At 40.0% G+C, this 57,671-nt stretch carries 38 protein-coding genes (2 of these 38 cut by a window edge); 7 read left to right on the forward strand and 31 right to left on the reverse strand.

Going from position 1 to position 57,671, the window contains the following annotated elements:
- Window positions 1–855, forward strand: partial view of an alpha/beta hydrolase gene (locus tag MR054_RS03930; protein WP_242156256.1) — the 3' portion only. It extends 300 nt beyond the left edge of the window; the window shows 855 of its 1,155 coding nt (coding positions 301–1,155); its start codon lies beyond the left edge, outside the window; it ends in the stop codon at window positions 853–855.
- Between the two features lie 206 nt (window positions 856–1,061).
- Here MR054_RS03930 and MR054_RS03935 read toward each other — a convergent pair whose 3' ends face one another.
- Window positions 1,062–1,619 carry a hypothetical protein gene (locus MR054_RS03935; RefSeq protein ID WP_242156257.1) on the reverse strand — a complete coding sequence of 186 codons (558 nt, stop codon included), beginning with the start codon at window positions 1,617–1,619 and terminating at the stop codon, window positions 1,062–1,064.
- 430 nt (window positions 1,620–2,049) lie between these two features.
- Here MR054_RS03935 and MR054_RS03940 point away from each other — a divergent pair, with 430 nt between their 5' ends.
- Window positions 2,050–3,222: an acetyltransferase domain-containing protein gene (locus tag MR054_RS03940; protein WP_242156258.1), complete on the forward strand. Its 1,173-nt coding sequence runs from the start codon at window positions 2,050–2,052 to the stop codon at window positions 3,220–3,222.
- Between the two features lie 258 nt (window positions 3,223–3,480).
- Complete coding sequence (locus MR054_RS03945) at window positions 3,481–6,225, forward strand: family 78 glycoside hydrolase catalytic domain (protein WP_242156259.1); 2,745 nt, start codon at window positions 3,481–3,483, stop codon at window positions 6,223–6,225.
- A gap of 464 nt (window positions 6,226–6,689) precedes the next feature.
- Here MR054_RS03945 and MR054_RS03950 read toward each other — a convergent pair whose 3' ends face one another.
- The 9 genes from MR054_RS03950 to MR054_RS03990 all read right to left on the reverse strand — a co-directional run bounded on the left by MR054_RS03950 (window position 6,690) and on the right by MR054_RS03990 (window position 20,217).
- The gene (locus tag MR054_RS03950) at window positions 6,690–7,487 is read right to left on the reverse strand and encodes an SDR family oxidoreductase (RefSeq protein WP_242156260.1); all 798 of its coding nucleotides are present in this window, start codon (window positions 7,485–7,487) and stop codon (window positions 6,690–6,692) included.
- Window positions 7,427–8,731, reverse strand: coding sequence for an MFS transporter (locus MR054_RS03955; protein WP_242156261.1), 1,305 nt, complete (start codon window positions 8,729–8,731; stop codon window positions 7,427–7,429). The genes MR054_RS03950 and MR054_RS03955 overlap by 61 nt, the downstream gene beginning before the upstream one ends.
- Before the next feature lie 100 nt (window positions 8,732–8,831).
- Window positions 8,832–9,785 carry a glycerophosphodiester phosphodiesterase family protein gene (locus MR054_RS03960; RefSeq protein ID WP_242156262.1) on the reverse strand — a complete coding sequence of 318 codons (954 nt, stop codon included), beginning with the start codon at window positions 9,783–9,785 and terminating at the stop codon, window positions 8,832–8,834.
- 5 nt (window positions 9,786–9,790) lie between these two features.
- Window positions 9,791–10,702, reverse strand: coding sequence for a DUF6528 family protein (locus tag MR054_RS03965; RefSeq protein WP_242156263.1), 912 nt, complete (start codon window positions 10,700–10,702; stop codon window positions 9,791–9,793).
- A gap of 72 nt (window positions 10,703–10,774) precedes the next feature.
- Window positions 10,775–12,694, reverse strand: coding sequence for an outer membrane protein assembly factor BamB family protein (locus MR054_RS03970; RefSeq protein WP_242156264.1), 1,920 nt, complete (start codon window positions 12,692–12,694; stop codon window positions 10,775–10,777).
- A 12-nt stretch (window positions 12,695–12,706) separates the two neighbouring features.
- The gene (locus MR054_RS03975; RefSeq protein ID WP_242156265.1) at window positions 12,707–14,044 is read right to left on the reverse strand and encodes a YdcF family protein; all 1,338 of its coding nucleotides are present in this window, start codon (window positions 14,042–14,044) and stop codon (window positions 12,707–12,709) included.
- A complete protein-coding gene (locus MR054_RS03980) occupies window positions 14,034–15,401 on the reverse strand; it encodes a RagB/SusD family nutrient uptake outer membrane protein (RefSeq protein ID WP_242156266.1) in 1,368 nt (455 codons plus the stop codon). The genes MR054_RS03975 and MR054_RS03980 overlap by 11 nt, the downstream gene beginning before the upstream one ends.
- 12 nt (window positions 15,402–15,413) lie before the next feature.
- Window positions 15,414–18,839: a SusC/RagA family TonB-linked outer membrane protein gene (locus tag MR054_RS03985; RefSeq protein ID WP_242156267.1), complete on the reverse strand. Its 3,426-nt coding sequence runs from the start codon at window positions 18,837–18,839 to the stop codon at window positions 15,414–15,416.
- Between the two features lie 220 nt (window positions 18,840–19,059).
- Complete coding sequence (locus tag MR054_RS03990) at window positions 19,060–20,217, reverse strand: FecR family protein (protein WP_242156268.1); 1,158 nt, start codon at window positions 20,215–20,217, stop codon at window positions 19,060–19,062.
- Window positions 20,218–20,320: 103 nt separating this feature from the next.
- Between MR054_RS03990 and MR054_RS03995 the strand changes: the two genes are divergently transcribed.
- Window positions 20,321–20,911: an RNA polymerase sigma factor gene (locus MR054_RS03995; RefSeq protein ID WP_242156269.1), complete on the forward strand. Its 591-nt coding sequence runs from the start codon at window positions 20,321–20,323 to the stop codon at window positions 20,909–20,911.
- Between the two features lie 431 nt (window positions 20,912–21,342).
- Here MR054_RS03995 and MR054_RS04000 read toward each other — a convergent pair whose 3' ends face one another.
- From MR054_RS04000 to MR054_RS04035, 8 genes are all read right to left on the reverse strand, one after another.
- A complete protein-coding gene (locus MR054_RS04000; RefSeq protein ID WP_242156270.1) occupies window positions 21,343–22,125 on the reverse strand; it encodes a polysaccharide deacetylase family protein in 783 nt (260 codons plus the stop codon).
- A 122-nt stretch (window positions 22,126–22,247) separates the two neighbouring features.
- Window positions 22,248–24,590, reverse strand: coding sequence for a glycoside hydrolase family 2 TIM barrel-domain containing protein (locus tag MR054_RS04005; protein ID WP_242156271.1), 2,343 nt, complete (start codon window positions 24,588–24,590; stop codon window positions 22,248–22,250).
- A 9-nt stretch (window positions 24,591–24,599) separates the two neighbouring features.
- On the reverse strand, window positions 24,600–27,170 hold the full coding sequence (locus tag MR054_RS04010; protein WP_242156272.1) for a glycoside hydrolase family 5 protein: 2,571 nt from the start codon (window positions 27,168–27,170) through the stop codon (window positions 24,600–24,602).
- The gene (locus tag MR054_RS04015; RefSeq protein ID WP_242156273.1) at window positions 27,167–27,892 is read right to left on the reverse strand and encodes a GDSL-type esterase/lipase family protein; all 726 of its coding nucleotides are present in this window, start codon (window positions 27,890–27,892) and stop codon (window positions 27,167–27,169) included. Before MR054_RS04015 ends, MR054_RS04010 begins: the two co-directional genes overlap by 4 nt.
- A 156-nt stretch (window positions 27,893–28,048) precedes the next feature.
- The gene (locus MR054_RS04020; protein ID WP_242156274.1) at window positions 28,049–29,224 is read right to left on the reverse strand and encodes a SusE domain-containing protein; all 1,176 of its coding nucleotides are present in this window, start codon (window positions 29,222–29,224) and stop codon (window positions 28,049–28,051) included.
- A 24-nt stretch (window positions 29,225–29,248) separates the two neighbouring features.
- A complete protein-coding gene (locus tag MR054_RS04025) occupies window positions 29,249–30,805 on the reverse strand; it encodes a RagB/SusD family nutrient uptake outer membrane protein (RefSeq protein ID WP_242156275.1) in 1,557 nt (518 codons plus the stop codon).
- 12 nt (window positions 30,806–30,817) lie between these two features.
- Window positions 30,818–34,060: a SusC/RagA family TonB-linked outer membrane protein gene (locus MR054_RS04030; protein ID WP_242156276.1), complete on the reverse strand. Its 3,243-nt coding sequence runs from the start codon at window positions 34,058–34,060 to the stop codon at window positions 30,818–30,820.
- Window positions 34,061–34,156: 96 nt separating this feature from the next.
- Window positions 34,157–35,305, reverse strand: coding sequence for a FecR family protein (locus MR054_RS04035; RefSeq protein WP_242156277.1), 1,149 nt, complete (start codon window positions 35,303–35,305; stop codon window positions 34,157–34,159).
- 157 nt (window positions 35,306–35,462) lie between these two features.
- On the opposite strand from MR054_RS04035, the gene MR054_RS04040 reads away from it, so the two are divergent.
- A complete protein-coding gene (locus tag MR054_RS04040; protein ID WP_242156278.1) occupies window positions 35,463–36,056 on the forward strand; it encodes an RNA polymerase sigma factor in 594 nt (197 codons plus the stop codon).
- Between the two features lie 232 nt (window positions 36,057–36,288).
- Here MR054_RS04040 and MR054_RS04045 read toward each other — a convergent pair whose 3' ends face one another.
- The 9 genes from MR054_RS04045 to MR054_RS04085 all read right to left on the reverse strand — a co-directional run bounded on the left by MR054_RS04045 (window position 36,289) and on the right by MR054_RS04085 (window position 50,603).
- The gene (locus MR054_RS04045; RefSeq protein ID WP_242156279.1) at window positions 36,289–37,656 is read right to left on the reverse strand and encodes an MFS transporter; all 1,368 of its coding nucleotides are present in this window, start codon (window positions 37,654–37,656) and stop codon (window positions 36,289–36,291) included.
- Window positions 37,657–37,785: 129 nt separating this feature from the next.
- Window positions 37,786–38,730, reverse strand: a complete 945-nt coding sequence (locus tag MR054_RS04050) for a glycerophosphodiester phosphodiesterase family protein (protein ID WP_242156280.1) — start codon at window positions 38,728–38,730, stop codon at window positions 37,786–37,788.
- Window positions 38,731–38,748: 18 nt separating this feature from the next.
- Complete coding sequence (locus MR054_RS04055; RefSeq protein WP_242156281.1) at window positions 38,749–39,765, reverse strand: alkaline phosphatase D family protein; 1,017 nt, start codon at window positions 39,763–39,765, stop codon at window positions 38,749–38,751.
- A gap of 61 nt (window positions 39,766–39,826) precedes the next feature.
- Window positions 39,827–41,305: an outer membrane protein assembly factor BamB family protein gene (locus MR054_RS04060; protein WP_242156282.1), complete on the reverse strand. Its 1,479-nt coding sequence runs from the start codon at window positions 41,303–41,305 to the stop codon at window positions 39,827–39,829.
- An 87-nt stretch (window positions 41,306–41,392) separates the two neighbouring features.
- On the reverse strand, window positions 41,393–42,853 hold the full coding sequence (locus MR054_RS04065; RefSeq protein WP_242156283.1) for an outer membrane protein assembly factor BamB family protein: 1,461 nt from the start codon (window positions 42,851–42,853) through the stop codon (window positions 41,393–41,395).
- 11 nt (window positions 42,854–42,864) lie between these two features.
- Window positions 42,865–44,007, reverse strand: a complete 1,143-nt coding sequence (locus tag MR054_RS04070; protein WP_242156284.1) for a glycerophosphodiester phosphodiesterase family protein — start codon at window positions 44,005–44,007, stop codon at window positions 42,865–42,867.
- A 5-nt stretch (window positions 44,008–44,012) separates the two neighbouring features.
- A complete protein-coding gene (locus MR054_RS04075; RefSeq protein ID WP_242156285.1) occupies window positions 44,013–45,749 on the reverse strand; it encodes a RagB/SusD family nutrient uptake outer membrane protein in 1,737 nt (578 codons plus the stop codon).
- A gap of 10 nt (window positions 45,750–45,759) precedes the next feature.
- Complete coding sequence (locus MR054_RS04080; RefSeq protein ID WP_242156286.1) at window positions 45,760–49,269, reverse strand: SusC/RagA family TonB-linked outer membrane protein; 3,510 nt, start codon at window positions 49,267–49,269, stop codon at window positions 45,760–45,762.
- Window positions 49,270–49,427: 158 nt separating this feature from the next.
- Entirely contained in the window at window positions 49,428–50,603 is a 1,176-nt protein-coding gene (locus MR054_RS04085; RefSeq protein WP_242156287.1) for a FecR family protein, read from the reverse strand.
- 125 nt (window positions 50,604–50,728) lie between these two features.
- Between MR054_RS04085 and MR054_RS04090 the strand changes: the two genes are divergently transcribed.
- Together MR054_RS04090 and MR054_RS04095 are read left to right on the forward strand one after the other, a co-directional pair.
- Window positions 50,729–51,319 (forward strand): RNA polymerase sigma factor, encoded by a 591-nt coding sequence (locus MR054_RS04090; RefSeq protein WP_242156288.1) that lies wholly within the window; start codon window positions 50,729–50,731, stop codon window positions 51,317–51,319.
- A 626-nt stretch (window positions 51,320–51,945) separates the two neighbouring features.
- Window positions 51,946–52,989: a cupin-like domain-containing protein gene (locus MR054_RS04095; RefSeq protein WP_242156289.1), complete on the forward strand. Its 1,044-nt coding sequence runs from the start codon at window positions 51,946–51,948 to the stop codon at window positions 52,987–52,989.
- Window positions 52,990–53,000: 11 nt separating this feature from the next.
- Here MR054_RS04095 and MR054_RS04100 read toward each other — a convergent pair whose 3' ends face one another.
- From MR054_RS04100 to MR054_RS04115, 4 genes are all read right to left on the reverse strand, one after another.
- The gene (locus MR054_RS04100; RefSeq protein ID WP_242156290.1) at window positions 53,001–55,217 is read right to left on the reverse strand and encodes an efflux RND transporter permease subunit; all 2,217 of its coding nucleotides are present in this window, start codon (window positions 55,215–55,217) and stop codon (window positions 53,001–53,003) included.
- A 63-nt stretch (window positions 55,218–55,280) separates the two neighbouring features.
- The gene (locus MR054_RS04105; protein WP_242156291.1) at window positions 55,281–56,024 is read right to left on the reverse strand and encodes a methyltransferase domain-containing protein; all 744 of its coding nucleotides are present in this window, start codon (window positions 56,022–56,024) and stop codon (window positions 55,281–55,283) included.
- Window positions 56,025–56,036: 12 nt separating this feature from the next.
- Window positions 56,037–56,648, reverse strand: a complete 612-nt coding sequence (locus MR054_RS04110; protein WP_242156292.1) for a methyltransferase family protein — start codon at window positions 56,646–56,648, stop codon at window positions 56,037–56,039.
- A 42-nt stretch (window positions 56,649–56,690) separates the two neighbouring features.
- A protein-coding gene (locus tag MR054_RS04115) for a cytochrome P450 (protein WP_242156293.1) crosses the window boundary here: on the reverse strand, window positions 56,691–57,671 show its 3' portion. The gene runs 360 nt beyond the window's last position; 981 of the gene's 1,341 nt are visible here — the last part of the coding sequence; its start codon lies beyond the right edge, outside the window — the gene reads right to left on this strand; its stop codon occupies window positions 56,691–56,693.

The raw sequence follows: 57,671 nt of genomic DNA on the forward strand, positions 1-57,671 counted from the left end.
TCCGAAAAAACCTTTATCGATATTAAAGCGTGGGATGAAACCATAAATCCAAACGGTTATTTTAAGGAGTACCCGGATTTCCCTACCGAGGGCTTTAGAGTATGGGTGGATCATCTCATGGCATCAGGGGCTATTGAACCCATGATTATTGTCATGCCAAATTCCGACAGTGATGCCGGTTACCGGTTTAGTTTTTATTCCAATTCCATCCTGAACGGTAATTTTGAGGATTACATTGTGCAGGACGTCGTCCAATATATGGATGCCCATTACAGGACCATAACCCATGCCTCCGGACGTGCCGTAATTGGGTATTCCCAGGGAGGCTATGCGGCATTTAAATTTGGTCTCAAATACCCTGATATATTTGGTACCGTAGCCAGTCATAGTGGCTTACTACTGGTTGATGCCGTCCTTTCAATGGGACCGGTGGTCATAGCCGAAAACCCCGATGGATTTACAGGTCCTGATCCCACTAAATTCTTAACCTCTGCCGGATATGCCATGAGTGCCGCCTGGTCACCCAATCTTAATAATCCGCCTTTCTATGTCGACCTACCCTTTGCGTGGCCCTCACCTGAGGTTCTTCCCGAAGTGGCTAACAGATGGTATCAACATGATGTGTTTTCATTATTGGATACCCATGTCAACGCATTCCAATCGCTAAATGGTATTTATTTCGACGTTGGACTCTATGATGAACTGGGTACAGGATTGACTTATCCATACCTCATTAATAAACTGGATTATTACGGTATTGATTATACGTTTAAAACCTTTGAAGGTGGGCATTTTAATAAAACCTTCGAAAGGTTAGCAGAATCCCTTGCCTTTTGTTCCAATACCATGCATTAGCATTGGCCCTTTGCATAGAAAACCGTCAACGATTGACGGTTTTTTTTTATTTAGCTTCTTACTGTGTTTTGATTTTATGGAGGGCACCCCTTTTAGAAGAAAATAGTGGGTTCCAAAGGATCACCAGAAATAATGCTTTAGCTTAAATGGCATGCCATAAAAAACTCCCAAACTAATGGGAGTCTTTATGATTTTTTAATTGGGGATTAATACGCGTTTTGAATACTGGATTTTAGATTTTTAAACCTATGGAGCCACTCCGTAAACCATTTAAAATGCCTCTTAAATTCATAAGGAACCATATCGAACCAGATTTTTGCTTCCGAAGGGTTTCCGCCATTGAGCGTGACCTTGTTCTCGATTTCAAAATCTAAATAATTACAGGCGTTCTTGTTCTCTACAGCCCCATCCTTAAAATGTAAGGTATTGCCCGTACTCCCCAAATAAAAACGAAAATGGGTGTAGGTATTGGACGGTAAGCTTGAAATCTTTTTTAACTTATAAAAATGCCCATAACCTATGCCCTTTATATTCAGTGTCATTTGATTTGGAAAATCTAAAATGAAGTGCTCGATTCCTGAACTGTCTATAGCGGTTAATTTAGTAACATTTAAATGCATTTCAGAAACCCCAAGGTTATAATGTCTGGTGTTTTTTAATATCAATTCTTTGATTTCTCGTTCATCTTCTTCGAGATTGGCCAACACATACGATGTAATTGGTGAGAATGCCCAAATGTATGGATGAAAATTTGCTCGTTTCATAACTTAGTGTATTAAAATTATACTGTGCAAAGATGCAACATGAATTGCAGGAAGAAATCCATGCAATTTGCTAATATATATGCTTAATTAACCCAAATATGAAATGCGTTCATTTAAAGGTTAATACAGCATATTTTTATATGAAAACGCTATGTATTGCATTTGAAATTGACCCCCTAATGAGATTCAAGACCGTTTAAGTTTATACCTCGGTGCAGCCCTTAAAACTCCTGTTCGTAAGACGGGCCTAACGAGGACTAACCCGGGTTAACAGTCGCCGTTAAGAACTAACACAAGGCCCAAGACTAGTATAAGTTTTAAAAACCCTAGTACCTAGTAAGTATTTTAGTTACATTTAGGCAAATCATAGCGCATAGGGAATGAACGTCGTTGGGTTTACCTTGTAGCCAGCCATAATCACAAATACCATATGAATCGACCAAAAACTAAAAGAATTGAATCCCTGGATGTCCTTAAAGGACTGGTTATCCTGTTTATGGCATTGGATCATACCCGTGATTACTTCCATACAGACTCCTTTCTATTTGATCCTGCCGATCCTGAAAAAAGTAATCTCATCCTGTTCTTTACCCGATGGATCACGCACTTCTGTGCCCCGGCATTTAGTTTTTTGGCAGGAGTCTCTGCTTTTTTAGTGGGGAGAAGAAAAACGAAATCCCAACTTTCTGCATTTTTATTAAAAAGGGGGATCTGGCTAATAGGTATTGAGTTAACCATTGTGTATTTTGGATGGAGTTTTAATGTTTCCTTTAGCTCCCTTGGCCTTTTGGTTATCTGGTCGTTAGGGATTAGTATGATTTTTCTGGCGGCTATGGTTCACCTGTCCATGAAACATATTCTCATTTTGAGTTTGGCCATTATTTTTGGACATCATTTGCTGGATGGCGTCCATTTTAATCAGAACCTATTTTGGTCCATCCTGCATGAACGCGGGTATTTCACCGTATTTGACAGTATTAAATTACGTGTGGTTTACCCCATTATCCCATGGATAGGGGTCATGTCCCTGGGTTACTATTTTGGAAAATTCTATGATGGAACAGTCACCCCTGAATACCGACAAAAGCGCTTTACCCAAATTGGCCTGGCCTGTATTGGCGGGTTTTTTATCATGAGAGCCATTAACCTTTATGGAAATTCGGACCCGTGGATTTCTTTTGATAACGGCGTTCAGACGCTCATCTCATTTATGGATCCTTCAAAATATCCGCCATCAGTGACTTATTTGCTGATGACCCTGGGGCCTTCCATTCTATTTTTGGGCATTTCAGAACATCTAAAAGGCCGTTTCGTAAACTTCTGCACGACTTTTGGAAAAGTTCCCTTCTTCTTTTACATTATTCATATCTATGCCATTCACCTGTTGGCGACTATTTTAGCTGAATACTCAGGCTATGGCTATGAATCCATGATATTGGATGGGTTTGTATCGACCAATACGCAATTGATAGGTTATGGGGTAAACCTGGGATGGGTGTATGTGGTATGGTTGTTTATTGTGTTTATGTTATTCCCCCTTTGCCGTAAGTTCGGTGATTATAAAATGAGCCACAAACACTATTGGTGGTTGCATTATTTTTAATAAAATCTATGGCCCATAAGGAGCCTCCGCCACAATACGGTTCATGGTCCTTTTAGCCATGAAGGGCCTAAACGGGTCCCTAATAATGCGATGACAGGCATAGTAAAAAAAGGCAGCATCCTGATGCATAGTTAACGATTACCAAGAGTTAAAAAAGCGTAGAAATATTTAATTATCTTTATGGGATGGCCCATTATGGATAAAACCCATGGTGTTCATTACCATTATTTACCCTGTTGAAAATTAAATCCCGTATTCATGACAAAGGTTATTTACATCCTTATAGCCCTCCAACTATTGGCATCATGCACCGCAACCCTTAATGAGGCCCCGAACCAATTAACGGTCTCAGAGGGATTTAAAAACCCGATTGGATTTCATGATCAAACCCCTACATTTTCATGGAAGCTTCCTGTCTTAAAGCAGGTGAAGTCGCAATCCGGTTATCAAATTGTGGTTGCCAGTGATCCGGAACTTCTGCCTCACCATGCCGATTTATGGGACAGCAAAACCGTTCCATCCGATCAATCTGTTCAGGTAACATACCAGGGGAAACCCTTACAGTCCAAACAAAAGGTATACTGGCAAGTCAGGTTCACGGATCAGGAAGGCAATGCATCTGCCTGGAGCGAAGTGGCCAATTTTGAATTAGGGCTCTTGAGTAACGCCGATTGGACCGCCAAGTGGATCTCCTTAGAACCGGAAGTGATTCATGATACGCTGCATGCCAGTACATTATTGTACACCCCCCAATACTTAAGAAAGTCCTTTCTCGTAGACCATGAGATCGCACAGGCCAGGTTATTTATAACGGCTAAAGGCCTGTTTGAAGCACAGATAAATGGAAAAAAAGTGGGTGAAGATGTGATGGTACCCGGCTGGACACCCTACACCAAACGCATTGAGACCCTCAGCTATGATGTGACCGATCTCCTTAATGAGGACCAGAACACCATCGGCATAATTTTAGGATCCGGTTGGCATAGCGGTCGCTTGGGTTGGTCCAAATTTCTATGGTTCGAAAAGCCCTTACCTCGTGCACTTTGTCAATTGGAAATAACCTATAAGAATGGCGATAAAGCCATCATCCCAACAAATTCCGAATGGAAAGGAACCAGAAATGGACCTATCCGTTCTTCCAGCATTTATGATGGTGAGGTTTATGATGCCCGTCTGGAATTTCCCCATTGGAGTACCTTCGATTTTGATGATAGCCAATGGGAAAACGTAATCGCCGAAGCATTAGATCCTAATGTAGATTTAGTCCCGAAAAGTCATTTGGCAGTGACACCTAAAAGCGTGCTGAAACCCATAGCCATTACGCATCCTGATTCAGGACGTTATGTTTTTGATCTCGGTCAGAACATGGTGGGTGTGATGGATTTAAAAATACCGGTAAAAAAAGACCAAACGGTTATGGTTCGATTTGCGGAAATGTTAAATCCGGATGGGACCCTGTACACGGAAAATTATCGCAATGCCAAGTCCACCGATTACTATATCCCCAAAGAAGACGGGACCATTAGCTATCGTCCCACGTTTACGTTTCACGGGTTCAGGTATGTGGAATTAAGTGGATTTGATGAAGACCAACACCCTGAAAAAGATTGGGTAACGGGAATCGTTCAATATTCCAACTTCGATAAGACGGGGCACTTTAATGCATCCCACGACAAATTAAATCAACTACAGCAAAACATAACATGGGGTTTAAGAGGTAATTTATTTGACATCCCGACGGATTGTCCGCAACGCGATGAACGTTTGGGATGGACCGGCGATGCCCAGGTTATTTTACCGACTTCCATGTTCAACTACGGTGTCCATGCCTTTTGGTCAAGCTGGTTAAAAAGTGCTCGTGAGGAACAGGGCGATGACGGAAGTATTCCTTTTGTCATTCCCAATTGCTTAGGTCCCGAATCCAGTTCCGGTTGGGCAGATGCCGTTACCGTAATTCCCTGGGAACTCTATTTTAGAACAGGTGATACGCGTATACTGGAAGACAATTACGAGATGATGAAAGGCTTAGTGGCGTATTATAAGGCCCATGCCGAAAACCATATTGCAGACGTCAATACCTTTGGGGATTGGCTTCAACCGTATCCTTTAGGCGAGGGGAACCGCGGCGATACGCCTCAGGACCTTATTGGAACGGCATACTTTGCACGTTCCACCGACTTAACATTGAGAGCGGCACAAGTCCTGGGGAAACTGGAAGACGTTCGTGAGTTAAGGACTTTACGAGATACGGTCAGAGCAGCATTTGAAGACCAGTTCATCGACAGTGAAGGAAAGCTCACAACCGAATTTGAAACACAAACGGGGTATCTCATGGCGCTCGGGTTTGAACTGGTAACAGAAGAAACAGCCCAAAAGATACTCCCCCATTTAATCCGGAAAATAGAGGACGCGGACCATCACCTGCGAACCGGTTTTTTGGGGACTCCACTTCTTCCTACCGTACTGGATAAATACGGTCTTACAGATATCATGTACACCATCCTCTTTAAGGAGACCTACCCCTCGTGGTTCTACTGCATCAATCAGGGGGCTACTACCATGTGGGAAAGATGGAACAGTTACAGCCATGAAGATGGTTTTGGAGATGCCGGTATGAATTCATTCAACCATTACGCCTATGGCGCCATTGGTCAATGGCTTTACGAACGCATTGCAGGACTGGCGCCCTTAGCCCCCGGATATAAAAAGGTGCGAATAGCTCCTATCCCCGGTGGACCGCTAAGCTTTGCAGAAGCATCCTATGAATCCATTTATGGTAAGGTGTCGTCGGCCTGGAGGAAAGTGGACTCGGGACTAGAATTACATGTAACTATTGCACCCAACACCGCTGCACAAATTAGGATCCCCTTCAAGGACGGCATGGCTATACGTGTTGATGGGGAAGAACTTAGTGAACGCTCCGACATAACCTTTGTTAAACGCACTGAAACGGCCATAGAATTGGAAGCTATGCCCGGCACCTATGTGTTCAAAACCCTTTAAAATCAGTTCCATGTTGATTAAGGTTGAGCTTCAGGTATTCCTCCGGAATATCTAATCTTTTTTTTCAGGGCCCTGATCTCCCTGTCGGCCATGGCCGGGTTTTGCCATAAAAAACGATATCCGCATCCGTTGTGCATTTTGAATAAAATTTGTCAACCCGCCTGACCGGACGGGCAGGTTCGAGTGAATTTTACGAATAAAATGAAATAAATTAGCATGCCTGCCTTTGGCAGGTATCGAGAATCAAATTTTAGTTCTTAAACTAGTGTTCTCGATACAATTTTCTATCGAAAATCACTCGAACTGACATTCATTTGTAACCTATAAATCAAAATGCACAACGCGTTACCCTGATCGTTTTCCATAAGCTTTAGCGTTTTATAATTCGCAGTTTTAAAAGTGGAGCGGATTTTGAAATAGCGCTTTACTATGTAATGAGATCTCATATCGAGCTTAAACGTGATCTAAATATAATTTTTCTCCACCATTGGTCTAATGGTCAATTCATCAACAGAAGAATTCCAATCACATGGCATCATATGTATTATGGTATCTGCCACGATTTCCGGTTTTAGATAGTCCGGCCTTGAAGCCTCTCTGAAAGGGGAGTCCACACCCCCCGGATAAATGGAACATACCCTTTTGCCATACGCTCTCACTTCTTTCCTAAATACCTTGCACAAAGCATCATACCCTGCTTTTGAGGCCGTATAAGCGCCTATGCCCTCATTGGAGAAGTTGCAGACCGTGGATAGCACATTTATAAATACCCCCGGTTTTGCCGGTGCCATATTTTTAAATACCTCTCGCATAAAAATAAAAGGCGCCACCAGATTAATTGTTAACATCCACTCCAAATCAGATGTTTTAATATCGGACACCAAATCCTTTGCCGAATTCAATCCTGCACAGTTGACTAAAATATCAGGTTCTCCCAATCGTTCTGCGGCTTGTTCAACAAAACGGACAATATCTTGCTCCATAGAAATATCGAATACCTTATAAAAATAAGGGTTGGCTTTCCCATTGATTTCTTTCAGTAACTGTGCCATTTTATCTTCACTCCTTCCACAAAAGGCGACGTTAGCTCCGAAATCCAATAGTTTTAGGGTTAGGCTTTTTCCTATTCCAGAAGTGGCCCCTGTAACGATTATGTTCTTCCCTTTAACACGTTCTTCCATGGGTGTATAATAATACGGTATTAGGTTTTCTTCCAGGTTAATACCGCCAGAACCACCGAAATAGATGCCGCTGCTATCCAAAATATGGTGATTGCATTAAAGTTATATAGTGTTTCTCCATGGACTATGGTCTTATTATTCTCAATAAGAAACCCACTGGCGATATCCTGTATCCCTGCAGCCAGATAGCTCATGATACCCACTATACCCAGTGCGGCACCAGAGGCCTGCTTTGACGCGATATCCACAGCCATCAACCCCCCTAAATAGCAAATCAATGCCCCAATTCCCAGTCCGAATATCACCATACTCAAGGCATCCAGCCACCATATCTTTTCGGGAATCCCCAAAAAGAGGGATAAGGCCAAAACATTCATCAGTCCAAAAATTAGTGCCGGTGCATTTCTGCGTCCTTTAAAAAATCTATCGGATACGAACCCTGATGAGGCTGTTCCTAAAATGCCGCACACAGCACTTATGGCCACCAGGGTATTGGCTTCGGTTAAGGAATACCCCTTGGCCGCTTCAAAGTAATACGGCCCCCAACTGTTCACCGCATATCTGGAGATGTACATAAAGGCGCTGGATAAGGCCAACAGCCAAACATAAGGGTTCCTTAACACCCCTTTTTGCTCTTCCCATGTGGATACATGCGCTTTCTTAAAATCTTTATTAACCGGTGGCAGTCCTTTACTCTCCGGGGTATCATGGAAGAAGATTGAAATGATAAGTGCTCCCAATACACCCACTATGGCTGCTGCTCTAAAGCCCCATTGCCATCCAAAATAAGAGACCACAACCGCCGTGAGTATATAAGTTAATGCCTCTCCAATATTATGGCTGGTACTCCAAAACCCATAGAAACTACCCCGTTCTTTGTCTTTATACCAACGGGACAAGGACACCACACAGGACGGGGCTCCCATGGACTGAACCCAACCATTGACCCCCCAACACAGGGCAAAAAACAAGAACGTACTGGTAAAGCCCATGATTAAGTTGGCCAGAGCCGATACTAAAAGCCCAATAGACATGAACCGCCTGATGTTACTATGGTCGGCTAAAAACCCATTGGTGAGTTTGCCTATGGCATAGGTGAAAAACAAGGCCGAACCTATTAAACCCAACTCCGATTCTGTTAAAACCCCTGCATCTACAATCGGTTTTTTAACCACATTCAAACTTAAGCGACATACATAGTACAGACCGTAACCCAAGGTTGCCGATATAAAGACCTGCCATTTTAGATTTTTGTATTTCTTTGGATCTTCTATTAAGACCCCTCCTATTCCTTTTGGGAGTGATTTTTTAAAATAATTTAACATCGATATTTTTTTAAAGGCCAAGATGAAAGGGCACAGCATAACACCATGCCCCATTCAACAACTAAACTCAATTCAACTAACTCAAACGTTTAAATCGCTATTAATCATGAAGGTTTTTGGTTCTTAAATAATTAAGTAATAATTCCGGCCTGTCCGTTTGAATCATATTCACGCCCTTTTCAACATACCATCCATAAATACTATCTGTATGAACAAGAGCCACGTCGTCTTCATATCCTGCATTAAGACTTTTCCAAAGGGAATTGACCCATACCTTGCTCCCCCTTTTTTTAATTATGGAAAACTTGTTAAGGACTTTAGAGGTATCCGTAGAAAACACAAATTCAAAAGCCAAAGGCTTAATTTCATGTTGGTATGCTTCAATGATATCTTCTGCATCAACCTGTTTATCCAAATTAATGATGGGCATAAAAATGATGGAATCGAGTTTTGCTCCAAAATCTGATTTTACATCGGAAACCGATTTGTCATAGCCTTTAATGACCACTTGTTTTGCCGTGCCTGTTTCTTGAATGATTTTAAAGGCCTCGTCAAAATAGTCATAGCATTTATCCAGGTTAACCAGGACCTTCCCTTTGGCAGTCATTAATGCTTCTCTTAGTGTGGGGATTCTATGATGGGTAGGACGACCCGTTCCATTTTTTAGATGTAATGTTTTTAATGCCTCTAAGGTATACTCAGAAACCGGGCCTTTCCCAGTCGTGGTTCTATCAAGGGTTGCATCGTGTAGAACCACTAATTCATGGTCCTTGGTTTTTCTAACATCTATCTCCACCATATCAACGCCCAGGTCAATACAATTTTTAATGGCCTGCAGGGAATTTTCAGGCGCGTTTCTCCAGTCCCCCCGGTGAGCGATCACCATAATGTCATTACTTGTTGAATTATTCAACGTCGCTAAAAGGTTTTCCAACCTGTTAACTTGATTTTGTGACGCCTGACTTGACACGTTCAACTTAGATGTGTTTGGAGCCTTGTTACAGGTGCAATACAAGGCTGTACTCACCATCAATACAATCAGTTTATTTTTCATGTTAATTAGTATTTATAATTCCACCATCTCACCTTATAGAGATTCATAAAAGGTATACTTAAGGTATCCATAGGGTTGGTTAAATGGATATGGTGTGACCACCACTTTTCTTCGGCCTGCACAAATGCGATTCTCGGATTATGAGGACCAGAAATGGACAGACCCTTAATATTCTTCTTATGGCCTAAGGGTTTAAAAATGTTGAACTCCTCCATCTCCTTGTTAAATATCCATACGTTATCACGGGTTGTTACTAACAGTTCTCGAGAACTAAAGCGCACCAGATCATGACCCCCGGTATCCTTTAAATTCCATTCTTTATAAAGTTTAAGTTTGGGCCTCTCGGTATACCAATCCATCAGCTTATAAGCTTTTAATGTGTCATCCCCAAGCGCATACAACAACCTCCTGTTTGAATCCCAAACCAATCCGTGCGCAGCATAAAGACGTATTTTATAAACAGGTTCCATTCCGGATCTATTGGTATTAAAAATGGCAATACAATTCCCATGGTCATGATGAGACCCTGCAACAGCCACTCGCGCATGAGGTAACTCTTCAATAGAATGCGCATTGGCTACATAACTGAAAAACGTAACGTCTTTGGACGGTTTGTCAATTATGGCGACCCCTCCGGTACTCGAGGTAATCATGATTTTTTGCCCCTCTGCAATGGGTTTACACTCATCAATTTTGTTAAAGTATTTTTGTTTATACGTTAATGGCAAACTCCGGGCATCACTGGGCTGCCATGCCCAAATTATGTTTGGGCTATTGGTATTCCTCTTTTTTACATCGACAAGAATTACTTTATCACTACCACAGGCTATTACCGACCCATCCAAAGGGGAAATGCCCTTACACCCTGCCATGGCGTATAGCACAAAAATCCACCTTAACTTAAAAAGTGCTCGCATTACTGAATTCAAAAAGGAAAAAATGGGTACCAAAACGCACGGGAGTTCATGAATCCCCGTGCGTTTTTATTACTAATGGGATGTATGTTTTACATTTTTACCAAACATGGGCCAAACATCGTTGGCTAAACCCGTTGAAAACATTTCTAAAGCATGAAGTTTACCGTCATATCCCCCCACATAAATGGTGCCATCTGAACCAATGGCAGGGGATGACCACACGTTTCCTCCCGTTAAGAACTTATATTTCAGCGTCCCGTCAGGATTGACAGCATAGACATGATCATCCCATGACCCGAAATAGATGACGCCATTTTGATCTACAGCAGGAGACGAATTCAAGATGGCTCCCGGGGTAGAAAAAGACCAAATCTGTGAACCATTAGATACATTTAAGGCCAGCAAATTCTCACCCTCTTTGGTGCCAACATAAACCCTTCCATTTGCAATGGCCGGGGCACATACTGTTATTCTACCTGTAACATTGGTATTCCACTTTAGGGTCCCATCCGAATTTATGGCATAGACAGCACCTGCGCTTCCGCCTTGGTCAACCGCTGCAATAATGGTCCCATCCGAATTCACGGCAATACCGCTTTGGGCATTTCCCCCAATGGCAAAAGACCATAAAGCGCTTCCATTACCAGGATCGAGGGCATATAAATTATCATCATCCGAAGTGATGTATATGGTCCCGTCGGTTGCAATAGCCGGTGTCGACCTGATGTTGCTCCCCAAAGTATTGAATACCCATTTTTGGGTGCCGTCCGGATTCACCGCAAACAAATTATCGCTGTCGGAGCCTATGTAAATCGTTCCATCCGTTGCGATGGATGGTGTTGCATAAATGGCGTCTCCACCCATGTCAAATTTCCATTTTTGGGTGCCGTCGGGATTAATGGCATGCAGATGATTATCCTTTGACCCCACATAGATGGTGCCATCACTACCTATTGAAGCCGAGGAATACACATTATCTGAAATACCCGTATAGGTCCATTTTAAAGTACCATCCGGATTTATGGCATGGAAATTATTATTATCCTCAGATCCTATATAAATGGTACCATCGTCTGCTATTGCCGGTGACTGCGGTTTAATTTGGAAGCCTATATCATAGGCCCATTTTTCGCCCCAGACATAGACTTGCTGCGTATCGTTAAATACCGTGCCTTGCCCATCTGTTATTTGAACGTTGACATCGTATATCCCAGGCGCATTATAACTATGTGTCGGATTTTCTTCTGAACTCGAATTCCCATCACCAAAATCATAATTCCAGGAAGTCGCTGTACTTCCAGGTAAATAGGCCGGGTTGTAAGTAAACTGGACAAGCTCATTGACCATGGGAAATTCTACATTCAATAAAAATGCTGAAATTTCACCCGGTGTAGCTATGGCTTGAATCGTATTGGAATTACTTCCTCCTGAATAATGTATTATAAAATCGAAAGTATATTCGGTATCATTGTTCAACCCTGTAATTTGATACGTGTTTTTATCCGGCGTGATCTCAACCTGTTGCCCCCCTGGTTCCCATGACAGCGTATACCCTGATATATCACTCCGGTTTGGGGTATCCCAAAGGGCAATCGCAAATTCATTCCCTGGTAAAACCGTGAAATTTAGTTCATCCTGCGGTTTTAAATTTATTTCATTAGCGCCCGATATTCCAATTGCACCATAATTGGCCTGAATAGAAAATTTATAATTCACATCATTTTGTAATCCAACCACCGTATAACTATTCTGTGATGGATCCAAATCAATTTGTTGCCCATTCGGAGACCATTTCAACACATACCCCAAAAGAGGCGTATCTCCACCGGGACTTTGCCAAATCAAATCTGTCTTTTCATGAGCCACTTCACCGGAAAAGGTTGTCACTGCATCAAGATCAAAATTCGCTTGGGGTAAATCGTCATTTTGACAGGCCGTAAGTAAGAACACCAGGGCCAGATATGTAATATATATAAAGTTTAATGTTTTCATTTTATGTTTTTTTTAAGGATCCAATGGATCAGATGAATCTAAATGTAATACCTTGATTGTTGGAGTAAATTCCAAGTCCCGATCGGTCAAACGATCGTTAAGTTCCATGGGTAAATGCCCCATTTGCGTTAAGCATCGCGTTGCAAACTGATTAGAAGAGACATAATTACTTTGAGATTGGGATGTACTTAATAACGCCTTTTTAGTATCGGGAATGCCATACCTGAAAATGAGACGCCCAATGTTTCTCAAATTTGTAGTCGTATGTCTGGCATGCGGATCCACCAAAATTTTATCTTCAGCAATACCGTACTTGTCCATGACATACTTTTTCATTTCAATAGCCTCATGATATTGCGATTGAAAGGGCGCCACATTGGCTCCCGTGAAAGCAATAAACGGTGCCATTCCCTTATTAAACAGGGTTACCGCATAATCGCATCTTTCCATACCCCCTAAACTTATATTTGGCAGGTCTCCGGAGGAATTGGGTGCGTCGCCCAATACCACCAACAGACTATACTGATAATCCTGCCAACTCACCGATTTGATCGCCTCATAGGCGGGTGCGTTTTCTCCTAAATGCAGTGGCACAAATCTTGCCGCTTCATCTCTATTATTTAGCTTTAGAGCACCTAAAGCAAAATCGAGAAAGGGTTGATAGAAGAGTGTATAATACGCCTTCTTTGAGTTTAAATCATGGACCAGATTCTTTAGCAAGGTTTTATAGTCTTCACTATTAACATCATAGCTTACACGATCCAATTCAGGATAAATGGGGTCAATACCAGCAACATAAGTATCAATGATTTGATTAATTCCCAACATCATTTCCTCGACAATCAATTGATTCAATCTGGCAACATCAGTCACTTCCTGAAAATGATTGAAAGCTCCGGAAGGTCCGAGATGCGCATTGCTAAATTCCACAAAGCCTTCGGCATTTTTCTCAACGACATTCTTAATTGCACCGGAGATAGCCAGGCGCTCATCATCTGAAAAACGCAATGCATTGGCATACGCCGTAGCTGACACATTCGTCTGATTAAGCAGGTCTGCCAATCGTTTCTCCACTTGGGTTAAAAAGCCAGATAAATAATCATCATTTTCAATTTGCATGCTTACAGATGGCGTGTTTTCCACCAGGGTTGCCCAGTAAAAATTACGGTCTTTAACAGCAGAAGCACTTTCCAAATACTCATAATTCCTATCAAATTCCGGAAGCACGATAGCAGTCGCCCCGTTATCGGAGTCACCACCATCTATACCCGTGAAGCCTTTATCATCCTGAGACGTTGAGCAACTCGTACAAAAAAGGATTAATAAAATATGCAATAACTTAATACCCATTATTTTGGTAGAATATTGACGTATTATTAATTTTTTCAATTTCTGCTTGAGGAACCGGATAGAGCAATTGATAATCTTGAATAACGACACCAATGCCCGAATTTATTTCAGAGGCTGCCGTATTTGTCCGGACTAAATCGAACCAACGATGCCCTTCGAACGGAAATTCCAAAAAGCGCTCCTGTAAAACAGCTTCTCTAAAACGGGCCTGATCTGGAAGATCGGTTGCCGTCAATGGTGTAAGATTAGACCTTTCTCTTACTTCATTCAGGTAGCTAAAAGCCGTACCGCCGGACTGATAGCCTTGTTCATTTAATGCTTCAGACAGCATTAACAGTACATCGGCGTGTCTCAACAGGATATAATCATTTCCAAAATTTCTAAATGAAGATTCCGTATCGAAAAATTTTGCCGGAACCAACAAATTTCCGGCAGGAACATAGTCGATCAAATCCTTCCTGGCATCACTTTCAGTGTAGGCATTAATTATTTTTGACGTAAAAGGTGAGATCGAAATATCTGACACTGCAAACCACAAGCCATGACCCTCCCCTTGTATTTCTTTATTGAATCGTATTGAAAAAATGATTTCACTGTTGTTTTTGTTTCCGGTATCAAAGACATCCGCCACATTGTTCAGCAAACCATATTCCCCTAAAACACCATTTAAAACAGTAACCGCATCACCATATTTCTTTTGCGTCAGGTAGACTTTCCCCAGCAACGTTTTCGCTGCTCCGGAAGTTGCCCTTCCATAATCCTGTGCCGGGTAGGATGAAGGCAAGTTATTGGCGGCGAATTGCAAATCTTCTTCAATAAATTGATACACCTCTGTTACCGGGCTTCTTCCAATTTTTAAAGATTCCTCCGATGACACTACACTCGAAATAATAGGAGCATCCCCCCATAACCTGACTATGTTAAAGTAAGTAAGGGCCCTGATAAATCTTGCCTCAGCCTCATATTGTTTCATTAAAATCTCATCAAAATTGACCCCTCCTAAATTATCGGTTACCGAATTAGCACGGAAAATGCCGTTATAATAATTGGCCCATGCATCCCTAATAAGCTCGTTGGCCGAGGTTTCCTGAAACTTATTGATATTATATCTATCTTGCGTTCCTGCGGTGGGGGCCCCTAAGTCCAAATTATCTGAACGCCATTCGCTTAATTCAAAATAAAGCCCTACCTGTCCTTGTAATTTTGCATAGGCTGCCATGATGGCCGCGTTAAAATCGTCCGGTGTTTTATAAAAACTATCCGTAGTAGAGTTGTTCTCCGAAGCTAAATCTGTAAAGCTGTCGCTACAACTTGAGATTACCAAAAATAGAGTTACTATATATATTATTATTCTCATGCTTTCTAGATTTTAAAATGATACGTTTATACCTAATGAATACGTTTTAGCCAATGGATACACTCCATAATCTAAACCAGGTGTAAGTTGGTCACTTCCCCCTGCTAAATTAACCTCAGGGTTGTAGCCTGTATAATCGGACCAGGTGTAAAGATTATTTCCGGTGATATAAATTCGGGCTTTGGAAATATTTAATTTTTCAACTATAGGTCCCGGCAGCGAATACCCCAAGGATACATTCTGCAATCTAAGATAGGAGCCATCTTCAATATGCCAGGTCGATGTACGCCCATTGTTTCCCCTAGATTTCCTATTGGCCCTGTTGGTATTGCCATCGCCCGGGTTAGCTTCAGACTGCCATCGGTTTAACATTTCACGGGTATTATTAAAATTTCCCTCGCTATTGGCGTTATATCTTCTCATGAGGTTTAATACTTCACCTCCATAGCTGCCCTGAAAGGCCACATTAAGGTCAAACCCTTTAAACTTAAATGCATTCGAAAACCCATAGGTAAAATCCGGAGCATAATTTCCCACGATAGTTCGATCTTCATTGACATCTAATACCCCATCTTTATTGATATCGACAAACCTGAAGTCCCCTACTGCCGTATTCCCAAAATGAGGATACTGATCCAATTGTTCTTGAGTTGAAAATATACCATCCTGAACCAGAACGAAATAATTGCCAATGGGCTGGCCTATTTCCGTTTTAAAAAAGGCATGACCTGTACCGGCTGTGGTAATTATTGGTGTTCCTTCCGGCCCTAATTCCTTAACCTCATTTCTGTTCACAGAAATATTAAAGCTGCTATCCCATTTAAAATCACCTAATTTGGGAGATATATTTACAATGGCTTCAAAACCCGAATTATTCACCTTACCTATATTTTGTAAGGCCGAACCAAATCCCGTCGTTTGAGGCACCGGGATTTCCAATAACAAATCTTCAGTATCTCCATTATAATACTCCACCGTGAATCGCAATTGCCGCTCGAACAATTCAGCATCCAGGCCTATATTAAACATGTATGTTTGTTCCCATGATAAATCGGGATTAGGCACTTGAGAGGGCCGAAAACCGGTTTGCAATTGCCCTGGAATTCCGGTAACATATTCATCTGTCCCTAATAAGGCTGCCTGCTGATAATTACCAATCTGGAAATTCCCTGTTGCGCCATAGCTGCCTCTTATTTTAAATTCATTTAACCAATTGATGTTTTTCATAAAACTTTCCTGGGAAATTCTCCAGCCCCCTGACACAGAGGGGAAATACCCCCATTTGTTATTGGCGCCAAAACGTGAACTGGCATCCGCTCTCATAGAGGCAGAAAGCAAGTATTTACCCGCAAAATCATATTGTACTCTTGCTAAAAGCGAATATAACGACCACTCTCCCAGACTCGCTGTTGAGGTTACACTTTCCGGAGAAGCTGAGTTAATCACCTGAATGGCATTTTCCACGCGCGTTTCCGGTCCAATCAGTGCCGAAGTTCTCTGTAATTTTGTTCTGCTTTTTTCGGCAGTCATACCGCCCAATAGCTCCAGATTGTGATCCCCAAAACGTTTCGTATAATTTATGGTGTTTTCAAACGTCCATTTATAAATGTTGGTGGTACTTAATCTCCCCTCCGAATTGGATAAACGCCCTGAATTACCTCTACCTCTGGTTTCCAGTGAAGAAGGACGATAAAACTCGTTTTGGTATTCATTATAATTCAATGCAAAAGAGGATTTAATTTTCAAACCTTCAAGTAATTCATACGCTATAAACAGATTACTCAATACATTTAAATGCTCTATTTCATTCGTTGGCAACAAAGCCAAAGCCACAGGGTTTACCATTTCATTGTGTTGATAATCCGTCCCGATCCTCCAGTATCCATTACCTTGATAATTATACGATCCATCCGGATTGTAAACCGGCCATGTGGGTGAGTATGATAATGCGGTGTGTACAATCCCATCGTCGAAATAGGGGTTGTTGGCCGACACCCTGTTTTCGAAAGTATATGAAGGGCTTAAATTAATCCCTATTTTGAACTTGCCGGAATTAATGCCGAGATTGGCACGTAATCCCGTTTTTGAATAATCAGAATTAATTATGATGCCCTCCTGATCGGAGTGATTTGCCGAAATAAAATAATTTATGTTATCGGAGGCCCCACTTACAGAAATGTTATACCGTTGTACGGTCGCCGATCTGTATATCTCGTCTTGCCAATCTGTATCGATCAAACCGGTCTCTCCATTTAAATATGGGAACAATTCCTCAGGGATCTTATGATACCCCAAAGGCCTGATGCTATTGGGATCATTTGCACTTCCGGTAGGCACCTCTTGCAAGTAAGCGGCATCATGACCTTCCTTTGATAGTTGAGCATATTCGTAGGCATTCATCATGTCAATTTTTTTGGACACTTCCTGAAACCCGATAGAATGATTGAAATTCACTTTCATTTTACCCAATTTGCCCTTTTTGGTAGTAATAATGACGACCCCATTACCTCCACGGGACCCGTAAATCGATGCCGAGGCAGCGTCCTTTAATACCTGTATGGATTCGATATCTTCCATATTAATGACTTCAGTGGCCTGTCCCGGACTTTCTACCGGCACCCCGTCTACAACATATAAGGGTTCTGCCCCGGCGGTTATCGTTCCTGTCCCCCTAACCTTTATCGTAAGTTCCCGACCCGGTTCACCCGTGGTTTGAAGTACCTGGACCCCTGCCAATTTACCGGCTAGCGCCTGATCGAAATTTGAAACCGGAAAATCCTGTAACTCGCCCATAGCGGCTTTAGCAATGGACCCCGATACTTTTTTGGCTTGTTGAGAACCATAACCAACCACAACAATTTCGTCTAAAGCGGCTGTATCTTCTAATAAAACTATGGCTAACTCGGTTTGGTTGTCTACTGAAATCTCCTGGGACTTATACCCTAAATACGAGACGACCAGAACAGCATTACTGTTCGAAACAGATAACGTAAACCTGCCGTCGAAGTTCGATTGTGTCCCATTTTGCGTGCCTTTTTCGATGATATTGGCCCCTGGTAACGGCTCATCATTTTCATCGTATACGGTTCCGGATACCTCATGTTTTTGCTCCTGATCCAAACTCGGGATCGGTTTTTCCTTGATGACAATGGCATTGTTATCGTTTACAATAATTTCAAGATTCCCGTTTGATAAACTTCTCTTGAGCAATTCATTGGTGCGTATGGTTCCCTTTTTCAAATGTAACTTGGGATACTCATTGAAAATGCCTTCTTCATAAAAAAACCTAAAATTGGTCTGCTCCATGATGAGATCAAAAACCTGATCTACAGATAACGTTTTTTCCTCCTTGATTTTAATCTTACTGTTTTGTGATACTAAATCGTTTGGAGTAAACGCAAATATGGTGGTGAAACATAAAAATATAAAGGTTCTCATAATCATTAATAAGAGGTGCTTTCCTAATAGAAAACACGTACCAGTTAATTTAATTTCCATAAATTTGTGTGTTATTAGATAGTTAGTTAATGTTTTTAATTAATTAGTAATAATATCCAAGGGATAGAGCTCTATACTTTAGCGGGTTAGACTTTATCCTTTTTCTATTGGTGCGTTGTTTTTATTTCATAGGCGGTAAAGATTTAATAATGGTTACTGTTTATTTAAGGGTTATCGTTTTATTCTTGATTTCATAATTGTTAATCGTCGTAGATTTCATTATGGCTAAAATCTCTTCAATGCTTTGGCTTTTATCCAGCGCCCCTTTAAATTTTAACACTTCGAGATCTTTGTTTTCAAAAACCACATCGACATCATACCACCGTGATATGACTTTCATGATATCTCTTAAAGGTTTACTCTTAAAACTAAAGATGCCATCTTTCCAGGAAACCACAGTATTAACATCAACTTTTTCAATAGAGACCTTTTCATTGACCAGATCGAAATTGCATTGTTCATGAGGTAACAAATCCTGTTTTTCCCCGTTAACAGCAATGGCAACCTTTCCTTCAACCAGGGTGGTATAAACATGGGTTTCATCATCGTAGGCCTTGATATTAAATTCTGTGCCCAGTACCTCAACTTCCTGTGATTTATTAAACACTTTGAATCGTGCGCCCTCATTTTCTGAACTCGGTGTGACATCAAAATAGGCCTCTCCATACACCAGTTCGACTTCACGCGTTTGGCCTTCCATAAAAGTTACGGGATATTTTAGTTGCGATTCCGAATTTAACCAGACCTGGGTACCATCGGACAAAATGATATGGAACTGTCCTCCTCTTGGAATCGTTAGGAAGTTATACGCCAATACCGTTGAATTACTGCTGTCATTTTGATATATAATTCGCTTACCATCACTTTTGGAATTCTGGGACTGAAAGGCTTTACCCTTTTCCAAAGCAATAATTTCTCCCGATTCCAAGGTTAAGGTCGCCTTATCGGTGCCGGGCACTATCTTATCCTGAACGATGGCAGGAGGGTTAGGATCCCTATGGCTTTCACTCATGGTGGTCTTTAGGAAGTAGGTTAACCCGAGGGCAAGAACCAGTATTGCCGCATATTTAACCCATGATTTATGGTAGAAAAACGCTGATTTTTTTTCTGCCCGAATCCGTGTTAAAATCTTCTGTTTTGCCTTATGCTTATCATAATGGGTAACCACATTGTTAATTAACGCATTGGTCTTTATATACTCCAGAAACACGGTTTCGTTTTCCGGATTTGAAATCCACAGTTCCAATTGATGGAGTTCATCAAAACTGGCTTCTTTCTGTAAAAATTTTACGATTAGTTTTTCTATCTTCTTACTCATTATCTTGGGTGACTTTTATATCTTTATAACGAGACCAAAAAACGATACCACTAGTATTCGTTAAAAAAATTTAATTTTACACTCCTTATTAGCGCTTGATATTTTGGGAAAAAAGGATTTAAATAATGACACCCTCGTGGAACGCCTTATTAAAGGGGATGCCTTTGCGTATTCCTTGTTAGTCGACATTTATTACGATAAGCTTTGTCATTATGCGAGTAATCTGGCGCGGGATAATTTCAGCAGTGAAGATATTGTTCAGAATGTCATCATCAGGTTATGGCAACGGCGCCATATGCTTGATCCCCATATTTCGATTAAAAATTACCTGTATAAATCGGTTTATAATGAATTTGTAGACTATTATAGAAAGCATACGGCTGTCACTGCTTTGGAAAAAAAATATATTGAAGGGTTGGATACCGTTTATGAAGCTCCGGAGAAAAATGACACACAACATCTCAAGACCATTATTGAACGGGAAATCGAAAATTTACCGCGGAAATGTAAGGAAACCTTTTTGTTGAGCAAACGGGATGGCTTAACGTATAACGAAATTGCCGAATACCAAAATATTTCTGTTAATACGGTCGAAAACCATATGGTCAAAGCCTTTGCCATATTGAGAGACCAACTGAAAGATAAAGTGCGCAACTTTTTGTTTTTGATGTTCGGAAGACCCAGGAATATTTAGTCTTTAACGGCCATTTTAAAACAGGGACTCTAACTACACCTGTGCGCAGTACCACGCTTTTCTTTACCCCCTGACCGGACGGGCAGGTTCAAGTGAATTTTACGAATAAAATGAAATAAATTAGCATGCCTGCCTTTGGCAGGTATCGAGAATCAAATTTTAGTTCTTAAACTAGTGTTCTCGATACAATTTTCTATCGAAAATCACTCGAACTGACATTCATTTGTAACCTATAAATCAAAATGCACAACGCGTTACCCTCATCGTTTTCCATAATCATTAAAGTTTAATGATCAACTAACCGTATTGGGGGTGCTATGGTGGTGAGGCCTTGTGCAAGTTGTTCTATCCTGGAATTAAAATGCCTAACTTTTGGTCATCCCCCCTCTTTACATAAGGGTGTAATTTTGCCTAAATAAATTTTAACTTTATTATTTATTCGGATCATGAGATAGTAATTTCTCCATGGATACAAATTCAAATCCCAAGAGCGTGCCCTCTTCCAGGATCTTGTCCAAAGCCATAAGCATCCCATTACGGTTTGAACCCGCATCCTTATTGTCTTCCGCATCAAAGTCATGAAACAAAATAATGGCACCCGGTTGGAGTTTAGACATCACGGTCCGGGTCACCTGGTCACAACTGTTTTTAGTACGGTCCCAATCGTTCGAGGAAAAGGTCCATAATATGGTTTTTATCCCCTTGTTCTTTAAAAAGGCTATTTGCCTATCGCTGATATTCCCAAAAGGGGGTCGAAAGTATTGGACCCTATGATCCGTCAACTTCCTAAATGCTGTATTCGTTTTTTTTACCTGTTCCTTCCAGAACCTTTTTATCGAATGGTTTCCCAAATTAGCATGATCCCAACTATGATTGGCCATGGTATGTCCTTCCTCTATAGCTCTTTTAACGACCTCCGGATGCTCAGAAAGGTTGGATCCCAGCCAAAAAAATGTCGCTTTTGCATGGTACTTCCCTAAAATATCGATAATCTTATTTGAAAAATGGGATGGACCGTCATCAAAAGTTAAGCCTATTTGCCTGAGGCTGTCGCTACCCTTTATCACACAGAATTTCGGAAACAATGCAGCCTGGTCCTTAAACTGTTTGGGGATGTCATCCAAATAAACTTCGGATGTTATATTCTGTGAGATGGAGGCGCCTCCAACAAATAGAATACTGGTGCATATGATTTTACAAAATAGGTGACTCATGAGTTCATTGTGCAAGTTCCGCGTTCTCAAAAAATGTATTAATAATTGTGGCCTGTCCGTTGGAATCCTATGAATTCCCGTTTTGACCTATTATCCATAAATAATGCTTTTTATTAAAAACATTATGGGGTCATCCGGTATACCCCTGTAAGGCCTAATGCTTTGGCTTTTGCAACAATCGTTATCCGGTCGCCCCCCTTGTTTTTCCTTAAAAGTATACTTGAAATTCCCGCCTCACATGCTACCGGGTTTTCACCAACCACTTCGGCTTCGCCTAAGACGGTAAAGGAGACGTCACCGGTATAGTTGGAAACCGTTGTCCCGTGGGCATCTGTTATGTAGGCATGCACAAAAAAGTAATCCGGGCTTTCCACGGAACGATTTTTATAATTATCGTCTACCACGATTGTAATCTTTGAAGGTGCTTCAGGGGTTTGCCGTATAAAGGTTGCCACGACCCGATCCTTGATATAGCCTTTTGCTTCCAGCGTTCCTTCCGTGAACGTTTTCATTTTAAAGGTAAAGGGCGGGTGATTTAAATTATGGGATATCCGATTCTCATCAGGTCTTTGGCGCCCTAAACTTTTTCCATTTAAAAATAATTCGACTTCCTCACAATTGCTAAAAATTCGAACATCCAACGGACTATCCTTTTGCCAATTATTGGCAATATGGACCATGGGCGTTCCAAAGGGATCCGTAGCATCCCGCTGACTTTGAAAAAAATAATAGGCCGGTTTAGGCACTCGAAACAGATCCATGATCCCGGAAGATTCCAGATCGTTGGCATAACCCCTGTTGTAATCGAACATCACCCAATAGCCATCGGCGAAGGCCGGTGTCCCTAAATTATCGTTGTGTGCTTCCTGGATATTTGTGGCCTGCTGTAACAGGCGTTTTTCTCCAGCCCCCCTTAATTGCCTGCTGGACCGGTCTTCCTGCAACAAGTTCTCCCAACTGTTCTGGTTAAGACCCGCATTCATGGCATAGTACTCCCAATCCCCATATTCAGAGACATTATATGGTTTTTTTAAATCCCGGTCATAATGTTTTAATCGATGTTGACGTGCTTGTAAATAAATATCATAGCCATAGGGTTGCCATCCCGCAGTAAAACAGGGATTCCCCGGGTATTCGTTATGGGCAATGGCGGTAAGGGAATCTATAAAGGGCTCCGGCATCCAGGATTCGTTCAATGAAACTTCCCAGGCTAATACGGAAACGTGATTTCTGTCGCGACGAATCAAATCTTTAGCCGTTTGAAACACCTGCTTTTGAAATGCCGAATCTTCGCTAAAATATTGCCACCCTAAAATAGCATCAATGGTCATTATGCCCAGTTCATCACAAGCATCCATAAAGGCCGGTGCCTGCGGGTAATGGGATAAGCGCACGTAATCAAATCCTGCATCTTTGATTTTTTTGGCATCTCTATATTGGGCATTGTCCGAAAGGGCATACCCTATATAGGGATACTCCTGATGCCTGTTTACCCCTCTTAAAAAGGTCTTCTCTCCATTTAAGTAAAACTCCTGTCCTTTAAAGGCCATGGTTTTTATGCCGATGCGATGTATTTCCTGATCGACCATGACACCATCTGTTACAATTTCTGTTTTAAGTCTATACAAATTTGGATATTGGGGTGACCAAAGTGCCGGAGCGTCAACAATCATTTCCGTTATTACTTCCGTGTCTTGATGTGCAGGTAATCGATGCGGATTGCTTTCCACCGCTATGACGGTGCTGTCATTTCGGTACAATGTATTGCGGATCACAAATGATTTTTCCTTTTCGTCCCTATTTTTAATGTGCGTTTGCACATGCACTCTGGCGCGTTCTTTAGACACTTCCGGGTAGGTCACGAACACACCCCCACTTGCCCGCTTGCCCTCCAAAACAGGATCCGTAATATGCAACGGATCTTTGGCAATCAACCATACATTTCTATGAATACCACCGTAGGTATTGAAGTCTAAAATTTCAAGCGGTTTTGGTCCGGTGATCGGATTATCCGTATTATCCAATCGGACAGCTATGAGGTTTTCTTCATTGAACAAGGCGACATCCGTAAAATCAACTACAAAGGGTAAATAGCCTCCCTGATGGGTTATTAATTTTTTACCATTCACCCAAACCTCAGCCCTATTCATAGCGCCTTCAAACGTTAACCAAAGTTGTTTCCCCTGGTACCCGGGGGAAAGGCTAAACGTTTTACGGTACCAACACAGGCCTTGCCATTGCTCATTCACAATTTTTGGTTCGATTCTGGGGGTGTGCGGCAGACCGACCTTTTCCCAATTTTCCATATTCAAATCCTTATGGAAATAGGTGCTGTCCGTTTGAGTTTCCGTTAATAATTGAAAATGCCAGTCTTTGTTAAAATTGACTTTCCCGATAAATTGCCTATGCTCCTGTCGGCAGGAGAACAGAACAGTAATTACAACCAAGGAATATATGTACTTCATAACATTCATTTATTCTAGATATATGCGTTCAATCTCCAGGATATGGGATTCGTTATATTGATCCTCAGGTATCCCGGGGCCTATTGAAATTTGTATGCTTTCAATCTCTGAAGGCTTAAATTCCTCCCCGCTTCGGGAATTAAACCAATAGGGCTGAAATACGGGAAAAGGACGAGGCAACAATACCTGAGGCACGCTTTGGAGTTCGCTATAAGGAATGTTGTACCTATGGGTATCCGAATTCAATGTAATGATTTTACCAAAGACCTCTCCATTATTAAGCTGAAGGGCGACCTGGATTTTTTGTTTGTTCCCCTTTTCAGAACGTCCCATAAAAACGAAATGATCCGTATTTCCAAGGTTATGGTTCCCATTTTTAATTTTATCGCTCACCCAAATCTTGAAGGTCATATCCGGTATTTTGGCATTCAAATTTTCAACGGTAATTTTAAGTGGCCTATCCGATTCGAATTTAGCGGCGGTTTTAAATGCGTTGTATTTCACTGCGTTCCATGTACTGGGCCAAACCATGTTTTTAGATTCAGAGTGGGCATCAAACAACACCACCACCGCACTTTTATCAACGATTCTGGTACTATACCTGTCCTTCGAGACAAAATCCCATTCCTCCGGAGAACCTGATACCTGATTGGGGTAAGTTACGCGCCCCTCGGCTGTTGTTACAACAATGTAGTAGTGCAATGACGGTTGGTTTAATTGAGATTTGGGCAGGGTCACCGTATAAGAGAACGTTCCTGATTGCGCCATGGGATATCTAACCACCCTATGATACCCCGACTGTAAAATGACTTCTGCACTTTCTATTTTTGATGGCGCTACAATCTGTGCACGAATCACTAAATCTGTATCCTTTTCGATGGTTTCCTGTGGATGATGCACCACATAAACCCTGTCCAGATGTTCTTCCGGTGCTACAAATTCATTGCGCAACATATTTCCAACCTTTTCGTTTGATGGCCTGTTAACAGTATCCGATTGATGACTGAGAATATAGGTTCCGGGTTGAATTGAAAATGAGCCCCCTGAGACTTCAGGTTCAAAAGTATTCCCGTCATTAACCGGCCTGATAAAAAAGTCTTCTTCCAAATCGGGAAGGTTAATCGTCATGTTGTGGGCGTTCCATTTAACCACGGCCACCGTTTTTTTAAGACTTGCCTTTTCAAAGGGGTCATCCACCCACAAGACATCCGGCATGACCTCCAATCGCCATACGCCTGCCTCCAATCGGTCCAAAAAATAGGCCCCGGTTCCCGTATAATCAACTATGGGAGAACTTCCCACACCGGCTATATGCTCTAAATAGTGCAGATCTTTAGGCTGTAATGGGGTGGAATGGGTATGTATGTATGTCGTCTTCGAACGGTAGGTCGCTGTATCGGTTTTAGGATCTAAATGGGTATTCCCAAAGGAAAGATTATTAGGATAGCGCCCATAGGACTGTCCGTTGTCCATGTCATGAAACACCGCTGATGCTATCCTAAGGGATAGGGCCTTGCTTGGGGTAAAGGCCAGGTTGAGATAATGGGTTTGGTATTCGGTGTTGGCAAACGCTAAATCCATGGGGTCATAGGCAAATTGTGCGGCAAACTGGAACCTGGCTTCACGAAAGCTTCTTGCCATTGCCGGATATAAGTATGACGTTGCATTATCTGCCGGATCGAACTCATAAATTATACGGGCCTTGTTTTGGAACGCCTTATGGTCTTTAAAGGGTATGTTATAGACATCCACATGGGGCAGGTAATTCCCTTTAAACTCCTGATTATAAACCAGCCCGGTAGGATACCACTGGAACGTACAGCCCTGGATATTGGCTTTGCAGTAGGCATCAACAAATTCTGATCGTTCGGATACATTGTAAAATATGGGATTTTGAAATCCCGTTTTACGAATGACCTCGACCATCCTGTTGATGTATGCAGTTGCTATCTCTGCATTGTCATGCTGGGGTTCGTTGTTGATTTCCAAAGCGATTATATCCGGATCGCTCTTGTAAGCAATTCCCGTGTACGGATTTATATGGTTTAGGAATTGTGTAAAATAGCGTTCCTGCTTTTTCAAAACGGTTTCCCCCGAATAGGTTTCCGGTTTGCTCAAATGGGCACTGAACCCGGGAGCAGGGACATCGTTTTCCGGATACCCGTTTCCGCCCACTTTAAAGGGGGTCACTATGGTCTTAATGCCGCGTTCCTTCATTTTAAACAGGGTATAGTCCAACAGGTCCAATTGGGCGGTTGGAATGATATTCCCCTCCGTATCGCTCATTTCGGCATCCCATACATGAATCCGAAACGCATCCAGTCCCAATCGTGCCATATGATACACATCCCTGTCAATGGCCTGTTTGTGGTCTTTACCGATATAATTGATGGCCCGAAACCCATGGGCAAAGGGCAGGGTATAATTGACTCCAAAAAGCCTGATTTCCTTATCGTTGCTGTGCCATCTAAAGACTCCGGAGGGGTCTACATAGGTAGATGGCTGACTATGCCCCCAGTAGCTGACGAACAAGATCATACATATACCATAAGGTCCAATAATTTTTAAAAACATGTTCATTCCTTATCGACTAGATTTGTGATGACATTGACCCAATTCCTATACCCGTTCTCATTCAGATGCACCCCATCTGTTGAAAATGCCATATCCATAAGATCATTTTCTGTGGCAAAATAATCATGCAATCCGATTAGGTTATAAGGTTCTGTTAACTCCGTGCCCATCAACAGAGCATTTATCTTTTGGATTTTCATCTTGAGATGTTCTGTAGTTGTGGGTAATACGGTTTGCAAAAAGATTTGTGTATCCGGACTTTCATTATGAATTCGGTGTACGATCTTGATGATATTATCATAGATCGCCTGTGCGGTCATGTCGTCCCGGAATGCATCATTAATTCCTATCAACATAAACACCTTGGAAGGCGTATAATAGATCAATTCGTTCAATCTGGCCAACACCCCATCGGTGGTATCGCCGGCGATTCCCCTGTTTTTCACTTTGGGATTATGGAACCGTGCGCCCCAATCCCCTCCTTGTTCTGTAATGCTGTTTCCCAAAAAGACGATATCACCATGTTCCAAAGGATGCGCCATAAATTCCTTTATTCGTATAGGATAATGGCCTCTCGTCCATTCGGTATGCGTGTCAATTATAAGGGTTTCAGAAGGATATAACCCTTTCAAATCCTGCTGGTCCTTATGTGCTGCATCATTTGAGGAGGAACACCCAAGAAAAATGCACATAACTGTGGTTACAAATTTTATATATATGTAAGGCATACGTTTGATTTTTGTGATGTGATGTCATTAGTGATTAGATAATTATGGTATCCCGTTAAATTCTCCATTTAGACAAAAGATACCCATCCAACCCTGAAAAAGCCTGGATGGAATCTTTAAAAAATACCGTTAATTCAACGCGAAAAACGCCTGGCCCTATTGGGCTATTAAAACAATGGTTTTATTTAATGCATCAATGGTGATTTCGTAATTCCCTTCACTACCAACAAATTTGAAATGACCATCCCCATTGTCTTCCAGTAAGGGATCGATAGTATAGTCTAATTCAGAAAAATAGGTGTAGCCATATTGGGTATCCCATACGTCCTTCATCGGGAAAAAGGAAAATCCTGAACCCCATTGCCCATACCCCAGGGATACTACAGCCTGTCGTATATAAGCCGCTGTTTCAGGCAATCTCACAGTGTCATCGAAGGTCCATCCGTTGGCCGTACTGGCGTCACCCACGATATAGTAGGGAACTGATGGTTCCAGGACAATGGTCCTTTCCTGTGCATTTACCGTTAATTGATACACCCCTTCCGTTCCCACAAATTTGAAGTGCCCATCGCCATTATCCTCTAATAAGGGATCTATGTCATACCCGTTTTCGGCATAATAGGTATAGCCATATGCTGTGGACCAGTCATCCTTACCGGGATAAAAGGAAAATGCCGAGCCCCACTGTCCATATCCCATAGCAAGCCTTGCGGTTCTGATTTTACTTTCAGTTTCCACTAAGACCACATTGTCATCGAAGGTCCACCCATTGGCGGTCGTCCCGTCACCAACAATATAATACGGTTCTCCGGGGACAAATTCGGTTGTTTCCTCAATCCAGAAAATATCAATTCTTTGAATCGCTGAGTACATCTCCACCAAATTGGGTGTGCCTTCCCCAATCAATCCGCGTACCCTGAAATAGACCGACCCTGTATTATTAGGCGCCCCGGAACTATCGGTCGTTTCCGGATCGCTATCCAGTCCAAGGTCTAATGCAAAATTTAAGAGTTGTCGAACGGTAATGGCCAGGTTGGTCGTTGAGGTGGTCCCTAATAAATTGAAGGTTTCAAATTGCGCGTCTGTTGTGGCCTGTAATTCATACTTGATATTGGTTGGAACTCCAAAATCGGCCCTTGACCAAATAAATCGCTCCGCTATGTTGTCTTCCGTATCTTCAGAAAGCAAATACTGTGTGGAGAAGGAGGAATTGAGAAATGAAATCCCATCCTCCGAGGGATTCACAATTTGTATAGGATCAAATTCGTCTTCACACGAATTGAAGGTCATTAATACTGCAGCTGCTAATAGTAAATAAATTATATTTTTCATGATATGTTTTTTTAGTTAAATGGTTTAATAACCGGGATTTTGGGTAAGATTGGGGTTGGCCAAAATATCGGGTGTGGGAATAGGAAATAAATTGTATTTCGGATCGACCGAAGTCCCGGCTTCCACGCCGCCTTTCCATGCCCACAGGTAACTTCCGGTAGTGAGTTTATTGAATCTGATCAAATCCGTTCTTCGGTGCGTTTCCCAATACAATTCACGTGCCCTTTCATCAAGGATAAAATCTAAAGTCAATTCACTCAAGGTTATATTACCAAGCGTACTAGAAGGATCATTGTCATAGGCCCGACCCCTTATTTGATTTATGTAATCCAAGGCCTGACTTTGATTCCCTCCGGAACCCCCTCTTAATACGGCTTCGGCATAGATCAAATATATCTCGGCCAGTCGGAATACGGGAAAATCGATATCAGACAAATTCCCAAAAGTGTTGTTCTGGGGCATGGGATTACCATCCCGGTCCACATTTCTATATTTATAGGCCGAGAAACCATCCGTACTTTTTTTAATGTTTTTAACCTCCAATTCCTGCCCATCGGTATAAAACTGCGCTCTTTGATCTATTGAAGTATCGAAAGTGGGAAAAAGCACAGGTATTTGTTGTGTGAATCTAAAAGCACTCCAGGATCCCGACATCCCATTAATGGACTGAGGTACTCCGGCTGCGCCCAAAGACAGAAAGTTTGTACCATACCAGGTTTGGAAGGTACTGTCGTAATTGATGACCCAAATGAATTCGTCTCCGTTCTTAAAATTATCTCCCAACATTAACCATGAATAATCGGGTATTAAGGAGTAGCCTGAATTCATAATCTTGGTGGCATAGGTTATGGCCTCAGAATAATGTGGAATGCCCGTATAAATTTCGGCATTTAGAAACATCCGGGACAGCAACCCCCAAACAGCCGCCTTATCAGGTCTTCCCCTTTCATTGGCTTGAGGTTCGGCCATACGGCTTTCAATTTCCATTAATTCCGTTTCTAACCATGCGAATAAATCGGCTCGCTGAATCTGCTCTGGGTTGGAATTCCCTAAATTCTCTTCGGTTGGAAAGGGCGGGTTACCATAGGCATCCATAAGGACCCAAAAGGCATAGGCTCTTAAAAACCGGGCCTCAGCCTGAAATTGCATAACCTGCTCGGCATCATTCCCTGTAAATCCTCTACTATCCAAATTGGCCTGAGAAGATTCAATAACAAAGTTGTTGCATTGGGTAATGATTTTTAATAAATCATTGTACAAAAATGCCAGTGCCGGCGTATCAGGGCTCCACGATAATTCATGATACAGTAAATTATTGTCATCGCCCCATGTACTCACCGCCATATCGGTAGTGTATTCCTGCATTTCCCAATGGTATCTCAGAAATGGCCCATAAACCAGATTTGCAAAAATAGATGCCAGACTTTGCTTATAGCCTTCAAGAGAGGCATATTGGTCGTCATTAGTTATCACATTAGTTGGCGTCTTTTCAAGATCTGCCGTACAAGCGCCTAACACGATAAGTACTAGCGCAGGGAGTAACACGGTCTTGTTTAAAGTCTTTATTATTATATTTTTCATAATCCTATTTTTTTAGAAATTCACATTTATCCCCAAAGCATAGATTCTTGGTATCGGATAGGTATTCTCATAGCCTCCCAAGGCCTCCGGATCCCTGCCTGTATATTTTGTTATGGTAAATACATTCTGTACGGAGGCGTTAATATTTAAACCTATCCCCATACGTTCTTTCAAGCTGTTAAAAGTGTATCCCACATTAATATTGTCCAATTTCAGGAATGACGCATTTTGCAAATAATAATCACTAAAGGATTGTGCTACATTTTGAGTTCTAAACCCTGTTTCATAATACGATCTATGTAAATTTTGTGAGACTTGCCAGGTGGTAATGGCAATGGCATCATCCAGGGGTTTATAAAATATATAGTGGCCAATATTAGCATGAGCTGCAGCTCCAAAATTCCAATTTTTATAATTCAAGGTTGTATTCAGGCCTATCAAATAATCGGGAGTTGTAGATTTATCGGTAATATAGCGATCCTCTGCATTGAGCATGCCATCATTCATTAAATCCACCATTTGACCTTCAATGGGTCTCCCGTTTTCATTATAGACCTGCCTGTATAGATAAAAGGTGTTTCGTTTATAGCCAACCGTATTCACTAAGGTAACATCACTAAATAGCCCCACACTGTCATCATTGGAATCGGTCAATTTGGTAATTTTACCGTCGTTATAGGTAAAGTTGGTATTAAAGCGCCAGGTGAGATTATCATTCTTTATCGGGATGGTGTTCAGAGTAAATTCAACCCCTTTGTTCTCCATGCTCCCAATATTTAGCAGAAGTTCATTATCAAAATTAACGCCTAAGGGTATGACCGTCAAATTGAGTAAATCCTTGGTGACCTTGTAATACCCGTCTATGCTGCCCGATAAACGATTATTAAAGAAGCCGAAATCCACTCCTATATTGGAAGATTCCGTCTGTTCCCATTTCAGGTTGGGATTAAAAGAGCCCGGCGTTACCGTACTGTATCGGGTATCCCCGAACAGGTATTGAAAGCTGAGTTCTCCCTGGGAATATCCGGGAATGTATTCATAATTTCCAATGCCGTCTTGCTGACCGGTGATCCCGAAACTCATCCTTAGTTTAAGACTGGATAACACCTTACTGTCTTTTAAGAAATTTTCTTGGTTTATTTTCCAGGCCAGGGCCACAGCAGGAAATGTTCCCCATCGTTTTTCTTCTGAAAAACGTGATGACCCATCATGTCGTAACGAAGCCGTTAATAAGTATTTGTTATTAAAGCTATAATTCAATCGGCCATAGAATGAGATTAGGGCATTACTGGGTTTGTCAAAGGGAAACGCCGGAATACTATTTGGGAAGATATCCCCGTTGTAATTCGTTGTGGAATAATTATAATTGGTCCTTAAGAAGTCATTATAAGAATACCCTAAAGTAATATCAAAATTACTGTTTATAGCGTCCACATTCTTAGTATAAGACAAGTAGGCCTCCAGTAATTTATTTTCAATTTTATTGGATGGATCGGCCACATAGATACTGCCTTCACTTACCGATGCGGGAAAATAATTATCGGGCACAATTTCACGCCATTTCCCTTCCGCCAAATCCACACCGGCATTAATATTTAAATGAAGATCGGGAAAGAAATGGAATTTATAATCCAATTGTACGTTACCAATGAATCTTTTACTTTCATTCCTTCTGTCCAATTGTTCCAATACACTCAAGGGATTCGGAATCGCCAAAGCCGGGTTTGTGGCGAACTGGGTGTATTGGAAATATCCCCCATACGTCTGGTCCTCCACATAAACAGGCTGTGTGGGATCAAATGCCTGTGCATAGTAAAATATCCCGTCACTGGCCAATCTCTGATCCTCCAATGAGCCTTTTAGGTTGAGGTTTATTTTTAAATGGTTATCAAAAAATTTGGGGTTTAGGTTTAGGAGCGCTGTGATTCTCTCATATTCATCTGTTTTTACAATCCCATCCTGCTTTAAAAACCCCATTGATGCCCGGAATGGAATATTCCTGATGGCACCACTGGCACTTAAATTATTCTCTGTGGCCAAAGCGATTTGATAAATTTCCTCCTGCCAGTTCGTATTGGCATTTCCCACGGGTGTTGAACTGCTCCCCAAGTCCTCGACAACTGCTCGATATTCATCCCCATTTAAAACGGGTATCAGTTCCCTGACCTGTGATATTCTGGTGTTGGAATTTAAACTGATTTGGAACTCATCCAATTGCCCCTTTTTGGTCGTTATGATGATCACGCCATTGGAAGCCCGTGATCCATAGATCGCCGCAGAGGAGGCATCTTTTAGAACCGTGAAGTTTTCAATATCATTGGGATTCAACTGGCTTAAAATACCCGGCCCATTATTACCGCCCTCGAGGGGCACACCGTCAATAACGATCAGGGGATCGTTACTGGCATTAAGCGAAGAACCGCCTCGTATTAGAATATTACTGCCGGCTCCCGGTCTACCACTTTGAGGTGTAATTTGGATTCCGGGTAATTGATTGGCTATTAATCCTTCCGCATTTGTTACGGGTATATTGTGGAATTGCTCGGAGTCCACCGAAGCCACGGAGCCCGTTAAGTCTGTTTTTCTGGCAGTTCCATAACCAATAACCACAATTTCTTCAAGGTTTGCGGCATCCTCCTGTAATTGAATGCGCAACTCGGTTTCACCGGATAACCCTATTTCGACCGACTTGAATCCCAGATAAGACACCACAAGTACTGCATTACTGTTCGAAACGCTCAGAGCAAACATGCCGTCAAAATCCGTTTGGGTCCCATTGGCCGTTCCTCTTTCAATAATGTTGGCCCCGGGTAAAGGCTGTCCTAAGTCGTCCGTAACCACCCCTTTAACGTCAATCGTTTGTTGCACATCGACTGCGGTTTCTGTCGTATCCATTTCCAGAAAAGTAATCGTCTTTTCCTCGGAGACTTTAAATTTCAGGTTGCTTGAACCAAGACTGAGTTTTAATAATTCCCGTAATTCAATTTCCCCTTTTTTCAATTGGATTTTTGGGGTGTTCTTGAATAACTTTTTGGGGTAAATAAACCCGTAATTGGTTTGCTTTTTAATTATTCTGAAAACCTGATTTACCGTGACTAATTGATCTTCCTGAATGGATATTCTCTCTTGAGAAAACGAATATTCAGAAGTCAGACCCAATACAGTAGTACAGAATAGAATAATAAAAGTTTTCATAATAATGAACAGGATCCGCTTTTGGAAACAAAAAGGGTAATCCCTTAATTTAATTTTCATAAATTAGCATAGTTTAGTTAGACATTAGTTTAATTAAATATTACAGAGAGATGAAGTTGAAACACTGCGAAACGTTAGACTTCTCTCTCTTTTAGTTTATCTTAGAATTAATCGTTTTTCATCAAATTCAAAATCTTTTATAATGCCAAAATCTTTAATGGTCGAGATGATTTTATTTAAACTTTGATCTTTCCTTAAAAGTCCTATAAATTCTTCATCCTTTATCGCTTCATTTTCAAATACGACTTTAACATCATACCATCTCGCTAAAACTTTCATGATGTTTTGCAGGGATTCTTCTTCAAAACTAAAGATGCCATCCTTCCAGGAAATCTCATTGAACACATCAACCTCCTTAATGGTCGTTGTATGCGTTTGCAGATCAAAATCCAGCTGTTGATTAGGAACCAATCGTTGTTTACGTTCCGCAGGACCTACCAGCACTTTGCCCTCCACCAGGGTGGTGTAAATATTGGTCTCGTCCTTATAGGCCTTAATGTTAAAGGCTGTACCCAATACCTCTACCTCTTGAGATGAATTTAGCACTTTAAATTCAGCCCCATTATGGGCAGTACTCGGAGACACCTCAAAGTAGGCTTCGCCATACACCAATTCCACCTCGCGGGCTTGCCCTTCCATAAAACTTACAGGATATTTTAGTTGCGATTCGGAGTTCAGCCAGACCTTGGTACCATCGGACAGCTCAATAAAAAACTGCCCGCCTCTTGGTACCGTCAGATGATTAAAAACTAACTCAATTATGTCCTTGCTATTACCCTCATAAACGATTTCTTCCCCGTTACTTTTAGCGTTCCGGGTTTGAATGGCATTCCCTTTTTCCAGGGCTATCTGGGAGCCATCCTCTAAAGTCAGTATGGCCTTATCGGTACCCTGTTCAATAACATTGGTATTCACTATGGCAGGGGTGCCGCCATCCTCAACGGATGTCGTGAATACATTAGTTCTAAAAAAATAGGCCGTCGCCAAAATACCCACCAGAATGGCGGCTGTTGCATATCTGTAAATCGATTGTGTTCTTAGCCTATAACGCCACGATTTTTCCTTACGAATGGCATCCAACAATCTTTGGATAGCAACATCTGTTTCCGGATCATTCATGTGCAGATTTATAATAAAATGCGTTTTCGCATACTCCTTAAACAATTCTTTATTTAAATCCTTTTCAATCCACACAGAAAGGAAATCCAAATCGGACAGTGTTGCCGAGTTGGTCAGGTACTTCACTATTACTTTTTTAATCTCAGGAGTCATTATTTGAAATGTTCTTTATACCTCTATAGCAAAGCAGAAATTAAAAACCCTTGCTTTTTTAACAAGTTTTTTTATTCTTCATAAAATTTTCATGACATTTACATAAAATAGGTTAGGTTCAATTCGTGTTATGTCATTAAAATTTGAAAATTCATCCATACTGATTTTAAATCTGAAGGAGGGAAACGAAGAGGCTTATAGGTATTTGTTAAAAACCTATCATAGTCTCCTGTTTAATTATGCCTTCAGTCTGACCAACGATCGCGCTATGGCCCAGGATGTGATTCAGGAGGTTTTTATGAATCTCTGGAGGGATAGGGAAAAACTTGATGCCTCCTATTCATTAAAAAACTATATCTTCAAGATGACCTATAATAAATTCATTAACCAATACCACAAAAAAAGAGCATTTTCTTCTATTGAACGTGCCTATATGGAAGCCTTGAATGAATCTGTAGATGATAATTATACCGAATTATTGGAAAAAAAATTAGCCTTAGTGTCGGAAGGCATTTCAAGTTTACCCAAAAAATGTAAAGAGACTTTTTTATTAAGCAAAAATGAGGGTTTGACCAATATTGAAATTGCTGAATACCTCAATATTTCCATAAAAACAGTGGAAGGTCATTTAACCAAAGCCTATAATATCCTTAGAGAACGATTGGCAGAGAAGTTGAAACATATTTTGTTCATGCTATTTGAAAGGAATTCCACCAAATTATAGAATCCTATACTTATCTTGTTTTGAAAATTAAAAATAAAGACATCTTTCTGTTTTGGATTTACTTCTCCATTTATGAGGTATTACCGTCATATAAATAAATCATGAGCAGGACGTCTTTCATGAGAACCCGTTTTGTCTTGACCTGGCCATGGTATTTTCCTTTATCGGGGTCACAAAACCCACTTGTCTACTCATACATGCTTTTGCAAATCATCCTGTAAAAAGTTATGCGTCATACCTCATCTTTAGCTTTAGCATTCCATACTAACAAGGCCAAAATCACTGAAAGTATGGCTGCTCCTAACCAAAATATCCTGATCTGTGAAAAATCATAAGATATCACACCATCTGTCATTAATGCTGAGTCTTCTATGTATATCCCACTTATAATCTCCTGGATCCCTGCACCTGCATAACTGGCTATACCTATCAAGCCCATAGCTGCTCCTGCTGCTTTCTTTGGAGCTAAATCCACTGCCATGAGCCCTCCCAGGAAGGTTATCAAAATTCCTATGGCAAATCCATGTACGATCATTGAAATTGAGTCTGTAAACACATTAGAATTTGAATAAAATAAAAAGACCGAAACAGACAAGACATTGAGAATTCCTGCTACCAAGGCCGGCACATTCCGGCTTCCTTTAAAAAATCTGTCTGAAATAAATCCAGATAGAACCGTTCCAATAATTCCTGATATGGCTGTCAATCCAATAATTTGGGCTGCTTCAACATTACTGTAGCCTTTCTCAGCCTCGGCATAGAACACCCCCCAACTTTCAATAGCATACCGAATCACGTACATCAATGCTGACGATAGGGCGAGTAGCCAAATAGCCGGGTTCTTTAATATCGATTTTTGTGAACTACTTACATCTTGGGGCTTATTTTCGGAACGTTTTCCTCCTTTCTGTTTCTGTTCAAGTGATACTACTGATGGCAGTCCCTTGCTCTCAGGACTATCATACAAAAATAGCTTCACCATAATTGCCCCAATTATTCCTACTACTCCTGCTCCCCAGAATCCCCATCGCCATCCTCCAAAACCAATCAATAGTGGTAACAGTGTAAAGGCAATAGCCTTACCAATATTATGGCTGGCACTCCAGGCTGCATAATACGTTCCTCTTTCATTTGCTTTAAACCATCTGGTAAGGGCTACAACGCAAGGCGCTGCTCCCTGTGATTGGAACCAGCCACTCAAACCCCATACTATAATAAATACCAAGAAAACAGGAAAAAACCCTAGAATTAGGTTAGCCAATGCCGTAAAAAGCAATCCTATAGAAATAAATTTATTGACATTTAAATGATCTGATAAAAATCCATTAACCAGCTTACCTATAGCATAAGAAAAGAATAGTGCCGAACCAATTTGTCCTAATTGTGCAGGATCAAATATATCTGCATCAACCAGCGGTTTTTTAATCACACTCAAGCTCAACCTGCATACATAGAAAAAAGCATATCCAAATGTAGCGGAGAGGAAAACACTCCATTTGGACATCTTATACTTTTTTTGGACTAAGGTTTTATCACCAATTAATTCCCGTGCTGGCAAGGGCGCAAAATACGTTTTGATTTTATGTGTCTTTTGTATCATAATTTCATTTTTGATAACTTTTTATGCTAAAATTTAGCAGCGAAGGATTATATTTTAAAAGCACAGTCACAAAAACTGTGCTTTTAAAAACTAAACTAACTCAACTATAAAAAAACTAACTAAATTTTTTTAATTATGAAGTCCTTTACTTCTGAGATAATCTAATAGCAATTGGGGGCGATCTGTTTGAATTATATCAATATTTTTTTCAATAAACCAATCATAAACTGTAGGATCTATCATAGCCTTTTCATCATCATGCCCTGCGTTATGTTGAGGCCAAAGCGCGTTTACCCAAATACTAGAACCTCTGTGTCTAATCTTTTTAAACTCCTTGATAAATTTGATACTATCATGCTTTACGGTAAATTCAAATGCAATTGGTAGGTGCTTAGAAGATAAATACGCGTCAATAATGGCCTTTGCATTGTCATTAGGCAAACCTATTATCGGCATAAAATGGACTTCGTCCAAATAAGCTCCAAACTCAGTTTCTACCTCAGATAACTGTTTTGACCCTTTTATGACTACTTGGTTTTGTGTACCTGTTTCTTTTATGATTTCGTAACATTTATCGAAAATGGGGTAACTCTTATCTAAATTGATCAGAATTTTATCTTTTGATACCAATAGTGCTTCTTTAAGGGTTGGAATTTTATGTTGTGTTGGTACACGTAACCCATCCAATAAACGTAAAGATTTCAGCGAATCTAATGTCCATTCGCTAACTAAACCTTTCCCGTTTGTTGTCCTGTCAATGGTATTATCATGCATGAGAACTAAATGCCCGTCTTTAGTTTCACGAATATCAATCTCAACCATATCCACTCCCATATCAATACAATTTTGTATCGCTTGTAGGGAATTTTCAGGCGCATTGCGCCAATCACCGCGATGTGATACGACAATAATGTGATTGTTATTGGAATCTTTTAGATTTGCTATTTTTTCCTGAATTGAAGTAACGCTATTACTGTCAGCATTTTTCGTCTCTTCGGATTTTTTATTATCCTTGCACGAAACCAGTAAAAGAGTGCTAATCAATATTGTATATGTGAAAACTTTAAAGTTCATGTATTTATTATTTTAGATTTAATTAACGACTGGAAACCGGAGGGTTTCTGACCAATATCTTATTCCCTTATCTCCATTAATTGATAATTTGGCTATAATCATATTATCTTGTTGAACCAGTTCTAATTGTCCATAATTCAAATGGGGTATTATACTACCTATTCGATATCGGTTGTAATCTTCCTTTAAAAACTCCCAAGAATGCGTCATACCGCTTGATGTTATTTCGTAGATTTCATAGTCTAAATCCTTAAGTTTGATTTTACTTATTTCAGCCATATGACGATCTCCACTTAAAAAAATCACTCCGGGGGTCTTATATTTTTCTAATAGATTGAAAATCCGCTGCCTTGATATAGGGAAATTAGCCCATTTTTCATCTTTATGATCAGCGGGTATAATCTGTAATCCACTACAAATAATGGTGACACTTGAATTATTTTTCTCCAGTTCCTTCTCAAACCATTCCCATTGGTTTTGACCTAATATATCACCCTTATAATTTGGTTGATAAATCCCATTAATTCTAATAATTTCATCTTGATTATATCTAACATCCAATAGAATAACTTTTATAGAATGCTTTTCATTAATACTAAAAATATGAGCCGTATAAACCCCGTCATTTTCTCTTAGAAAACTATCTTCTGGCTCATCAAAAAAATCAAAAAACAGCTGCTTACTATCTTCTTTGTAACCGTAATTTTTATTTCCGTCATTAACCCCAAAATCATGATCATCCCAGGTTCCAATTACTTTAACCTTTCTCTTTAATTTTAGATAATCTTCATTGTTGCCCTGTTGTTTGTACTTTTGTTTTAAAACTTCCATATTATCTGTATCTCCATATATATTATCTCCAAGCCAAATCCATAAATCAGGCTTATTACTGATAATATCATCCCATAGCGGTTGAACTTTATCTTGTTTATTGCAAGACCCAAAGTTTATAACAAAATCGTTAGTCGAATCCGATTGTGCTAAACATAAAATGCTACTAAATACTATTAAATAAAGAAAGATATATTTAAGCATAAAAAATAAAAATTTAAAGCAGTTTCGTATAAGTAACCCGCTCTCATATTCACATAAAAGTTTATTTAATAATCAATTTTGTTGTTACTAACTTATTGTTCTCTTGAACCCTCAAAATATACATGCCATCTCTTAAGTTGGATGTTTTTATTTTTTCATTTGCTTCAATATTATTGGAATACACCTGTTTACCTGACATGTCAAAAATTTGAATCGATTTAGCACTATTTGAAGCCGTTGAAACATAAAACCCGCCTGAAACTACTGGATTAGGATATACTCTAAAGTCTTCTAATAGGATTTTCAGATTGGATAAGGTTATTGCGTTAACATTTGAGGTATGCTTTGCATTTTTACCATACATAGGCCAGCCACCTACTTGCAAACCTGTAGCAGAAGTTGTTAAGGCACTTAATTTACCGGCAGAAGCGGTTTCAACACCAACATATATTGTCCCATCTGAATCTATGGCTGCTGGAGATGTGATTTTAGCACCCAGACTTAAAGGTGTATAAGCCTCAGTCCCATCGCTATTAAGAACATAAAACATACCACTTGTATCTCCAAAATAGAGTCTGCCAAGATTATCAATAGCTGGTACAACTTCAATCGCTGCCCCTGCAATATAAGTCCACAGTATGGTTCCATCCACAGGATTAAATGCCTGCATTTTCCTTCCGGCATTACCCAAATATACCGTGCCATCTGCAGCAACGGCAGGACCTCCCTTTTCGGCATTTTCACCTACAAAAGTTACAGACCACTTTTCGGTACCATCTGCCGGATTATATGCTTTCAAAACACCATCTCCTGCCGCATTTAATTTTGCAGAAGCATAAATTGTTTCATCGTTTGCAAGTGCAATTGCTGAACTGGCATAACCCCCGGTCCCATAAGTTGTAGACCATTTTTGAGTTCCATCCGGATTAATCGCATACATAGTGTCATTTGTGGCTATCGCATAAATAGTACCATCAGACCCTATGGCAGGAACACTGTTAAAATCTGTACCTGTTCCAAAAATCCAATTCTGCACTGTTAAATCAAGAGAATAGTTACGTAATCCTCTGTCGTTGTTGTTACGGGTAAGTATATAAACGTCACCGTTATTTGCAAATGCGGGAGCTGAATAGCGTACTCTAGAATTCATATAAAAGGTACGTAAAGTGTCTCCTGAAACGGCATTGAATCTATGAACTCGTCTTCCGTAATGGCCACTTATATATACAGATCCATCGGCATTTATTGATGGGCTGGATATAATTTGGTCTACTTTATCTTGTAAAGCACCTTCATTTACATGTCCTTGCCATTTTAGCGTGTTATTTGGGTTAATAGCAAACACATTTTCAGGTGAAGTTTCGTAGGTTAGTGTATTACGTGTTGTGTAATCGCAAGCGATGTAAATTGTACCATCATCTGCAATAGCCGGACCCGAATAGGCTACTTTATCCGGTAATGTATAAGACCAGCTTTCAGCCAATTGTCCATAAGACCCCATAGATAATAATATGCCTAATATTGTGTAAATTTTTTTCATAATGTTTAAGTTTTAGAATGTGGAATATCCGGACGGCTCAAAATAAGAACCGTCCAAAAGATTTTTAATAAATTGATTTTTAGAAGCTTACCTGCCTTGGTGTTTCGCATTTTTAGAACGCATTGGCCAACCACTTGAAGCAGGCCCTGAGGCATTCGTTTTTAAAGCAAATAATTTACCCGTACCGTCAGATTGATCTGCGGCTACATAGATTGTACCATCTGAACCAATTGCTGCCGATGACCACACTCTAGAGCCCAACTGCATTTCTTTCCATTTCTTATTCCCATCAGGGTCTATAACATGAAAAAAGCCAGATTCATCCCCTACGTAGATATTACCATCATTATCAATAGCAGGTGTTACTAATGATTCTCCCAATAAATCATAACTCCATTTTATTGTGCCATCGGCACTATTGTAGGCCAATAGTTTACCATCTTGTCCGGCCAAATATAATGTTCCGTCAGGAGCAATAACCGGACCTCCCCTGGACACCTTATTGGTTCTACCTACGCGCCACTTTTCAGTTCCGTCATTGGGATCGTAGGCAATCAAGACTCCTCCCGATGTTGGATCCAAATTATTGCCTTCACCTGAAAAATAAACCGTCCCATCTTCACCTATAGCGGTTGCACAAGCTGTCCAACTTCCATACTCTGATTTCCATTTCTCTGTTCCGTCCGGATTTATGGCATAGAAAAAATCATCTGTATTACCTACGAATAATGTTCCGTCTGAAGCAATTGCGGGGGTTGCATTAAAATCACCACCTGCTCCAAAATTCCATTTCTCTGTCCCATCCGGATTTAATGCAAAAAGTGCATCGGACTGTGAACCAATATAAATAGTGCCATCACTCGCAAAAACGGCACCATTATAACGCGGATTACTTCCCGTATCGAACTGAAAGCGCAACGTGCCATCAGGACTGAAGGCGTACAAATTATCATCATAAGAGCCAAAATACACATTCCCATTATCATCTATGGAAACGGTACTTCTATTAATATCCCCTGCAGCATAGCTCCATTTGAGTGAACCTCCAGAGTTTATGGCAAACATGTTATCAAGACCATTTTTGGCACTACAAGCCATATAAACCGTCCCGTCATCGCCAACTGCTGGTGAGGCACTTTCAAACTTAGCAGGTAAATTAAATACCCAGACTTTAGTAGGTTCGGTTGTGGCGGTGGAAGGCTCAACTACATTAATTGTCTTCGAGAATTCGTTCACATTAATATTTCCCGAGTTATCCGTTACTGTGAGAACTACTGTAAATGCGCCTTTTTCATAAGTATGTACCGGAGATTGTTCAGACGATGTCGTGCCGTCTCCAAAATTCCAACTCCAAGATGAAATACTTCCATTTTGATCAAAAGATAAATCTGTAAAAACAGAAGCATTCCCTTCTATTACCTCAGTTTCGTTAACGCTAAAGGCCGCCACTGGCTTAGTATCCAAAACTGAATCTTCATTTTCGCATGAAACAATTCCAAAAAGGAAAAGGAATATGCCATATTTTAATAGTTTATTAATTTGTTTCATTTTTAATATTTTTAATCATTTAAGTTTTGTGATTGTAGTTTTATTATAATATCAACAGGATTATCTGTTTGCACAATACGACCTCCAATAGTAATTACTTCATTTAATTGTGCATAATTGTCGGATTGAGGTGTGGTACTTGTATTTACATAGGCATTCCTGAAAATATACCATCCTTTGGAATGAACTTGTTGCTCCAGTGCACTGTTATTAACATTAAACTGAAGCACATCAATATTAAAGCTATCATATTGGTTGAAGTCATTTTGATTTCTAACAATTGGCATAGGAATAATATCATTGTTACCAACATGAATCATTTCTCTGATAACACTGAACTCTGAAGAGTAAAACAACACTTGTTTTAGCATGCCATACTGATTGACCAAAGTGTATACTTTATTAAATGACGCTTTTTGGTCTATATCCAAATCAATATATATCTTGCCTCTGGACAATTCTAAAACTTCTTTTAACAATGGAATTTTCTCAGTAGTTAACATTCCGTTATCCTTATACAGATTATACTGCTGAAGTTCTTGAATCGTATATTCACTTACTCTACCAGATCCATTTGTGGTCCTGTCTATGGTTTGATCATGCATTAAAACCAACTCGCCATCTTTGGTTTGACGAACATCCAATTCAACCATAGCAATACCACTATGAATTGCATCCGTTATTGATTTTAAAGAATTCTCTGGGGCATCTAAATGATGTCCTCGATGTGCACAAACCATGATTTTTCCATTAAGAGCATTCAATTTATTTTTTAAGGAAGTTCTCCCGGAAATATCATTGGATAGCGATACCATCAATTCTTTTGACGCCGTATCTTCAGACTCCCCAGTTTTTGCGACAAGCTTTACTATAAAATCTCCTAACTTATTATAAGTATGCGTTGGGTTTTTTAAGGTAGATCCGGTCCCATCACCAAAGTCCCAATCAAAAGAGCTATTAGCTTCTATTCCAGTACTTTCATTAGTAAATTGAATATTTTCACCAACTAAAGGATTATCTTCTGAAATACTAAAAGCGGCAACCGTATTTAATGTTCCACCGGTATCAATAGCATCATCATTCTTTGAACATGATGCTATTAATAAAACTGAAATACACGCTAATACCCTTATTTTAAAGAATGCCGTATTCATAATATTTAATCCCAATTGGGATTTTGATCTAAATTTGGATTTAATAGAATATCTCCAGATGGAATAGGATACAAGTAATCTCTCGATTCGTCAAACGCCTTTGTTCTGTCTGCAAAGGGCACTAAATTTCCATCGACTCCATTTGACAATGTGATTACCCCTCCTATTTCCAGGGTCTGCGGTGTATTAAAAGAAGTTGATCCTTGAAACAATTCAATATCAAAAGAGCCATTGCCATCCAAATCAAATTGTCCCAATCCGGAGAAATACATGCCATTGAAATGTTGTTCTAAAAGTTTACCATTTTTCCAACGCATCAAATCATCGTACCTAAACCCTTCTAGCACCAATTCCACTCTGCGTTCTCTTCGAATTTCTAATATCACGCCAATATTTGAACCTGAAACATTTGAATATCTTGATTGTAAAACAGGGTCGGGTGAAGCATTAGCGTTAGCAAGATTTAAACCAGGCATGCCCACCCTTGCTCTTAATAGATTAATGGAAACATCTATATCTGCTTGTGTTAAAGTCCCCAACTCGGCCTTGGCTTCTGCAAAATTCAGCAATACTTCTCCAAATCTAAAGATTGGAATGTCCTGATATCCAGTTTGGAATCCATCTTGACTTTCGTCACTTATAAATTTGGCGATTTGGTATCCACTTATTGACGCCGAAAAATCAGGCAAGACTGGACTGCCTGAACCAATTCTCGTGTACCCGGGTGTCCTTATGGTTTGCGCCATTCTAGGATCACGATTCTGAGATTCTTGAGAAAAATCAAAGGTTTCATATCCACTTTGTGAGGTAAATGGTGAACCGTCATTTAATAAGTAGGTATCAACAATGGATTTCGTCAGTCCCACATCGCTTTGTGTTGGTGATGTAAAATAATAGTTGATATTATTAATGACATCCAAATCAATACTGTAACGTCTTGTAAGTATTATTTCATCTTCTTTGGCATCGTTGGAGGCAAACAAATCCCTGTAATCGATGTTTGGGTTTCCTGTTGAGTATAATCTGTAAGGCCCTTCATCCATAACCCGTTTTGCTGCTTGTTGTGCTAAATTCAGAAGTTCATCGGCACCTTGACCTCCATGATACTTCCTAAAGGTTCCTTCAAATAAGCAAACTCTAGATTTTAATGCTAAAGCAGTCCATTTATTGACTCGATCAGAAGACTTATCGGTATTGAGATTTGAAATTGCTCTATCTAAATCCTCAATAATCTTTTGTGTTATAAATTCCCGAGAATCTCTTGGTTTTAGAAGAAGTTCTGTATCATCACTTCCAATGACTTCGTCGTACCATGGCACATCTCCGAATCGCTTTAATTTATTGTAATAAAACAAAGCCCTAAAGAAATAGGCCACACCACCATATTCCTGTTTAGCTACTTCGTCGGGAGACCGTTCATAGTTTTCAAAGAAAATATTGATTTTTCTGAGATCTCCCCAACTCCAACCGCCGCTTCCAGCTTCGGCAGGAATTATTCGATTTCCCGTTTGCTCTAAGGGCACACCGTTAAATAATACATTGTCACTTAGGTTATCGCTTTCAATCACACCTCCAAACCCCGGTAAATCATTGTAAAAACTATTGGTATATAGTTCTAGATCTTGTGCAGTATTAAATGAGTTCTCTGGTGCAATCTCAGATAAAGGTGCTCTATCTAAGAAATCATCGTTACACCCTAAAAACAGAACTGCAATTATTAAAAAAGTTATAATTTTTTTCATTGTCATTTTTTTAGAGTTTTATATCAAGTCCGAATACGTAGGTTTTGGTAAATGGATAATCATTTCCATTCCCTAATTGCTCAGGATCTACAGTACGATCAGGATTATTTTTATATAATGGAGAAAATGTGAATAAGTTGGTACCGGTAGCATATAGCCTTAAACTACTTATATGCAGTTTTTTTGAAATATTTTCAGGTAAAGTATATCCAAACGTTATATTCTTTATTCTGAGATATGCTGCATTTTGGAGGTACTTATCTGAATTAACTCCCAACTGTGCCCCTTCATAAGGCCCGCCACGTTCTGCATATACTGCCAATCTGGGAAAATAGGCATTTGGGTTATCCGGTGTCCAAGAATTACTTTCTACACTTTTTGGATAAAAGTTTTGATACTGTCGCGCAAATGGCCCCCAGAAAAACCCATTATCCGTTCCAGGATTCCAATCGCGTTGCATTATTCCTTGTGCAAATACGCTTAGGTCAAAACCTGCATAATCAGCCCCTAAAGTAATACCATAATTATATCTTGGATTACTATTACCAATGCGTTTTAAATCTCCCGGATTTGATAATGTCCTATCACCTGGGGTAATAGCTCCGTCTCCGTCTACATCCGTAAATTTAATATCACCAGCTACAGGATGATTAATCAGGTAGTTATTTTGAATTCTTTCATTAACTCTTGTCTGGTCTGCATGAGATAGGTATTCGTCATCGGTCTGAAAAAATCCTTCAACGGTATAACCCCAAATCTCACCCAATTCCTGACCAACATAAAATTGTTCAATGTCGCCATTCGGGTTGTCGAACTTTGTAATATGCGTTCTACTATCACCAAGGATAAAGCCAATGTTATACTGAAATGGTTTGTTTGCTATATTAAATTGGTCTTTCCACTTTAAAGAAAGTTCAAAACCTTTTGTACGTAAATCTGCTGCATTTTCATCTGGTTCATTAGCCCCAAACACCGAAGGTAATTGAGCTCCTTGCGTTAACATATCTTTGATATCTCTACGATACCAATCAAAAGTTGTTGTAAATCTATTATTAAAGGCTGCTATATCTATACCAAAATCTAAAGTCTCAGAAGTCTCCCATGTGAAATTTGAGGAAACAGGATCTGGAGTAGATAAATAGTTTATCCTGCTACCATCTACGATATAATTACTTTGTCTAACGTCCAGAGTTGATATATAATCATAAGCACCTATGTTTTGGTTTCCAAGTGAACCGAATGATCCTCTTAATTTCACAGTGCCTATAAGGGGTTTTATCCCTGTCCAAAAGTCCTCTTCACTTAATTTCCATGCCACTGAAGTTGAAGGGAACAGACCCAGTCTGTTATCGACAGGAAATCGTGAAGACAAATCAAATCTGCCATTAAACTCAATTAAATATTTATCCAGCATATTATACTTTACCCTGAAAAACCCAGCTCTAATGGCCCATTCCTCCTCTGTTGAAGTAAGGAAAATATTATCCCCAGTTGCTAAATTGAAGGAATTAAGATTCTCCGAAAGATTTCCATTTCTGCTTGCAATATTCCTTTTAAATGTATTCCATTCCTGATTATAACCCACTAAAGCAGAAAACGTGTGATCCTTTAATGGATTAAATGTGTAATCTGCATAAGCATTTACAGCTTGATAAAGTGTTCGGCGTTCCAATTCTTTATAAATTTGAGTATTCTCTTTGTATAAAGAAACTCCCGCCCCATTTGGCTGATTTGTAAATGGTGTTGAAATGATTCTAACCCATTCGCTTTGGTTTCGATTTCTAAAACTGTAGTCCCCTTTAATTTCCAACCCTTTTGCAAGTTTTAAGGCAACCGAGGTTGTATTAAACACTTCAAAATCATCTTCTTCCGCTCTACTTTTTCCATTCAAAATATCCGCAAATGTTCCATCTGCAATATCTCTGTTGTTTGTATAAGCTCCTCTTATGATAAATGAACCATCCGGATTTCTAGGCAAATACAACGGTGATGCATGAAATGTATATTTTCTCCAATCTTCACTATTATCAGAGCCACTAACTCTTCTTGCATTAGTTGCGGGTTCAGAATAGTCTTTGTTAAAAACATTAATTGAATTCCCAACCGTTAACCAATCATATGGCTTTGCTTCGATTTTAGCTCGAAGTGTATACGTATTGAGAACATCTTTATTGACTTTATAAATACCATCTCTTTTATAATATCTGCCGGATAGGTAAAAATTCATTTTTTCACTACCTCCTGAAAGACTCAAATTATGTTCAGCGGACATTTGTTGGTCACTAAACAAGGTGTTCCACCAATCGGTATTCCCATAATGTACGTAACGCTCGGCCCCATTCACATCTTTAATTAAAACAGACGGAAGTGTTGGATCTAATCTCCTTGCTTCCAAATAAGCGTAGTCCTCTGCACCATAACCCAAATATGTACTGGTGTTTTCCAAAAGGCTTAATTTGTCACTTAAACGTGCCCACTCTAAACCGTCAGTAATAAAATTATCTGTTCTAATGGTAGGTGAACTCCAGCCATAATTTGTATTGTAGCTTATTCTAATGTCACCAGATCTTGCATTTTTCGTGGTAATCAAAATAACTCCAAATGCTGCCCTTGCACCATATATAGCAGCTGAGGCGGCATCCTTTAAAACGGAAATAGACGCGATATCTCTAGGGTTAATTCTATTAAGATTTCCTTGAACCCCGTCTATCAAAATTAAAGGACTACCCCCATTAATAGACCCTATACCTCTAATATCAATATTAGCTTCTTCATTAATGCTTCCATTATCTAAGGTAATGTTTAGGTTAGGTGCCACTCCTTGTAAAATTTGACTTGTGTTTGGACCAATATTATTCTCTATTTGTTGAGAACTAATAGATTCAACTGCTCCTGTTAAATTCTCTTTTTTAACAGTGCCATACCCTACAACTACTATTTCATCCAATGCTGAAGCATCTTCTACAAGTGTAATATTCAGGTTTGTTTGTTCGCTTACCGGGATTGCCTGTGTTTTATATCCAATATATGAGATTACCAATATTGAATTTGCATCTTTTACATTTAATGTAAAAGCTCCATCAAAATCGGTTTGTGTGCCATTTGTAGTGCCTTTTTCTAAAATATTGGCTCCCGGTAGAGGTTGTCCATTTTCATCATGAACTTTTCCATTAACCTGAAGATCCTGATACTTATACGTGTTTGATTCCGCCACATTAGGCTCATTGATTACAATCACATTATTTTCAGAAAGGTTGAATTCAACACTACTATTGGACAATGTATAATCTAAAAGCTCTTTTAGCTCAATAATCCCTTTTTTTAATTGGATTTTAGGGGCATCCTTGAACAATTCTTCAGGGTAAATAAAGCTAAAATCTGTTTGTTTGGTAATAATTTTAAATACCTGATAAACAGAAACAATCTTATCTTTTTCAATTTTTATTTTCTCTTGGGAAAAGGTGTTAATTGAGTTAAAACCAAAAAGAGTGGTACACAATAAAAAGATAAATGTCTTCATAATAATCAGCAGGAGCCGTTTTCGAACATGAGAACAGCCGAGAATAAATTTAATTTGCATAAATTTGAATGGTGTTAGTTTAGTTAAACATTAAATTAATACACTACAAAAAGAAAGGGATGAAGTGAAACCGCAAATTTCAAGTGCTTTGTCCCTTTTTATCTTATAGCAATGGTTTTTTCGTTTATTTCATAGGCTTTGATTTTTCCATAGTTTTTAATAATATCAAGAATTTCGTTGATTTTTAATTTTCTTTTTAATAACCCATTGAACTTATTCTCTTCAACAGCTTTGTCTTCAAAAACAAAATTAATATCGTACCAACGTGAGAGTACTTTTGTAATTTCTTTCAAGGACATTCCTTCAAAAGTAAAAATCCCATCTTTCCAAGACACCTCATTGTACACATCAACCTCCTTAATGGTCGTTGTATGCGTTTGAAGATCAAAATCCAGCTGTTGATTAGGAACCAATCGTTGTTTACGTTCCGCAGGACCTACCAACACCTTGCCCTCCACCAGGGTGGTGTAAATATTGGTCTCGTCCTTATAGGCCTTAATGTTAAAGGCTGTACCCAATACCTCTACTTCCTGAGATGGATTCAACACTCTAAATTTGGCCCCCTTATGCGCAGTACTCGGAGATACCTCAAAATAGGCCTCACCATACACCAATTCCACTTCTCGTATTTGACCCTCCATAAAATTTACCGGATATTTTAGTTGCGATTCGGAGTTCAACCACACTTTGGTACCATCGGACAGCTCTATAAAAAACTGCCCGCCTCTTGGTACCGTCAGATAATTAAAAACTAACTCAACTAAATTCTCATCCTTATTTTTATAAATGATTTCCTCGCCATTACTTGAGGCGTTTGGGGTTTGAATGGCATTCCCTTTTTCCAGGGCTATCTGGGAGCCATCCTCTAAAGTCAGTATGGCTTTATCGGTACCCGGTTCAATAACATGGGTATTCACTATGGCAGGGGCACCACCATCCTCAACGGATGTCGTGAATAAATTATCCTTAAAGACATAAGCCGTAGCCAAAATACCCACCAGAATGGCGGCTGTTGCATATCTGTAAATCGATTGTGTTCTTAGCCTATAACGCCACGATTTTTCCTTACGAATCTGACTCAGTAACCGGTCCAGGGCATTTTTGGGGCTTGGATCATTCACACTGTAAACAATGGCATAATTGGTATGCACATAATTTTCAAATTGTTTTTTATGGACCGGATCTTTTATCCATTCGGTTAGGATGTCCAAATCTTCTGCGGTTGCAGAATTCGTGACATACCTGATAATTAATTTTTCAATTTTTGGAGTCATCTTTGAGTGCTTCGTTATTATTTATACAAATGAGAATGTCAGTACCCTCTATTTTTTTAAATAAAATTTTACTTTTTAATAAATTATTTATAACATTTACAACTTAATCCCTTCATTTTTAGATCATGGCTTATAGCTATAAAGATAACGCACAATTGATAAAGGATTTACAAAAAGGAAATGAATTGGCGTATACCTATTTGGTGAACACCTTTCATAAACCCCTTTTTATCTATGCCTTGAATTTGTGTAATGATCATGATATGGCCGAAGATATTACACAAGATGTTTTCATTAAAACCTGGGAATTTCGTTTAAGGCTTAAAAGTGAGCGTAAGATTAAAAATTTTCTTTACAAGATAGCGTATAACGAATTTGTTAATCTCTATCACAGAAAACAAATGACATCCGCATTGAATAAAATCTATATTGAAGCTTTGAATGAAGCGGTTGATGATAGCCATGCTGCGTTATTGCCTCAAAAGATTGCTATTTTAAAAAGCGGCATTGAAGCCTTACCCCATAAATGTAAAGAAGTCTTTTTGCTGAGTAAAAAAGACGGGCTTACCAATGTTGAAATTTCAGAATACCTCAATATTTCCATGAAAACGGTCGAGGGCCATATCCGTAGAGCTTACCTTATATTACGCGAAGAGTTAGGGCAGAAATTGAAGGCCATTTTGTTTTTGTTGTTCGGGAGAACCGGAAAAATATAACTCTGTAATACGTCAGTCTTCAGGGGTTTTTAGAACGTGATCCCTTGATCTATTCCCCATTAAAATCAGTTCCATTCTGGTTAAAGGCACACTTCAGGTGCTTCTCCGGAATATCTAATCTTTATTTTCAGGGCCCTGATCTCCCTGTCGGCCATGGCCGGGGTTTGCAATAAAAAACGATATCCTCATCCGTTGTGTATTTTGATTTATTTGTTACAAATGAATGTCAGTTCGAGTAATTTTCGATAGAAAATTGTATCGAGAACACGAGTTTAAGAACTAAAATTTGATTCTCGATACTAATTTTACTCATTTTCAATCGTAAAATTCACTCGAATTGACAAATTTTATTCAAAATGCACAACGCGTTACCCTCATCATTTTCCTGAAACTTCTCATAAACTAATGACACTTATTATTGATTACTTCGGTTAAAACCGTTATTTTTAAGATATCATTTTCCGGAGTTTTCAGGGTATACCAAACGCGTTAGCCTTGCTGATGCGTTTAAACCATACCCCGGTGAGCGCTTTTTAATTTAACAAATGGTAAGGACCCATTCTTTTCGCAATATCATTGGCTACAAGGAGACTGTTCCCACCTGCCAACTGTCATCCAATATCAGAATGAAATGGGCCTCATCATTTCTATTTAATTTCATATTTCGCAAAAATCAAACCCAGCATTTTGAAGAGATGCCGTCTGAACATGGCGGCGCTCCCAAACGCCTTCAGCAACGCCTACATGATGAATTCCTATTAAAGAATACAGAAGAATTCAATAGCATTTTGCCCTTACCTGAAGTCGCCCCGGAGCATATTACCCCTAAGGAATTTGCCCGATGGAGAAAGCAGGTGAATATGCCGATTGTACTGAGAGGATTTATCAAAAATTCCAAGGCATGTCAAACCTGGTCCATCCCATGGTTAAGCACCCATTTTGGAGATCAGACCGTGCAATGTATCCCTCCGGATATTTCCAGCTTTCTAGGGGAGGAGGTTAAATTACAAGACCTATCCGTAAAGGACTTTTGTACGTTGAAGGCCTATGAAAATTATTATATAAACAACCATCATTCCTTATTTGGGAAAACCGATTTTTATGACTCCTGTGAGGGAAGGCGCATTGAGGCATTAAGAGGGGCCAGACATGTGGTCGACCAATGGTTTATTTCCAGATCTACCCAAACCGGAACGTCCTTACATTGCGCGAATGGCGACAACATGTTCCTGAATATCAAGGGACGCAAAGAATGGCACTTCATTCATCCGTCCTATACCCCCTTGCTTTCCCCGCTTGTAAGCAAATATGGCACCTATGCCGTAGCAGGTGTGGAAAAATCACTGTTAAACCAATGGGACGCCATTACCGATACCTATCCGTATTTCAAACGAATTCCCGTTTACAAAGTTGTGCTCCAGGAAGGAGATGTATTGTTCAATCCGCCATGGTGGTGGCACTCGGTAAGAAATCTGGATCCCTTTACCCTGGGTTGTGCCACGCGATACCTCGCGCCGGGAAAGGCCAGTAACGTCCCTGTTTTTCATGTTTGTCAGGTTGTGGAAGCTTTAAGGCATCCCATCAAATCGGTTTACCCTCAAACCTTATACATGTTGTTCTTTAAAGGTGTTAACAAGGGCTTGCTGAACTCCATTTTCTCAAAGACGTAACACTGACGGCCTTACAACTGTTTTCTAAACCATGTCAATACCAACATGGGCGCTAGAATTAAATCTACCGACAGGGCTATAATGATGATTATGGCCATAAACAGGCCGAGCGTAGCAATGGTTACCGTAGTCGATTTTATTAAGACCAAAAACCCTCCTATCAATATGATACTGGTCGCCAATATGGCCTTACCACATTCTTTTTGAGCAATATATATGGCCTCTTCAATACCTTTTCCCATTTTCCTTTCCCATTGAAATTTACTCAACAGATGAATGGTATCATCTACAGCAATCACAAAGCCAATCGTAAAAATCAAAGAAATTTCACCTCTTAATTCCAGTCCCGTAAAACCCATTATCCCGGCGGTAACGACCAGTGGGATAAAATTCAACACCAGGGCTAAGAGCATCAAGGCCATGTTTTTAAATATGACGCCCAGAGTTAAAGAAACCACCAACATGGCCAGAAGCAGCCCGAGTAACATACTATTGATACTTTTTTTCTGCGATACATCCATAAGAAAATCCATTCCCGACATCCTGGCATGAACCGGCTGATCTGCTATTATTTGATGGACATGATTCAGAATGTCCCGGTTCAGTTTTTCTACATCCTCTCGTCCCAGTAAACCGGTTTGTGCCTTAAATTTAAACACCGTCTTTTCAGTATTAAACAAATAATTGTCTCGATTGCCTTTCCCAAACCCCTTTTCATAGTCCCTTATCGTCTTTTCATTGAACTTAAAATCATGAGCCCCTGCTGCGGAAGGATGCATGGCCTTTTGAATGGTTGTATAATATAATATGGGGGACTTTACCGCATGAAGTTTCTCGTGCTTTGAAAGATAGTCATGCACCCTGAATAAGGCCTTGAGAATCACGGGGTCATTCAATCTATGATCTTCCTCAGCTTCAATAACGAGTTCAAAGCGTCTTGATCCTCCAAAATGGTCTTCAAAAAACACATGATCTTTTTTCAATTCACTGTCCCTTGGAATCTTATACTCCAGGCTATTGGTGTTTATAAAAAAAATCCCGCACCCGCCCAGGGCGATCAGCGCCCCGTAAAACATGAATATCTTATTTGGATGTTTCTGGATGTTTTGTGTTATGGTAAATATCCTTTGAAAGAAACCATCAAAATAACGGCCAATCGCAAAAAACCCCTTCACATTTTCATTGGCAAAAAATGCCGGTAACAATAACATGGTGAGCAAATAGGTGAACATGACGATAATCCCGGATTCCAGACCAAGATCTCTCATGGCCTTCATTGGCGCAATGATAAGGGTAAAGAACCCTATGGCAGTCGTGATGGAGGTAATAAAAGTGGTCCAGCCTATCTCCCGAAGGGCGATATGGGTCGCTTCTTTTGCCGATTTTCCGCGATGGCGTTCCACATCGTATTTAATCGCCAGGTGAATGACATCCGATACCCCAACGATTAAAATAATCGTGGGGAATATACTGGACATCATCCCCAATGGTTTGTCCAGCACAACCATGAATCCTAAAAAGACAATTATGGAAATAAGCACCACCAGCGTTGGAAATATTATGGCTTGCCATCTTTTGAAAATAAACAATAAGGCCAAAAAGAGGAATATAAAGACCCAATGCATAAAGCTCTTGAATTCTTTAAACAGAAGCTTCTTAAAGGAAAATTCAATATATTTTCGCCCCCATAAATAGGTTGTCGATCCGGTAAAAGCGCTTCTGAGCGCATTGATCTCATCAAACAACAGATCTTCCTGATCCTTGTCAAGGCCCTCACGGAGTTCAATCCAAAGAAATAAGGCGGTCCCCGCTTGATTTATAAAAAGATTCGTCGTCTCAAAATCCTTAACTATTTTTGTTTTATACCTGGATACATCGATGCTATCCTCTAACTTCAAATAAGGAAGCTCCATCATTCCGAAAAGGGTGTTTACCGGATAGGATAAATTATGAAGCCCCTTGACGTGTTCAACATTTTTAATTTGTTTTAATCTATCCGATAATTTTTGAACCTGAAGCATAAAAGACCTGTTGAACACATCCCGCTTATGGTCTATGGCAAGGATGACCAGGTTCTCCTCCGTTTTTATTTCAGATTTCATCCTTTCATAAAAGGCATAATCGGAATCATTTTTATGGAAATACTGGGCGGAATCGGCATTGACCTGTATTTGGGTCGCCCTGGTGCTAAAAAACAAGGTCAACACGATAACCAGTCCTAAAATCAAATACCTGTATTTAATTAAATAGGTTACCATTTTGTTATCAATAGGATCATGATATTTAGGTTATTACAGGTGGTCGACCATTGCCTTCTTTGCCAGAATACAGGCAAAATTGCACCACTTAAAAAAAAGCTGGGGATGCTCAAAATTTGCCTGACCTAATAAGGCCATGTTCTCCTCAAGGGTTAAGGGTTGCATAATATGTTTCAGACGCTCCTTTTTGGCCCTGATCTCCTCAAAAGTAAAATGATTTTCTTTCCACGTATGATGGACATTAACGAAAAAATCATGTTCGGCAGCGTCCGCATAACTTATCTTTTCACACAATATGAAATGGCCGTTGGGCTTCAGCGCTTTGTATATGCTTTCCAAAATGAAGGGTCTGTGTTCGGTTTTAATGAATTGAAACGTAAAGGCGGCTACAATAAGCTCAGCCGGTTTAAATGTAAACGTTTCAAGGTCCTGGTTATAAAAGGTCACCTGCTTCATAGTTCTGCATTTTTCCCTGGCCACCTTTAACATGGACACGGATTTATCGACGCCAACGTATCTTATTTTTGTGTTTGGATTGGCCCGATGAATACTTCGAATTATTTCGCCTGTAGCCGTTCCCAGATCATACACCAGGCTGTTATGAGAAAGGATTCTTTTAGACAAAATACCTATGAGTTCCTGAATGTCGTTATAGCAAGGTATGGATTTCCTCACATGATCATCAAAAACCAAGGACACCTGATGGTCGAATTCCCAGTCCCCGTCTCTTGATAAAATAATTTTCTCTATAGCTTCCGATGATTCCATAGGCTCCATTGATTTATAGTTTTAAATCCATTTTCTGGTTCTATTTCGGTACCTTTCATAGGCCTCTCCATGTAATTTATACAAATGTTCCTCCTCCAACAGGATTCGGATTGAAAAAATGAGATGCACTAAAATAATTATGGAAAAAGTGATCATATTGGGTGTCACCAAAAATAACCCAATGGTGCTTAAAAGCATCCCTAAAGCAATGGGATTCCGCGATACCTTGTATATCCCATCGGTTACGAGTGTGCCATGGGTTTCACTGGAATCTATGCCAATTCTCCACGCCCCCTTTAGTTGCATCTGAGAGAATCGTGTTAACAGCAATGATCCTATTAATACAACCACACCAATACCCTTCAAAAATGGGATCTCCAAATAGGGGATGGGGACCAATAGCTCATAATAGGTTGGAAAAAAGGCATACACCATAATATTCATCATGAGACCGAAGAATATGCCATTACGGTACAATTGTAATTTATACATCACGGCATCGCTTTTTGTCACAACCCTTGGCTCAATATGATATTTATTCCTGAACGCCTTTATATTGAACACATATAGAACAAGGATATACACTACGAAGAATGTTATTAAAAAAATGCTGTAGAATAACTGTGTTTTCATCTTATTAAAGCTTTTAATGAACTCCTGATGCTGTTGTACCCCTCAGGTCATCCATTTGATCTTAGCAGGCACTCTTTTTGGGCAAATCAATGCAGCTCTGCGAACCCTAAGGGGTTCATGACAGATCTCCACATCGAAGCGTTGCAAGGTGCGTATGAGGGTTAAAAATATAACCATTATCGCATAATGGTCTCCAATACATTTTCTATTCCCCCATCCAAAGGGCATAAAATAATGTTTCGGTCTGGTCTTTGCGTTTGCGTTCGTAAATCGTTCCGGCATAAATGAATCGGGTTGCTCCCAAAATTCAGGGTGCCTGTGTATATTGAAAAGTGAAATGCAAACGGACTTGCCCTTCGGGATCTTAACGCCATGGGATGTAAAGTTTACTTTAGCTTTACGCCAAATGGAAAACGCCACGGGATACAACCGCATCGCTTCAAAAACTATGGAAGTGGTGATCGGAAAATCGTGATAAAAATTTTGATGGAATGTATAATCTGCAGGTTTGGAACGTATTTCATCGCACATTTTTTTATAATACTTCGGCTGTTCTCCCAGGGCATACCATAGCATTGAAAGACTACAGGAAATGGGAAAATAGCCTCCGGCAAGCATGGTTTTCATTTCGTCCAGCATCACCCGTTTTTCATATGCGGAAGCTGATTTTTTCCCCAGACTTTGCATTAATGTACCTGCCAGGTCATCATTATCGAATGCTTCCAATTGCCGTTGTTGTATAATGGCTTCAAGGATATCATCAATCTGTTTAGAGATTTTTTTAATTTTTAAGTGTACCGGTGACGGCACCCAAAGCGGCATATAAAATGGAAGACCCTTGGCGATGTAACCTGTTCCTGTTTTAACCACATGTTTTATTTTCCCCACATATTCCCTAAGGTCGCTGTGAAATAACAAGCGCCCTGAAATCATTATGGCCCATGTCCCCATGACATCCGCAAGATCGATTTGGTCATTATTTTCAAGGGATTGCCCCCATAGGTCCAGTTCGCTGTCGATCTG

Source organism: Aestuariivivens sediminis, assembly GCF_022662105.1.
Lineage (GTDB): Bacteria > Bacteroidota > Bacteroidia > Flavobacteriales > Flavobacteriaceae > Aestuariivivens > Aestuariivivens sediminis.

Excerpts from the sequence above, each read along its gene's own strand:
- MR054_RS03935 (WP_242156257.1), bottom strand. The coding sequence starts at position 1,619 with ATGAAACGAGCAAATTTTCATCCATACATTTGGGCATTCTCACCAATT.
- MR054_RS03940 (WP_242156258.1), top strand. The coding sequence starts at position 2,050 with ATGAATCGACCAAAAACTAAAAGAATTGAATCCCTGGATGTCCTTAAA.
- MR054_RS03945 (WP_242156259.1), top strand. The coding sequence starts at position 3,481 with ATGACAAAGGTTATTTACATCCTTATAGCCCTCCAACTATTGGCATCA.
- MR054_RS03955 (WP_242156261.1), bottom strand. The coding sequence starts at position 8,731 with ATGTTAAATTATTTTAAAAAATCACTCCCAAAAGGAATAGGAGGGGTC.
- MR054_RS03960 (WP_242156262.1), bottom strand. The coding sequence starts at position 9,785 with ATGAAAAATAAACTGATTGTATTGATGGTGAGTACAGCCTTGTATTGC.
- MR054_RS03965 (WP_242156263.1), bottom strand. The coding sequence starts at position 10,702 with ATGCGAGCACTTTTTAAGTTAAGGTGGATTTTTGTGCTATACGCCATG.
- MR054_RS03970 (WP_242156264.1), bottom strand. The coding sequence starts at position 12,694 with ATGAAAACATTAAACTTTATATATATTACATATCTGGCCCTGGTGTTC.
- MR054_RS03975 (WP_242156265.1), bottom strand. The coding sequence starts at position 14,044 with ATGGGTATTAAGTTATTGCATATTTTATTAATCCTTTTTTGTACGAGT.
- MR054_RS03980 (WP_242156266.1), bottom strand. The coding sequence starts at position 15,401 with ATGAGAATAATAATATATATAGTAACTCTATTTTTGGTAATCTCAAGT.
- MR054_RS03985 (WP_242156267.1), bottom strand. The coding sequence starts at position 18,839 with ATGAGAACCTTTATATTTTTATGTTTCACCACCATATTTGCGTTTACT.
- MR054_RS03990 (WP_242156268.1), bottom strand. The coding sequence starts at position 20,217 with ATGAGTAAGAAGATAGAAAAACTAATCGTAAAATTTTTACAGAAAGAA.
- MR054_RS04000 (WP_242156270.1), bottom strand. The coding sequence starts at position 22,125 with ATGAGTCACCTATTTTGTAAAATCATATGCACCAGTATTCTATTTGTT.
- MR054_RS04005 (WP_242156271.1), bottom strand. The coding sequence starts at position 24,590 with ATGAAGTACATATATTCCTTGGTTGTAATTACTGTTCTGTTCTCCTGC.
- MR054_RS04010 (WP_242156272.1), bottom strand. The coding sequence starts at position 27,170 with ATGAACATGTTTTTAAAAATTATTGGACCTTATGGTATATGTATGATC.
- MR054_RS04015 (WP_242156273.1), bottom strand. The coding sequence starts at position 27,892 with ATGCCTTACATATATATAAAATTTGTAACCACAGTTATGTGCATTTTT.
- MR054_RS04020 (WP_242156274.1), bottom strand. The coding sequence starts at position 29,224 with ATGAAAAATATAATTTATTTACTATTAGCAGCTGCAGTATTAATGACC.
- MR054_RS04025 (WP_242156275.1), bottom strand. The coding sequence starts at position 30,805 with ATGAAAAATATAATAATAAAGACTTTAAACAAGACCGTGTTACTCCCT.
- MR054_RS04030 (WP_242156276.1), bottom strand. The coding sequence starts at position 34,060 with ATGAAAATTAAATTAAGGGATTACCCTTTTTGTTTCCAAAAGCGGATC.
- MR054_RS04040 (WP_242156278.1), top strand. The coding sequence starts at position 35,463 with ATGTCATTAAAATTTGAAAATTCATCCATACTGATTTTAAATCTGAAG.
- MR054_RS04045 (WP_242156279.1), bottom strand. The coding sequence starts at position 37,656 with ATGATACAAAAGACACATAAAATCAAAACGTATTTTGCGCCCTTGCCA.
- MR054_RS04050 (WP_242156280.1), bottom strand. The coding sequence starts at position 38,730 with ATGAACTTTAAAGTTTTCACATATACAATATTGATTAGCACTCTTTTA.
- MR054_RS04055 (WP_242156281.1), bottom strand. The coding sequence starts at position 39,765 with ATGCTTAAATATATCTTTCTTTATTTAATAGTATTTAGTAGCATTTTA.
- MR054_RS04060 (WP_242156282.1), bottom strand. The coding sequence starts at position 41,305 with ATGAAAAAAATTTACACAATATTAGGCATATTATTATCTATGGGGTCT.
- MR054_RS04065 (WP_242156283.1), bottom strand. The coding sequence starts at position 42,853 with ATGAAACAAATTAATAAACTATTAAAATATGGCATATTCCTTTTCCTT.
- MR054_RS04070 (WP_242156284.1), bottom strand. The coding sequence starts at position 44,007 with ATGAATACGGCATTCTTTAAAATAAGGGTATTAGCGTGTATTTCAGTT.
- MR054_RS04075 (WP_242156285.1), bottom strand. The coding sequence starts at position 45,749 with ATGAAAAAAATTATAACTTTTTTAATAATTGCAGTTCTGTTTTTAGGG.
- MR054_RS04080 (WP_242156286.1), bottom strand. The coding sequence starts at position 49,269 with ATGAAGACATTTATCTTTTTATTGTGTACCACTCTTTTTGGTTTTAAC.
- MR054_RS04085 (WP_242156287.1), bottom strand. The coding sequence starts at position 50,603 with ATGACTCCAAAAATTGAAAAATTAATTATCAGGTATGTCACGAATTCT.
- MR054_RS04090 (WP_242156288.1), top strand. The coding sequence starts at position 50,729 with ATGGCTTATAGCTATAAAGATAACGCACAATTGATAAAGGATTTACAA.
- MR054_RS04095 (WP_242156289.1), top strand. The coding sequence starts at position 51,946 with ATGAAATGGGCCTCATCATTTCTATTTAATTTCATATTTCGCAAAAAT.
- MR054_RS04105 (WP_242156291.1), bottom strand. The coding sequence starts at position 56,024 with ATGGAGCCTATGGAATCATCGGAAGCTATAGAGAAAATTATTTTATCA.
- MR054_RS04110 (WP_242156292.1), bottom strand. The coding sequence starts at position 56,648 with ATGAAAACACAGTTATTCTACAGCATTTTTTTAATAACATTCTTCGTA.